The organism is Paenibacillus sp. P5_B5 (assembly GCF_056400365.1).
Genome location: NZ_JBFULK010000013.1, coordinates 115,343 through 170,316 on the forward strand (window position 1 = coordinate 115,343; position 54,974 = coordinate 170,316).

Below are 54,974 nucleotides of genomic sequence, written 5' to 3' on the forward strand. Positions count from 1 at the left end.
ATCCGTGTGTCTTAATTTTATGTAGCCATTCTCATATCGCTCAGCTATGCCTATAACCGTTCTTCTATCTTTACACATGATATGTAGCTTTCTACCATTTACCGCTGCTTGTTGAAGTGACACATGACGTTTCATTATGATCATCCTCTTCATCGGTTTATATTTAGATTCGACATATTTCGCTATAATCCTGCAAAATAATCCAATGAAAAAATATCTATTATGTTAAAACGATTGTAATGTAATAACTATCGCTGCAACTCTAATAAAAATCCCACCAGCCGAAGCCATGGGAATAGTTCTTATGAGCTTTATGTTATGAACCATTTCATAATATAGCGAAACCTAGCGCCTTGATTGGCGTGATGGTCGCGGATATACGCTGTACAGTTGTCTGATGTAAAATCGAAGCTAAATAATTTCTTCACTTGTGGGAAATCTAATCAGAAACCACAATGGAGATGTATTATGACTTCCAATTTAAACAAGATTATTCAACAGATCGAAGAACTTAGAAGAGAGTTAAATGCAATAGTACAAAACAAAGAATTAACCGATCCAGAGGTAATAGCAGCTAGTAAAAATTTAGATGAAGCCTTAAATGAATATGATCGTTTATTAAAGAAACAGTCTTGATATTATCTTCGAGTAAAGCAAAAAATCCCTACCGACCAATGAAGGTTAGTAGGGATTTCTTATAATATCTATTTTAATGTCATTTTATCCTGAAAATTCTTTTTAAAAAATATGAGTTAAGAAAATAACCCCATACTATTCCGCCTAATAAACCTGCATAATTAGCACCATCAATATTTTCTGATACCCTCAGCATATCCCCAACAATCCAACCCATAACTCCCCAACATGATAAAAACACTAACGATATAATAAAGTCGATAATAACTGAATTGGTGCAGCGATAAATTATCCATATAATCACAATTGCAATAGCGCAATATATAAAATTCCACATTGATTCATATTCTATTCCGTAAATCCCGAAACAACAAGGTATCATAACAAAGTTACCAAAAAAACGTGAGTTTGCACCCTTTTCAATTTCATACTCGAACAGCATATCTTTAAGCTGTCTCTTGTCCATGTGGTTCACTCCAAACCTGACAAATTTTCAGAATTATATAAATTATTTGATAACCAATTTTAATATAAAAGATGTAAGTTACTTCGTCAAGCCTCGTATCATGAAAACAATTCCCACCGACCAATTATCACCATTTATTTACTCATTAGATTAGCAGAAGAAGGTGAGGATAGACATAATCATCGTTTTGCAGGTGTTACCGGTCAAGTCATACCAGTAGGAAATAGTCATGTTCATGAAATAGATCTCACGCATACCGATTTCTTGGACCATTTTCATAATCTCAAAAAAATAAGGACAGGACGTGCAATTCCAGTTGGTAATGGTAAGCATGTACATTTTGTAACAGGAATGACTACACTAAATGATGGTCATTTACATCAGTTCAATTTCGCTACATTAATTCAAAAACCACTTGTATGAATGAATTATATGTTTGTTCAAAGCAAGCAATAGCACCATAATGGTATTATCCCCTTTAAGTAGACAGTGAGAAGAAATCGCACTACAGTTAACTTAAAGGGGGCAAAGCGGCAAAGGACCAACGAATACATCATCTTAGAGTAACTCTCTTCACGATTCGATATAACCCTGTTATGTCACTAAGCAGGCATCTCACGCAGTGGTTACCACAAATGGTTTCAGAATAGAGATGCATCAAAACACTAATCCTCTAAGTCAATGTTAATGTTAATATTTCAATCGCTACTTACCGATAAATAGATATAGTTACTTTACTAGGAGGTAAACAACATGGATATTGCTGCACTTTCTTCTGTAATGGCTCAATCTAACTTATCACAAGCTGTTGGGATCTCTGTTCTTAGAATGTCAAAAGATCAAGCTGCTCAAAATGGACAAGCCCTCGTTAATATGATGGAGCAGAGCGTCCAATCACACTTAGGTGGCTCACTCGACATCAAAGCCTAGTTCTACAAGCTTAGGAGAGGCATTATTGTCTCTCCCTCCTATTAAGGCAGATCACATACCGAATGATTCAATGTTTTGCGGCACTCTTCCCTCTAAGTAAGACCGTAGCAGCTTCAAGCTACCTATTGCATTATCGAATTATGTAGAACAAGCTCTTGCAAAAATAGTTCCTAATGCTCTTCCATAAATATCCATTATTGTATAGTATTTTTAGTATATCTTGTACAGTGGTAGACGGCTCTTCTGGGAAGGAGGAAGCTGTTAATGGATGTATTTCAGACGCTTTCGATTATGTTTGCATTTGGGTTGTTTATACTCACTTTGTTAGCCTACATTGAAAAGAAGAAATAATCCAATTGGTCTAGTTTTGGTTTGAACCATACTGGAATACAATCTGCCATATACAAGATTAACTACGAGTTGGATCTGTTTGGATCTGACTCCTAGTTCTGTTTATTTCGCAATCTAATTATATAATTCTTAACTTCTATACTCATGTCCGTTTCCTTTCTATCAAAATCAGCATCTATTAAATTAGATTGATAGAATGTAGGCTTTATCGTATTTGAAGATTTCTGTAACTACTCATCCAATTCCGTATAACTTTACTGGAATAATGATACTTCTTTAACAATTATTCATGCTTCCTTAAGCTTATTTTAAGGTATCTATGGTAATTTATAATTACTAATCATAATTATTGGAGGTACATATGAAAACATCAACATCAATCAAGTTTCAGAACAAATCAATTCCCGTTTATATCGAACCTTCCGTAACTACTAAATCAAATGCAGTATCTCTTTTAGTTGAAACATTAAACAGAAAATTCGTTTCTGGTAAACGTGCAATCAAACAATGTTTAGATACTTTAGTGTCCATTGAAATTATTGGATGCGAGGCTATTTTACACAGTAAACGAGAATTTGATTCACTTGCAATCTCTCTTTATTAGTACAAAATTTCGCACTATCTCTCATATACACCCCTTAATAATTCATGTTGCCATAAGGCTACATGAACTGTTAAGGGGTATTTTCTTTATATTATGAAGAAATTGTAGGCAATAGACCATAGATTGTTGATAGGTAACTTACGAATGAACAAGAAAGAGAATGTATAAGATGGGAGTAAATTGCGTCCTGTCATCATAATAGGGAGCGTCTGGGTGCATGATAAAATCGCAATACCGAATCCAAATAAGGATGTTCGCCAAGTTGCTGTGAACATAGAGTTCGAACGTCCAAGTAGCTTTCCCATATAGGGTTCAATCATTTTGGTTGAATGATACAAATATTTTATTCGATAATGGCGAAAACTGAAGATAGAACTTGAAGTTAAAGTTTAAGTTACAGTACATAATCTACAGATAATCAGCTAGGAGTAACATATGAGCCCATACATTAAAATGACCAGGTTAATCTTAATGATCACTATTCTATTCGGCATCAATCCTAATTTAAGTGTCGCTAAGCAAACCCGTAAAGACCCTACAATCCATATGATCGTGAGAACCTCCCCAGATGCTGCGTACACAACTCAAACACAGTTCCACAACGCAAATCTCATTCGGGAGCTAAGTAAGCTTTCGGATGGTCTAATTGCTCCGCTTACATTAATGTCCGATACGGTCATTCACTTTCATGTAAATAACGAAATTCGTGAATATGAGGTTACTGCAGGTGGGATTGTATTCAACAGAAAACAACAATTAATGTATCCTCTTTCACCCCAAGCAACTAATCAACTTAAAGAGGAAGTTGTTCGGTTAAGGAGTAAACACTATGGCAAATTAATCCCTTGGGATCAACTAAGAACAGAAATACCTAAATTCGCTAAGTTCAGTATTACGGATCTTGAAACTGGTCTTTCGTACGAAGTACAACGTAGAGCTGGTAGCTCACACATCGATGCGCAGCCCCTAACCAAAAAAGATAGTGCCAATATGAAAAAAATATACAAAGATAAATGGAGCTGGAGTCGACGAGCCGTTCTCATTAAGTACAAGGAGCATACATGGGCAGGCTCGATCAATGGTATGCCACATGGCGGCGACGGTATTCCAGACAATGCATTTAGTGGACATTTCTGTATCCATTTTGAAGGGAGCCATACACATAAGAATAACAAGCTGGATTTAGCACATCAGATAATGAATTATAAAGCGGCTGGAATGCTCGAACAGTATGTTGAACATTTATCACCTAATCAGATTGCTGAGCTATGGATGGTTGCAATTAACGAACAGGATCAAGCTTTATTACATGCAGTAACCTGGCTAGGTAACCCATCTCATGAACAGCAAATGTTTCAAATTACGGCAGCTGCTTCTGCTCAAGTTCACACCAAACCACTAAGAGCCAAAAAGAAAACAACTAAGAAGACAACAAAGAAGTCAATTAACAAAACAACTCCAAAAAGCTCCTTATATCTTACGGCAGTTGTTCCGGTGAGAGCGACTTATACACTTCCAAGCAATAAGCCAATTAAGGGTGTCCTTCAGTTACGTATGGTCCGCACAACGCCAATGGATCGCTGGGTTATCTATCAAATTGATAAATAATTAATCATTAACGACTACTAAATAATAAATTGTCCATAACGAAAATGACCCTCTCTTTATTTGATGAAACAAATAAGGAAAGGGTCATTCTATCGTGTTCATAATGCCGAGAACCGGAATCGAACCGGTACGGTAGTCACCTACCGCAGGATTTTAAGTCCTGTGCGTCTGCCAGTTCCGCCACCCCGGCTTAGGTAAACAAATTGTAACAACGAGATTTATTATATGTCGATTCGCTAAAAAAATCAAGCTTTTATTATAAAAACATATTTTTCCAGTAAATAGATATGCAAAAAGTACTCAAACCTCGAGTACTTTTTTAATGATGAGGAAGTCTGACATGAGGTATATCACCTTATGATGAATGAGTTATTTTTGCAAATACACCATAAACATGCCCGCATTCATCACAATATGCTACTTCGAACCAAGGCTCTCCATCCTCACTGTATACATTTCCTTCATCACATGTAATATACTCAGTTCCTCTTACACCGCAATTGGGACACTTAGGTTTTGCATCTGCCATCATATCACCTCCATCAACATCAAAATTCGACATCAGGAAGTTTTTTCCTCTATAAAGAAGCTAATAATCACATCAATTGCCCTCCATCTATATAAATAAAAAGAGCCGCACTAGGCGACTCGGTATACGTATTTAATTCTTCATACGATTACTTTCACGGTATTTTAGAATTTGCCTACACTCTCCCATTAGTAACTTTTTTCCATTCGTTTCGTATATAGCACTATAGGAGGCGATTAAATGAATGGTAATGCAATATTACTTATTATTATCGCTATGATTGTGAGTGGATTTGCTATCATATACCCTAATTCATGGGTGTTTAGAAATTTTGGTGAGAAACCAAGTGATACCCGTATAGCAATAACGCGATTTGGTGCAGTAGTCGTTTTAATAGCAAGCATAATTTCCTTGGTGGTTGGTCTATTGCCTTAACTTGTTTTTTAGGGAAGACGGAGTGTTAAGTTCCTTCTCCGAATGATTTTACGGCTCTTATCTATTCGGTCGATACGATGCCCTTCGGCCAATTGCTTTACGCTATATCTTCTTACTGCGAAGCTACTAACTACACTTTACAAGTGAAATTCCTCTTACTTTTATTGTCAAACAAAAAAAATAGCACAAATGTTCGTATAAAGGTATAATCGTGGTATAATAGCGGTATATTAATGTCAAAGGAGTCTTACCTTATGAGTCAAAGAGTTTCCTACTATGATGTTGCACCTGATGGTATGAAAATTATGATGGATATGGAGAAGTACACCAAAAAGTCTACAATTAATCGAACTACAAGAGAACTTATCAAAATTAGAGTTTCTCAAATTAACGGGTGTGCCTTCTGCATAGATATGCATACATCCGATGCTCGTAAAATGGGTGAAACCGAACAACGAATTTATTGTTTAAATGCTTGGAATGAATGTACTTTTTATACACCAGATGAGAAGGTTGCTCTTGAACTAGCTGAGCATATTACTCTAATCCCTACCAAAAGAGTTCCTGAAGAACTATATAAGAGAGTACGTGAACAATATGATGAGAAACAATATGTTGACCTTGTTCTAATCATCAATCAAATCAACAGTTGGAATAGAATTTCTATTGCAATGGGTAACATAGCAACTGAAAAATAATTGCCCTCAACGAACATCTTTTGGTGTTCGTTTTTCCTTTTTTTACTTTGCATTATGTTCTACTGTGTTTTTGATCTTGCTTCGTGACGACCGAATTACCCAAGCCGTATAAAGGTTTAAGGGTTATATCCACCAATTGTTCCCAAGTTACGGTATCAGAGCATACCCCTTAACGGCTAAAATTAACGGATAGGGACTAGTGACGGCTTTAATTTTTCCCCCTCCCTATGGTTAACCACTATATTTTCGAAACTTTCAAAAAATTAAATCGTATTACTATCTAACAAATAAAGTAAGGTGGTAAATTCATGTCATTTATACCTTTTTTTGGTTTGCTATTTGTTCTTATAGTTTTCATGCTGCATATCGCTTCATGCGTTTTCGTATACCGTGATTGCATTAAGAAACGTAGAAGCCCTGAGTTTGCACTCTTGGCTGTTTTAGCGGTATTATTCTTTCCTGTCATGGGCTTGGTTGTTTATCTTATAATCCGCAACTATTCAAATTCCAGATACTAAGTTTACCATCTCGGCATTTCCCCCCTATGTCTGATTACAAAAGTCTCTCCGCTTATTTGGATTACTGTAGGCTTGTCCTTCTTCAACTTAAGAATTATGACTACTGGACGGTACTTGTCGCCTTTGACTTTAGTGTCCTAATTTCAAAAAAATTCCTATGATACAGAAAAGACAATCATGGAAGTAAGAAATATATAACGTTTTATGAAGGTTTTAAATCAGCTGGGTACAACTCGGAGTTTGCAAGAAATATTAATGGGATATTACGGAGATTTTAAAGCTCGCTCATATATTAATCTATCATTCTAACATCTACTACTCTAGCAAAAAAAGAAAAGAACCCTTGATAGATAAGGGTTCTTCTCGGTATGGGCCCTGAGGGACTCGAACCCCCGACCAATCGGTTATGAGCCGACCGCTCTAACCAACTGAGCTAAGGGCCCAAAACAGTTTGTCACCGTATATAAACGGACAAAACTACAATGGATAAATGATGAATTGGTTGCGGGGGCAGGATTTGAACCTGCGGCCTTCGGGTTATGAGCCCGACGAGCTACCGGGCTGCTCCACCCCGCGTTATTTCGTCTCGCAATATTAGCGACGCAGATAAATATACCAAGATGCTTAAGCATTGTCAAGGGATAATGTAATTATAAACTAAAACGAACGCCAAATCGCCCTTTTCTGGATTTATATACCTGAACTTCATGTGGGCAATCATACCCGTAAATCCACCAGTCCTCCTCCATTCTTTTGGCTAAACAGCCTGCTTGAAATTTACTGTCATAAAGTTTTGCCCAATAAATCCAGTCCACTTGTCTTCACTCCATATTTACTATACTTTGGTATCTATAGATTAACCTAAATTAAACAATCTTATCGAAAATTGGTACATGCAATTCATTTTTTTCTTTATGTTGAAATTGTCGTTATGATAAATTTTCGTTATAATAAGACAATAGTCTGAGGCACTAGAACGAATGGTTTTTTACTTTGCTTAATGAAGTCCTTTAGGGATATAATAATGGATGATTTTTGATTTTATTAAAGGAGGTCATAACATGGATAACAAACTACTTACATACTTATCAGAACATCGCAATCAACATATTGAAGAGCTTAAAGCATACATAAGAATTCCTAGCGTAAGTGCACTTACCAAACATAAAGAAGATATGTATGCATGTGCTGAGTGGATGGCAAATGCCTTACAGAACGCTGGACTCGAGCAAGTTGAGATTATGCAAACTCCCGGTCATCCGATTGTTTATGGAGAATGGCTACACGCTGAGGGCAAACCTACAATCCTTGTATATGGACACTATGATGTACAGCCAGCAGAACCGCTTGAATTATGGCATTCGGAACCATTTGAGCCCGAAATTCGTGGCGATAAGCTGTTTGCACGTGGTGCTACTGACGACAAAGGACAGTTATTCATTCATGTCAAAGCAATCGAAGCATGGTTGCAAACCTACGGAACTCTACCTGTAAATATCAAGTTCTGTATTGAAGGCGAAGAAGAAATTACTTCTCCGAATTTGGCACCTTTCATTGAGAAACATCAAGATAAATTAAGCTCAGATATCGTGCTTATTTCTGATGGACCCATTATTGCTGACGGTCAGCCTTCTATCGAATATGGACTACGCGGTATGGCGGGATGCGAGATTAAGGTTCAAGCATCTAACACGGACCTCCATTCCGGATTGTTTGGTGGCGGTGTACCTAATGCGATTCATGCATTAACAGATATCCTGAGCTCCTTCCATAAGGACAACGGTGCTGTTGCGATCGATGGCTTCTATGACGGTATCGAACCGTTTACAGAGGAAGAACGTGCCGCTTCAAGAGCACTGCCGATCGATGAGGATCAAATTCGTGAAGGCCTGGGTCTGTCTGCTCTCTATGGAGAAGAAGGTTTTTCTTATTACGAGCGCACTACCTCTAGACCAACAGTAGAAATCACATCAGTTACAGGTGGTTTCCAGGGAGAAGGCATTAAACCAATCATTCCAAGTAAAGCTTCTGCCAAAATCGCTTGTCGTATCGTACCACCACAAGTTCCTAGTGATATCCTAGATAAGCTTGAGAATCATGTTCACAAGGTATGTCCAGTCGGTGTTACAGTGACAGTTGATAAATTATTGCGCGGTAATGCATACATAACGCCAATCAATCACCCTGCTATTCAGGCTGCTTCTGACGCATATGAATATACGTATGGTAAACCAGCGCTTTATACGCGCGGTGGAGGCTCTATTCCAATTGTAGAGGTATTCTCTCGTGTCCTTGGTGCAGCTGTTGTCTTAATGGGCTTTGGACTGCCAGACGAGAACCTACATGCGCCTAACGAGCACTTTGATTTAAGGAACTTTGATAAAGGGATTGTAACCGTATGTAAATACTGGGGAAATATTGCTGAATTGAAGCCTGAATAAAGGAGGAGACTTAGCCTTGCAACCTTACATGGATATTATTACGATTATCGTTCTGACCGTCCTAATTGTTGGCGTACCGGTTTTAATTGGTAAACTTCAATCAGCCTCCACTCAAAAAATCGCTCTAGTCATTGCATTTATCGTGGTGCTGACATTCCTAGGCTATCAATTGCTTGGAGCAAGCAAAATGTTCTATCCATTCGTCGTTGCATTCGCAATTGAATGGAGCTGGCGCTACTGGCGCGAGAAGAAGAACAGCTAGTTTCTATAATTAAACATAAACGACTCCTTCAATCGTGAGGGAGTCGTTTATGTTTATTCTTATTTAGTCTGAAGGGCTACTTCAGGCAACGTAACGTCTAGTACCTGATTATAATCATAATATTGAATGCTTGTTTCAACCTCAATTTGTTTGAACGGAACTACGCTTGTGTTTGGCATCCCATTTCGTATAGATTGTACCCAATCAACCCTCGTTAATAAATTCGATTCAACGTCAATATAAATAATACCATTAATGGCGAGTGACAAATTATTCGTTGCTGACGAATTAAGTAACTCATCAATTTGATTGTTATCTCCAATTGTAGAAGTTAAGAACCCTGAAATATTAGAAATAGTGGGTAATGATCCAAACACTTGAATCTTATGGATCTTCTTTCCTTTGATCACTTCGGTCCCTAGGCTGCGATAAAAGTAATATTGATCATTAATAATCTGCTTCGGTTTTGAAGCTTCCATTTGAATACTCATCAACTGTTCAAAATTAAAAGGCATTACATCGATCCCTTTTATCCAGTTGGACTTTGCTTCTTTCATATTCGAATTATTCATTTTAATATAATTGCCGCTAGGTACAATGTATTGTTCCATCTCAATCCCTTTGACTGTTTCCTTACTTGGATAGCTGATGACTGATTTCAAGTGAAATCCTTTATCCTTATGAAATTCAGTTAGAGTTGTGGATTCAATACCTGTTATTGGTGTAGTTGAGGAATTAGAAGTGAGCTGATAATTCTGAATTTGTTTCGTATTCGTTTTATAGGAAGTAATCACTTTCATATGTTGATTGCGAGCGTCCTTAAGATTCTGAATTAATGACCGATCATTTTCTAATACGGTTCTTATCACCTTAGTTGCCTGATCTGGATCCACTTTGCCATTACTACTAAATGTCACTTGAAACTCAGTTTTCATTTTTTGAACAGCTACTTCATCTGCGATTCCTAAGAACCTGGCTAGCACATAATCAGCGTCAACCGCGTTAATTGCTTCTTGCAAACGGATAGTCCCGTCGGGATAGCCGTATATAATTTTACGTTCGGTTAATGCCCTTACCGAGTCTCCATAGACAGATTGCTCTTCAACATCCACTGGCAATTTAGCCACCGGATATTCAGGCTTCAGCTTCAAGTAGTCCGTAATTGCCTTAAAAAATTCACCACGCGTCATAGCATCTGTCTGAGCTTGTACACTACTTGCCTGTAGAGTTCCGAGAACAATTACGAATACAATAACAGAAAGACAGGATACAATTTTCTTCACATATTCCCCTCCTACAAGTTTTACAAAAAAATGATCCTTATTAGAAATTTAATTTATTTTAGCATAAACAGAATACTTTGCCTATTCGAATCAATTTCATAACTGATCTAAATTGATTCATTCATAAGAAAATACAAAAAAGCCAGAACAATCGTTCTGGCTCATTGATTACTTTATTTATTATACGCCAAATTCAGCTGGATTAGCTCTCCAAGATTGCAGCAGTGCAAGGTCTGACGCTTGAATTTTGCCAAGCTCTACTGCTTCTTCAAGCAATACACTATAGTTAGTAAGTGATTGGAGAGGAATACCGGCATCCGTGAAGGATTGAATAGCCTTCTCTAGTTGGTAGGTGAATATAGCCACTACAGCCAATGCTTGTCCACCAGCTTCATTAACAGCAAGCGCTGCTTTCAATGAAGAACCACCCGTCGATATCAAGTCTTCAATTACTACAACCTTCTGACCAACACGTAAAACACCTTCAATTTGATTCTCTTTACCATGCCCTTTAGCTTTATCACGGATATAGATCATCGGTAAGCCTAGCTTCTCTGCTACCCATGCAGCATGTGGAATGCCTGCTGTTGCAGTACCTGCAATCACTTCTGCTTCTGGATAATTCTCTTGAATAAGCGTTGCAAAGCCAGAAGCAATTAAATCACGAATTTCTGGAAAAGACATCGTTAAACGATTGTCACAATAGATAGGTGATTTAATGCCAGAAGTCCATGTGAAAGGCTGGTGTGGACGAAGCGCTACAGCTTCAATCTTCAGTAGGGATGCTGCAATTTGCTTAGCAAGTTCATTAAGTTCTGTTGTCATAAAAACAGTCACTCTCCTCGAAATATTGGATTCAATTATGCGCTCAGAATCGATGTGATAATCGACTCAAGAGCAGTTCTTGGTTGTTCTGCTGCTGTAATAGGTCTTCCAATCACGACGAAGTCTGTACCTTCAGAGAACGCTTGTCGTGGCGTCATGATCCGTGTTTGATCGCCTACGTCTGACCCAGCAGGTCTAATACCTGGTGTCACAGTTATGAAGTTACTACCGCATGCAGCTTTAATCGAGTTTACCTCAAGTGGAGAGGCAACGACACCATCAAGTCCTGCTTCCTTGGTAAGCTTCGCGTAGCGAATTACCGAGTCTTCCACAGAGCCAGTGATACCAATCTCTTCATTAAGCACTAGTTGGCTAGTTGATGTAAGCTGTGTAACTCCTATGACGATTGGTTTATGGGAGCTTGCGCTAAGGCCAGTTAAAGCTTTATCCACGCCTTCAAGCGCATATTCCATCATCATTTTGCCTCCGCCTGCGTGTACATTAAACATATCAACACCAAGCTTCGTAACACTTTCGGCGCCACCTTTAACAGTGTTTGGAATATCATGCATTTTGACATCGAGAAATACTTTGTAGCCTCGATCTTTCAGCTTAGCTACGAAGCTAGGTCCTGCTGCGTAGAACAATTGCATACCTACTTTCATATAACACGGTATGCCACTTAATTGCTCAATTAAACGTTCAGCTGCATCGCTATTCGGGTAATCAAGTGCAACCATAATACGTCCGGCAACTTCATCAACAGTCATGTTCATCTTCGACATCGTTATTTGCCTCCTCATATTCACAATACAAGCGGGCTGCATGGCTATTCGCGACATCTTGCTGATATCGTCAAGCCATACTCACCCGCTTTAATTACCCTGTTACATTTTAAGATTGTTTTAGATGTATTGGCATTGCTTTAGAAGTGAAGTTAATCGCTTCTAACATGTGCCATAAAGCTCTGAATGTATCTAAGGAAGTCAGACATACAACACCATTCTCTGCTGCTTCACGACGAATACGGAATCCGTCTCGTTGTGGAGTTTTACCTTTAGTTAATGTGTTGACAACGATATGTCCTTCGCCACTGCGAATCATATCAAGGATATTCGGTGATCCTTCACTAAGCTTATTGACTGTGTTAACGATTAAGCCAGCTTCTTCGAATGCTTTAGCTGTACCGCCAGTTGCAATAATCTTGTAGCCAAGACTTGAGAAGCCACGGAAGATCTCAATTGCTTCTTCTTTATCTTTATCGGCAATAGTTGCAATAATGTTACCAGTTGGCGGTATTTTCATACCTGCACCAACCAAACCTTTATAAAGGGCTTTTGCAAAGTTCACGTCGCGTCCCATTACTTCACCTGTTGATTTCATCTCAGGTCCGAGTGTTGTATCAACACGGCGTAGTTTAGCGAATGAGAACACAGGAACTTTAACTGATACACAATCATCCTCTGGCCATAAGCCAGTTGAGTAACCCATCTCCGATAGCTTTTGACCCATAATGACACGAGTCGCTACATTCGCCATTGGAATATTCGTTACTTTGGACAAGAATGGTACTGTTCTTGATGAACGTGGATTTACTTCAATCACATACACTTCGTCCTTATAAATAACGAACTGGATATTCACAAGACCTACAACTTTGAGTTCAAGTGAAATTTTGACTGTTACATCGATGATCTTCTGTTTAATTTCATCTGATAACGATTGTGGAGGATACACTGCGATCGAGTCACCTGAGTGAACCCCTGCACGCTCAATGTGCTCCATAATTCCTGGAATAAGGACAGTTTCTAAATCACAGATCGCATCAACCTCTACTTCTTTACCAAGCATGTAGCGGTCAATCAATACGGGGTGTTCTGGATTAATCGTTACTGCGTACTCCATGTAGCTTAGTAGCTCTTCGTCAGAGTATACGATTTCCATCGCACGTCCACCTAGAACATAGGAAGGACGAACCAGTACCGGATATCCGAACTTCGAAGCTGTTCCTACTGCTTGGTCAACTGAAGTTACAGTGCCACCAGGAGGTTGTGCAATATTAAGGCTTGTAAGCAAAGCTTCAAATCTCTTACGATCTTCTGCTTTATCAATGGAGTCTAGATCAGATCCTAAGATACGAACGCCTGCTTTGGACAATGGTGCAGCAAGGTTAATCGCTGTTTGTCCACCGAATTGTACGATAACACCGAATGGTTGCTCACGTTCAATGATGTTCATTACATCTTCAAAGAATAACGGTTCAAAATAAAGTCTATCTGATGTGTTAAAGTCTGTTGATACTGTCTCCGGGTTGTTATTAATAATAACAGCTTCATATCCAGCAGCTTGAATTGCCCATACCGCATGTACTGTGGAATAGTCGAACTCAATACCCTGTCCAATCCGAATTGGTCCTGAACCAAGCACAATCACTTTCTCTTTGGACGACTCCATTACCTCATCTTCTTGCTCATAAGTGGAGTAGTAGTAAGGTGTTGTAGCTTCGAATTCAGCTGCGCAAGTATCAACCATTTTGTAGACCGGTTTAATTCCTTTACTAATACGATCTGAGCGAATTGCCGCTTCGTTCGTAGCAGAATGAAGTCCAGCAAGCGTGCGAATTTCTGCGATTGCACGGTCTGTAAATCCCATACGCTTCGCTTCAAGCAGAAGCTCAGGTGTTAATTCCACAGCCTTAAGCTGTTCTTCGAATGTAATCATCTTATACAGCTTCTGTAAGAACCACCAGTCAATATTCGTAAGCTCGTGTAGCTGTTCGATTGTATATCCACGACGATATGCTTCTGCGATAAGGAACAATCTCTCATCATCAGGCTTCTTCAGACGTGAATCAAGTGTTTCTTGATCAATCAAATCTGTCTCCTTCAAGAATAGACGGTGAACACCGATCTCGAGTGAGCGAATAGCTTTGTGAATAGATTCTTCAAATGTACGTCCGATCGCCATAACTTCGCCGGTTGCTTTCATTTGAGTTCCAAGCTTACGATTAGCACTTGTAAATTTATCGAACGGCCAACGTGGAATTTTCGAAACGATATAATCCAGTGTAGGCTCGAAGCATGCATATGTTTGTCCTGTAACAGGGTTAATTAGTTCATCAAGCGTATAACCAATCGCAATCTTCGCTGCCATTTTCGCAATCGGATATCCAGTTGCTTTAGAAGCAAGTGCAGATGAGCGACTTACACGCGGGTTAACTTCAATTACGTAATATTGGAATGATTGCGGATCAAGTGCGAATTGTACGTTACAACCGCCTTCGATATTAAGCGCACGAATGATTTTGAGTGAAGCAGCACGTAGCATTTGATATTCACGATCGGATAGCGTCTGGCTCGGCGCAACTACGATTGAATCACCTGTATGTACGCCGACTGGGTCGAAGTTCTCCATGTTGCACACAACGATACAGTTATCGTTAGCGTCACGCATAACCTCGTATTCAACTTCCTTCATACCTGCGATACTTCTCTCAATTAGGCATTGGCCGATTGGTGAGTAACGAAGACCTGATTTAACAATCTCAACAAGCTCTTCCTGTGTATCACAAATCCCGCCACCTGTTCCACCAAGCGTATAAGCCGGACGAACTATGATCGGGAAGCCAATTTCTTCAGCAAAATCAACCGCTTCTTGTACTGTTGTTACAATTGTACTGTCAGGTACAGGCTGCTCAAGCTCACGCATAAGCTCGCGGAATAAGTCGCGATCCTCTGCTTTCTCGATTGCAGTTAATTGAGTACCAAGAAGTTTCACATTCTCGTTCTCTAGAACACCTGCGCGTGCAAGCTCAACTGCCATGTTAAGTCCCGTTTGACCACCAAGAGTTGGCAATAAACCATCTGGGCGTTCTTGACGAATAATTTGGGTTACGAATTCTAGCGTAATAGGCTCAATATAAACTTTATCCGCCATATTCGTATCTGTCATAATTGTTGCCGGGTTGGAGTTGATTAAGACAACCTCCATCCCCTCTTCCTTCAATGCTTGACAGGCTTGTGTACCTGCATAGTCGAATTCTGCTGCTTGACCGATGATAATCGGACCAGAGCCGATCACTAATATTTTCTTAAGCTTATTATTTTTGGGCATAGTGAAGTTCTCCTTCCGCAGACTGTGTTTTATTCTTCTGTTGCCAAGCTGCAAGCATTTGCGATTGACGAGGTGCCTCTGGATTCTGAGCTTTAGAATCACGAATCATTTGAATGAAATCATCGAACAAGTAGGATGAATCAAATGGTCCAGGAGCCGCTTCTGGGTGATATTGTACTGAGAATGCAGGATGCTTCTTATGACGTAAGCCTTCGATTGTACGATCATTGTTGTTAATATGGGTAACAATCAAATCTGTTCCTTCTATTGAATCAGTCATAACCGTATAACCGTGATTCTGTGAAGTAATATAGCAACGTCCTGACTGAAGATCTTTCACTGGGTGGTTTCCACCACGATGACCAAACTTAAGCTTCTCTGTATCTGCACCGCCTGCTAAGGCGAACAATTGATGTCCTAAGCAAATCCCGAAGATCGGAAACTCACCAAGCAGCTCTTGAATCATTGTTACGCCATGAGGTACATCCTTCGGATCCCCAGGGCCATTGGATAGTAGAACACCATCAGGTATCAATCTGCGAATTTGTTCAGCTGTAGTATCCTGTGGCACTACAATCACATCACAACCACGTTTGGACAAATCACGAATAATTCCGCTCTTCGCGCCGTAATCTACAAGCACGATTCGCTCTTTAGTTCCTGGAGCACTGAATACACTCTTCGTGGATACACGTGCTACTTGATCGATCATCAGCTCTTTTGCGTTCAGCATTTGTTGAAGTTCAGCAACTGAGCAATCAGCAGTAGTTAGAAGGCCTTTCATAACACCGTACTGACGAATTTTACGTGTTAGCATTCTCGTATCAATATCTGAGATACCAGGAATACCATATTCCTTCAATAAATAATCTAGTGTTAACTGCGATCTCCAGTTACTTGGTGATTCCTCATGTTGTCTTACAGCAAAGCCATGTATATAGGGACGCATTGATTCAAAATCGTCGCGTGTAATTCCGTAGTTACCGATTAATGGATAAGTCATTGTAACGATTTGTCCACAGTAGGAAGGATCTGATAATACCTCTTGATAACCTGTAATACCTGTATTGAATACAACTTCTCCAACGGAATTACCTTCCGCGCCGAAAGATTTCCCGACAAACAACGTGCCGTCTTCAAGTAGTAACTTTGCCTGCATCCTGTTCAGCTCCTTTATATAGAGGTCTATTCCGACCAAACGATTTTTCCACTTACCATAGTCATAACCGGCCATCCCTTAAGCTTCCAACCTACGAATGGTGTATTACGACCTTTACTTAAAAATTCATCCGGATTTACTGCTTTCTCTGTTTCTAAGTCAACAATAGTTAAATCCGCTTCTTGACCTACTGCTATCTGCCCCCAAGGTAAACCGAATACTTCAGCAGGTTTTATAGTCATTTTATCGAGCAAAAATGATAGAGTCCATCGGCCAGTTGCGACAAATTTCGTATACATGAGCGGAAATGCTGTTTCAAGACCAACAATTCCGAATGGAGCTGCTTGCATGCCCTTGGCTTTGTCTTCCTCGCTATGAGGCGCATGGTCTGTAACGATAATATCAATCGTGCCATCTTCAACTGCTTGAATCATAGCTTCAACATCCTTTGCAGAACGAAGAGGTGGATTCATCTTCCAGTTTGCATCAAGCTCAGGGATATCTTCCTCAGATAGTAGTAAGTGATGCGGACAAACTTCGCCAGTCACATGAACACCAACTGCTTTACCTTGTCTAATTAATCGAACCGATTGCTCTGTAGATACATGACATACATGGTAATGAACGCCTGTTGCTTCAGCTAGTAGAATGTCACGACCTACATGGATCGCTTCAGATTCATTAGGAATCCCTTTAAGTTCATGCTTTGTTGCAAAAGAACCTTCTGCTACTGGTGCTCCAACTACAAGTGAATCATCTTCACAGTGAGCAATGATTGGCATGTCCATTGACTTCGCAAGACTCATCGCATTCTTCATGACCTGAGCATTCTGTACACCCACTCCGTCATCCGTAAATCCAATTGCTCCCGCTTCTTTCATCGCCTGAAAGTCTGTTAAATCACGGCCTAGCTCGTTCACTGTGATACTACCATAGACCAGTACTCTTACACCGTTTCCTTCAGTCTCTGCTTTATCTTGTACAAATTTCACAGTTTCAGGTGTGCCAAGTATCGGTCTTGTGTTAGGCATACAAGCGATTGCCGTATAACCACCACGACCAGCGGATCTTGTACCTGTTGCAATTGTTTCTTTATATTCAAATCCAGGTTCACGTAAATGTACATGCATATCGATAAATCCTGGAGATACTAACTTATTTAGAGCATCAATCACTTCATGTCCTGTTGTGTCAGGCATTCCAAGGTCACCGTTATTGATTGCTGCAATTTTGCCATTTTCGATCAAAAGATGCTTTGTTACTTGCTTGTTATCAGCTTCAACTACTGTTCCGTTTACAATCCACGTGCCCATGTTTTGCCTCCTAAGTTCGACTTAATTCAGTGCTCGCTCAATAACTGCCATTCGAATCGGTACTCCATTACTCATTTGCGCAAAGATATGAGACTTCGGATGCTCAACTAGCTCATCATCTATCTCTACATTACGATTAACTGGTGCAGGGTGCATGATAATCGCATGAGATGCCATAGTCGCAGCACGTTCAACCGTTAAGCCATATTGTGCACGGTACTCTTCTGCAGAGCGAAGCATTCCTTTATCGTGACGCTCTAGTTGTACGCGGAGCATCATGACCACATCAGAGCGTAGTGCTTCCTCCATTGTTACATAAGGTGCATAAGCTGCTAGCTCTTCGCATCGCATATTGTCTGGAGCGCAGAGACGTACTTCAGCGCCAAGCTCTTGCAATGCCCATAAGTTTGAGCGTGCCACTCGGCTATGCTGTATATCTCCAATGATCGATACTGTTAAGCCTTGAATATGTCCAAAATGTTTACGCATCGTATATAAATCAAGTAACGCTTGTGTTGGGTGTTCATTGTTTCCATCACCCGCATTGATTAGCGGTACTTTAATTTTCTTAGCCATCTCAGCAAGTAGACCAATTGGTTTAAGTCGAATGACACCCACATCGATTCCCATCGATTCCACAGTACGAACAGTGTCGTAGATGGATTCACCTTTCTGCACAGATGACTCAGCAGCGGAGAAATTGATCACTTCAGCACCTAAACGCCTCTCTGCCATCTCGAACGAAGTACGTGTACGAGTCGAATTCTCAAAAAACATGTTAGCTACAAATTTACCATTCAGCACATTAGCTACCTTGCTCGGATATTGCTCCCAGTAAGCTGCGCGATCTAATATGCTTGTAAGCTCAGCTGCACTCATACCTTTTAGCCCAAGTAGATGTGCACCTCTTCTTAATTCTGTCTCTACGATACTCATTGTTGATTCCCCCTAAGGTGCTGCTGTATCATAACTGCGTCTTGATCGTCGATTTCAGAAAGTAACACTTCGATCTTCTCTGTTTTGGATGTAGGAACATTCTTACCTACATAATCTGGACGAATTGGTAGCTCGCGATGTCCACGATCCACTAGTACAGCCAGTTGAATCATTTCAGGACGTCCTAAATCAATGAGTGCATCCATCGCCGCTCTCACAGTACGTCCAGTAAAGAGTACATCGTCAAACAAAATAATCTTCTTCTCTTCTATGGGGAGAAACCCACCTCTATTAACTTCTTCAACCGCATTTACCTTGACGCGATCATCCCGATAAGAAGTAATATCAATCTCTCCAACAGGAAGAGTCACACCTTCAATCTCTGATATCAGTGCGCCGACACGCCTAGCTAAGTAAATACCACGCGTCCGTATTCCGATTAGTATACAATCGTCTACACCTTTGTTCTTTTCTAAAATTTCATGAGATACACGAGTCAAAGCTCTTCGTATTGCCATTTGATCCATAATTGCATGCATTGTCGAATCTGCCAAAGAGTATTCCTCCCTGAATCTAATTTTGAGCCAAAGCGATTTATTCAATCAAAAAAACCCTTGCCGCTGGTGGCAAGGGTTGGTCATAACAGTACCAGAGCTATAATAATTCGTTGTGCGCTTGCACAAGCGAGCTATTCATGACTCTCATCAGACTTTGTGCTCCCTGCATGAAGTAGTAGTCACCCCAACAGGTACCAAAAAATCTATTCTGTTCAGATCGTTTACCTTGCCAGCCTCTCTGGACTGTTTTTAAAGGTACTATTTAACTCGAAAAAAATTATCGCATTTTAAACGTCAAAAGTCAACAAACTTATTTAATTAATTGAATTACCGAGCTTCTATCTTAAACGTAACGATTCCAATAATCGTGTCATATCATCTGGTAGTGGCGCCTCGTACTGCATGAACTCCTGTGTCCGCGGATGTACAAATCCCAATACAGCTGCATGTAGTGCCTGCCCACCATCCATCGTAATCCTCTGAACCGTTTTGGTACGACCATATGCAGGATCACCTACTAAAGGATGTCCGATAAACTTCATATGAACCCGAATTTGGTGCGTACGACCGGTTTCAAGCTTTAGCTCGACAAGTGTACAATCACCAAACCGTTCTATGACTGAGAAATGTGTGACGGCATGCTTCGCATTTTTCTCCGTAACTGTAAACAGCTTCCGATCATTAGGATCACGTCCAATAGGTGCATCAATTGTGCCTTGTTCATGGGCTAAATTTCCCTGTACGAGCGCAATGTATTTTCGACTAACTGTATGTGCCTTGAACTGCGCTGCCAAGTCAGCATGTGCTTTATCATTTTTGGCAGCTACGATCAGCCCTGACGTATCCTTATCAATCCGGTGTACGATGCCCGGACGCATAACGCCATTAATGCCGGATAAATCTTTACAATGATAAAGCAGCGCATTCACAAGCGTACCACTCTGATGACCTGCAGCAGGATGAACGACTAGCCCCCGCTGTTTATTAACGACAATTACATCCGAATCTTCATAAACAACGTTAAGTTCAATGGATTCTGGCATAATTTCTGCAGCCTCTGGTTCTGGAATTAGTAAAGTAATGGTCTCGCCCGCAGATAATTTATGATTAGACTTAACATTTGCGCCATTAATCTTAGCATGTCCATCTTTAATCCACATTTGTACCTGAGTTCGAGAAACATCCTCAAGACTTTCGGCCATAAACTTGTCCATTCGTTCCCCAGCAGCTTGCTGATCAATTACCCACTGTTGCATTTCTTCTTCATTTAGCTCATCGAACTTATTCGTATTGTTATATGTTTGACTACTCATTCTTACTCCCTCTGACTTCATTCTGTTTGTTCTCCTTGTTTTCCTCGCGCCATACTAATAAGGTATCTAGTACAAAAAGAATACCGCCTATCACAATTGCACAATCGGCCACATTGAATATCGCATACTCATAATCTATATGCTTACCGAACAGATCGAATACAAAGCGGAAATGGAAAAAATCCGTTACTTCCCCAAATAGTAAACGATCGATAAAATTACCAATAGCTCCGCCTAAGATGAGACCAAGTGCAAGCGGAAGTAGACGTTTACCGGTGTTTCTAATTTTTTGCAAGAAAATAATGACTCCGATAACGACAACAATTGTTATAACTACGAAAAACCAACGCTGATCCTGCATAATACCAAATGCTGCTCCTCGATTTCGATGCGATGTAAGCTGAAAAAACTGCTCACCTATTACCGAAATCGATTCACCTAACGTCATATATTCTCGAATTAACCATTTAGATAACTGATCAACCAATATCACAATGAACGCAATAAGATAATAAACCAAGCTTTCTTCCTCCTTAAAATTCATATAGCTTACAGTCTTTTAGAAGAAATTATATCATTTAGAGATAATTACCAAATTTTATAAATTCTATATAACTAAAATTAGTTCGCTAAGCTCACACTACTTATAAGGTTACATCATAAGAAGGGAGCTGCACAACTACAACATGAAACATTTAGCTAATCATGAGCTCCTAGAGCTGAAAAAATGGCTCTTAAACGAGAAACAAAGTCTTGAGAAACGTGCACATGATAATCATTCCTTTGGATTATCAGATTCATTAGCCGAGAACACGGGTGAGCTATCTTCGTACGACAACCACCCTGGCGATTTGGCCAGCGAACTGTACGAACGAGAGAAAGACATTGCATTAAATGAGAGCGCAGAAGAACAGTTAGAAGAGACCAATGATGCACTAGAGGCTATAGCTCTTGGCACATATGGTGTATGTTTAACATGCGATAAGCCAATTTCATTCGAGCGACTTCAAGCCATACCGACAACGCTTTATTGCAAAGAGCATACGCTTAGCAGAGAAACTTCAGATCGCAGACCAGTAGAAGAACAAGTTTCAGGCTTGTCTTATGGCAATATTGGTCTCGATGAATCACCTGAACTTAATGCTTTTGATAGCGAGGACACCTGGCAAGTAGTCGCAAGCTGGGGAACATCTAATACACCTGCAATGTCAGAAAATCGTGAGGTTACCTCATATGACGAAATGTATGTCGATGCCGATGAGAATGATGGTTTCGTTGAACCATTCGAGAGCTTCTTAGCTACAGATCTATACGGGAAGCAATTGTCTGTTATTCGCAATAAAAAATACTACGATTACATGCATAGTGGTGAAGGAGAATCCTTGCTCGAACCTGAACAATGGACAGAAGAATAACCTCGGTCTATTGAGCAACGATAAATAATCTGCGATATGCACAATTAGGAAACGGCCTCGTCCAATAGGACGGGGTATCCGTTTCTTTAGGTCTATTCTTTATAATGTGTATCAACTACCTGCGAGCATCTTACGCAAAGTGTTGGATACTCATCATTTTGTCCGATTTCAGGGGTTACTATCCAGCAGCGCTCACATTTATCACCTTTGGCTACTAGTACTTCAATAGCTATACCATTTGCTTTGTAGACATCACATAGCGATTTAGATTCTTTAACAACAAAAAACTCCTCATCCCAAAAGGGACGAGAAGTTGACTCTCGGTACCACCCTAGTTAAAACAACCGAATAAAAACCTTCGTTCCATTATGTAAACAAAGCTGTTATGAATCGTTTCCACCGCGTAATTGATAACAGAATTACCCGATTCTCCTATAGTCAATATGCTCTATTCATCCGCTCTAGCAGATGCAGCTTCTTCAAATGAATTCCAGCTTTCACCGCCAATAATCTCCATTTGTGCTTCGAGCAGAGTACGAAAACGCATACGGAATATTGAAGCTTGCTTCTTTAATTCCTCTGTTTCGATTGCAACTTTACGAGATTTAGCGAGTGCATCGTTAATAATTCGGTCCGCATTCTTCTCTGCTTCTTTAATTATTAACTGTGCTTCCTTCTTGGAATTATTCTTCACTTCATCAGCTGCTTCTTGAGCGACAATAATCGTTTTACTTAAAGTTTCCTCTATGTTGGAAAAATGCCCTAATCGTTCTTCTAATGAAACGACTTGAGCTTGCATCTCTTTATTTTCCCGAATCAAGGCTTCATAATCTTTAATCACCTGATCCAAAAATTCATTAACATCGTCTTCATCGTAACCTCGGAAGGATCTGGAAAACTCTTTATTATGAATATCTAATGGTGTTAACGACATTGGTGCACCTCCTGAAATTAAAACTCCCTTATACTTATATCGGTTATAATTCTAATTTCGACAGAAAAAAAAGAATTCCTTTAATTAAAGGTATATTAATATCGATTAAGAGGAGTATTTTCCGATTTTCACTCGAATTCTTCCCTTTTTCGTCATGCCTTCAACTTCAAGGATTCTAAATCGTCCAAAACCTTGCATAGAAACAACATCGCCTGCTTTTAGCTCTTTGCTTGGGCTCAGCTCTGGCTTCCAATTCACACGACATCGACCCGCTTGAATCGGAATCAATGCCTTAGCACGTGATAGCCGGTAAGCATCACCTATAATCCCATCGAGCCTCAGCGAAGCAACCGTAAAGCTCATTTCTTCCAATCGTGGACTCACGGTTTGAAGCATGGACAAGGGCAAGACTTCAGTCTGAACATGCGCCCTATGTACCTGAGAGAGCTGTAGATGCATATAATTAATCGCTTCCGATGCGATCAAAATATGACAGAATGATTCATGAACATGAATATCGCCTACTTTATCTCTTTTCATCCCAAGCCCTAATACAGCCCCCATGAAATCTCCATGTGCAAGTGTTTCGAACTTACTATCTGCTGATGTAATCGCGAGTACTTCAATACCTATATCGTCATCATCTAAATGATAATAATCGGGAGCAATAATCGCACGCTTGCGCTCAGCTTCTTGGTAACCACCATCAAATCTACAGTGCACATTCAATTCCCGATTAACAAGTGTAGTTAATATGTTAGCTTGTCTTGGGTCAAGAAAATCAGTTCGTTTGACAGCATGTAGCTCAGCTGCCCCAGCTACCCACTCTGCGGCTCGATCGACAAAATGACGTTCATCAGGGTGAAAATGATTGTAAATATCCTTATACATAACGATCACCTATAGGTACAAGAATATTTGAGCAACCCCGATTTGGATAAAATACAAAGCAAATAGCGCCACGATCGGTGAAAAGTCAATCATACCAAGCGGCGGAATAAACTTACGAAATACTGACAAATAAGGTTCAACTACCTTACCTAAGAACTCCCCGATAAAACTATCACGAGCATTAGGTACCCATGACAGTAAAATATACCCAATAATTAAGTATCTATAGATATTCAGTAATGTTAAAACAATATCTTGAACAAATCCCACATACTCACCTCAAATTGATGTCTTTAGTCTTGATCTTACAACTCATTCATGATTTCAGATATAGTGCCTTGAATCTCCATTGAATCCGGTGTGCACAAATAAATACTTGGCCCTAATTTGGAAATTGAACCGTTCAAAGCATACACTGTTCCACTCAAAAAATCAACAATACGCATCGCAACATCAGAACGAACTCTCTGCATATTCACAACAACGGCACGTCTTGAACGCAAGTGATCTGCAAGCTCCTGTGCGTCATCAAATGAACGTGGTTCAAACAATACGACTCTTGAATTTTTAGTTGAATGAATGGATACCACATTGCTTTTATTCTTCATACGTGATTCGAACGGTGTGGTTTCAAATTCTTCTTCGATCTGATTCTGAGATTGAGATTGAAATTGTGATTGAGGCTGCGATTGTAGTCTCTCTTGTTCCTCTAAGAACTCTTCTTCCTCTTCCTGTAGTCCCAGATAGTTCATCACTTTTTTGAAAACTCCCATTATTAATCTCTCCCTTTCTTTATAGTATTGCGCTGCCTACTCTGACCCAAGTTGCCCCTTCCTCAATTGCCACTTCAAAATCGCCTGACATTCCCATAGATAGATGCTCTACCTGATAATTCAGTATCCCTGATTCATTCAGCTCATCACGTAGGCGTCTTAGCTCCCGAAATACGGGTCTAGTCGCTTCTGCTTCCATTTCATAAGGCGCCATTGTCATTAAACCAACAATATGAATATGTGAAAATTGTCTAAGTTGATTTACAAATTCATGCAATTGATCAGGCTCTAAACCATATTTGGACTGTTCCCCAGAAACATTCAACTGAATAAAGCAGTTTTGCTGAATTCCTAAAGCAGCTGCTTTCTTCTCTATTTCCTCTGCTAATGCAAGCCGATCAAGAGAATGAATATAAGTGAATTTCCCTATGATATCCTTAACCTTATTTGTTTGTAGATGACCAATAAAGTGCCATATTCCACGATCATTTAATTGTTCCCACTTGTCCTTGGCATTCTGCCACCGGTTCTCACCGATATGTTTGAGTCCCTGGTCAAATACGGCTCTAGTTTCTTCGACACCAACATATTTAGTTACGGCTATTAATTGAACATCTGCTGAATCTCGACCTGATCTGGCGCAAGCAGCATCAATCCGCTCTTTGACAAGGTTAATTCGTTCCTCTAAATTCATCACTGTCAACTCCTGAATCTTAGCGTTTCAATCATGTTGTTTAATTACTGTTTAATAGCAAGCCAAGCAATCATTCTACCCGTTGTACCACCTTCTGCACGATAGGAGAATAACTGATCAGTATGACAACTTGTACACAACTTTGATATTTCGATATTGGATGACATAATTCCTGCTTCTAGCATCAACAAACGATTAATTTCTTGTAAGTTTAGCATATACTTATTGGGATTAATTGACAAGCGAGGTGCTATGTCGACGGTATGTGCCATTTGATCAACTACATCCTGATTGACTTCGTAACAGCATTCACCAATTGAAGGCCCAATTGCCGCTTTAATATGAGCTGGATCGCATCCATATGTCTGCTTCATGGTCTGAATCGTATGCCTCACAATATCGAGTGAAGTTCCTTTCCATCCTGCATGTGAAACCGCAATGACTTGACGAACAGGGTCCACGAAATATAGTGGTACACAGTCTGCATACATCACACATAAACTTATATCTGGTTCTGCTGTTACCATTGCATCTACATCAAGGATTGCGTTCTCCTTGTCTATTCTTCCTTTACCTCGCTCAGCCTTAGTCACAACGGCTACCTTATTCTTATGGACTTGCTCTGCGAATGTGCAGGACTCAAAAGGCATCCCAATTGATCTAGCCAAAAGCTCTCGATTAGCTATAACATCAACTGGATCATCACCTACATGGAGTCCAAGGTTAAGCGATTCATACGGAACTTTACTAGTCCCCCCAATTCGCGAAGTCATTCCTGCAGTGATAAATGGGAATTGTTCCATCCAGGCTTGAAGCAGGTAAAGTACGGGTGAATTGGGTTGTTCCGTTCTTACAAAAGGTTCTCCCTGTTTCATGCTTGTCCTCCTACTCCTGACTAACTTGTCATAAGCTCCATTACGTTCCTAACTAGTTTACCACAACAACTAATGAATTTCCGTTTTTATACTTTCTGATTAACTAAGAAGAAACAGTTTCACCGTCTTTACAAGGGCGGATGCGTTTCTTAAAGTGATACCTAGAATTTATGATTTGAAAGTTATTAACTCTATATCACCAAGAAGAAACGGTTTCACACTCTCTTATTCACTAAAAAAAGCACTCCAGTGAGCTGCGATACTATCCGCCGCTCACTAAGTGCTTTTATATTACGAACGATATTGCTTACTGTAATCATACGAAGAAGAAGAGGAAGAAGATTCGTTCTCCTCATTCGTACGATATAATCTGCCTTCATCAAGCTTCACTAAAACAACATCTAAACCAATTTTCACAATATTCTTCCACGGAATAATTACATCAGCACTACCACCGAATAGCCCAAAAAACTTTCCTTGTGTAGGTACAATAATGGCATCGATTCTCCCTAGACGTAGATCTAACTCTAAGTCACTAACCTGTCCAAGCTTCTTTCCATCGATGATATTAATGACATCCTTCGTTTGAAAATCTGATATTTTCAAGGCTTTCACCACATATCCTAGAGTTTTTGAAGGCTTCAGAGCATTCTTCTTTACTAGTATATGTGGAGGATAGGCAAAATGTCTTAAAATTTCTTACGACTTCACATGCTTTTGCATTTGAGAAATAGCCGATTTCTCAAGTCGTGATACTTGTGCTTGTGAAATACCGATTTCATCTGCAACTTCCATCTGAGTTTTCCCATCAAAAAAACGCATGGATAAGATCATTTTCTCTCGATCACCGAGCTTACGCATAGCTTCTCGTAAAGCAATACCTTCAATCCATGACATGTCTTTATTACGTTCATCGGATATTTGATCCATGACATAAATCGGATCACCACCGTCATGATATATCGGTTCAAACAAAGACACTGGATCTTGTATCGCATCAAGTGCGAAGACAACATCTTCCTTAGGTACGCCCAGTGCCTCTGATATTTCATAAATCGTTGGTTCACGTGAGTTCATATTCGTTAACGAATCACGAACTTGTAAAGCCTTATAAGCAATATCTCGAAGCGAACGGGATACTCTGATCGGATTATTATCTCTTAAGTATCGCCTTATTTCACCAATGATCATAGGGACGGCATACGTAGAGAACTTCACATTCTGACCTAAATCAAAATTGTCAATTGCTTTCATTAATCCAATACAGCCTACCTGGAATAAATCATCTACAAATTCACCGCGGTTATTAAAGCGTTGAATGACGCTTAGCACCAATCTAAGGTTACCGTTAACTAATTTTTCCCTCGCACTTCGATCATGTTTCGTTTGTAGGTCAGTGAACAATATACGCATCTCTGCGTTCGTCAGTACAGGCAGTTTGGCGGTATCCACACCACAGATCTCGACTTTATTACGTGTCACAAGCAACTACCTCCCAAGGAGAAACATTACTGTTAATTATCTCCTCGAAGGTTTTTTTTATGCGCAGCTTTATGTCACTTTATGTCTATTTCCGCTAACACAAATCAGAATGCAAACGCTTAACTTCAATATTAGTCTAGCTTGGATTCGCTTACACCATCTTGTTAAATTCTTTTCGTAGTCGTTTAATGATTCTTTTTTCGAGCCTTGATATGTACGATTGTGATATACCTAATAAATCAGCGACATCTTTCTGTGTTTTTTCTTCACCATCCTGCAAGCCAAAGCGTAATTCCATAATCACCCGTTCACGCTCAGACAATTTATCTAGAGCTTTTTGCAAAAGTTTACGATCTACCTGCTCCTCTATATTCCGATATATGGTATCATTCTCCGTGCCCAGTACATCTGAAAGGAGTAGCTCATTCCCATCCCAATCAATATTAAGCGGCTCATCAAAAGATACTTCAGTACGGATTTTGGAGTTGCGCCGTAGATACATCAGAATTTCATTCTCGATACATCTCGAAGCATATGTAGCAAGCTTAATTTTCTTTTCAGGATCAAAAGTGTTAACAGCTTTAATAAGACCAATTGCTCCAATCGACACCAAATCTTCTATGTTAATTCCTGTATTTTCAAATTTACGAGCTATATAGACAACCAAACGCAGATTACGTTCTATTAGCATAGCGCGTATAGCCGTATCTCCACTTGGAAGCTTATCAAGTAAGTATTCTTCTTCCTCTTTACTTAATGGGGGAGGTAATGCTTCACTGCCTCCAATATAGTAAACCTCATCACCTTTTAGACGTAATACAACCAGAAGGTGATAATAACGAATTTGCAACCAGAGTCTCCATTTTACAAGCATTCTGCTTTCCTCCCTGTTTTATCTTTTACAATAATTTCAGGTTACATTGGGTTATTACCCCTCAGCAACCAAAGCTGGATGAATGATAGCTTGATAAGTATGATCACGACTTAACACTCCACCGTCTAATCCAATAAGGACCTTTTCCGTTACGATTTGCTGATTGTTATATGTAACGATAACCTTATCTGGCTTAATCGCCAGCATAAACTGCGTGTTCCGATTCACACCTCGATAAGGAACGAATCTCAGACGATCTTGCCATTCAGTTGATTCTACGATTAAATCCGTTATTAATTGATCCCCCCTTGATGAACGAATATGATGAACCCAATCACTTGGAATAAATCCTTCATATGTGGTAACCTCCATAATCATAACGGGCATTCGGGTAAGTGGATCATGGAGTTGATTACCTGTATCGATCATTCCAGTGCATGTAGAAACAAATTGATCAATATGAACCTCCACCGTGGCTAAATAGTTCACGATCTGCTCTCGCCGTCTCTGACTAGCAAATACTTTGCGAATGAATAATAGCATAATGCAGGCCAGTATTACGATGAATGTCAGGCCAACCTGTACACCAGAATCTCCTCCACCTGAATGGGTATAGAGAATACCGTTTACGACATCACTTGAATTTTGCAATAAATACTTAACTCCTAATATCCCTCCTGCAGCAACAAAGTTTACAACATAGAAAACTGATAGATTGCGTAAATAATTTAGAAAGCTACCATATGGAAACGCAACTGCAATCATCAGCAAGGAAAAGCTAATTTTCACTAGGAATGTGTATAAGAAGGATAGCTCAGGGAAAAACATCATACAAACATAGGAAGCTCCGATAGCTGCAGATAACAGTAGCCTCCACCAGACAAGCCTAATTTTTCGTATTTTGGCGCAAGTATACAGCATTGCTCCATCCATTAGGAGGTTCAAAAGAAAGATCAAATCTACGTAAACGATCAACTTTATTCCTCCAATGTCAGAACTTCTGATCTGAGATATTGCATCATAAGTTAGGCTCTTAAACAGATAACATCAGTATAAGGAAACCAAATTTCAAAGTCTGTCTAAACTTGGGAGTTGTCCATCACTATTTTTGTCGTAACAAGCGGAATCATATGAACGATAAACAACACAAAAAAGCCTTAACCTATGAAAGGTTAAGGCTTCTAGTTTCTTGTATTAATCAAAATTACGATTGCGGTTATTACGCATGAAGGCAGGGATGTCAAGCTGATCGCTTGATGGCTGTGAGCCTCCAAATGGTTTTAAATTATTTACTTTAGGTTCTGGTTGTTCAGGTTGAGTCTGACCTAGGCGGCGATTAGCTTGTGCCTGATTTGTTGGTGCTTTGTATTCAAAACCTGTCGCAATAACAGTTACAACAATCTCTTCCTTCAAGGTTTCATTAATAACAGCACCAAAAATCATATTCACTTCAATATCAGACGATGACGAAACGATATCAGCAGCTTCATTAACCTCATACAGGGAAAGATTAGTTCCACCTGTAATATTCAAGAGCACGCCTTTGGCACCTTCGATTGAAGTTTCTAGAAGTGGTGACATGATCGCTTTCTTAGCGGCTTCAGCAGCGCGATTCTCACCTGTCGCTATGCCAATTCCCATTAGCGCTGATCCACGTTCAGTCATAATCGTCTTAACGTCAGCAAAGTCAAGGTTAATCAGACCTGGTACAGCAATCAAGTCCGAAATACCTTGAACACCTTGACGTAATACATTATCTGCTTCACGGAAAGCCTCAAGCATTGGTGTTTTCTTATCAACAATCTCAAGAAGACGATCATTAGGAATGACAATGAGTGTATCAACCTTTTCTTTAAGTGCTGCAATTCCTTGTTCTGCCTGTAATTGACGTTTACGACCTTCAAACGTGAAGGGACGAGTTACGACACCTACAGTAAGTGCTCCGCACTCCTTAGCAATTTCAGCAATGACTGGAGCTGCACCTGTACCAGTTCCTCCACCCATACCTGCAGTTACGAATACCATATCTGCTCCACGCAGTGTATTCATAATTAGTTCACGTGATTCCTCAGCAGCCTTCTTACCAACATCAGGATTAGCTCCAGCGCCTAAACCACGCGTAAGCTTGTCCCCGATCTGTAATCTATGCTCTGCTTTAGCCATATGTAATGCTTGTGCATCTGTATTAACGGTTATAAATTCTACACCCTTCACACCGTTCTCAATCATCCGATTGACAGCATTACTTCCCCCGCCACCAACACCAATGACCTTAATCTGTGCAAGCTGGTCTAATTCCATATCAAATTCAAACATCAGAGTAATCCCCCTAACATATCATTCGCTCATCCTTCGTAATGGGATATCTAGTTTTGTTAAATAAGCTCCTTAACCCAATCTTTCACTTTATCAAACCAACCTGGACCTTTCATACTACTTGTATGAGTTTTGGTTGATTTGTTAACAGATTTAGAAAAGGATGAATTGCGATTCTTCATGTGTCTTTGTACATACTGGATAATCCCAACACCGCTTGTATAACTTGGATCACGAACACCAATATAATCAGGAGCGGCAATACGAACAGATGAAGCAAGCTCCAGCTGCGCAACAGCTAACATTCCTGGCATATTCACTGATCCGCCTGTCAACACGTAGCCACCAGTTAAATGACCATAACCGATTCGATCTACCTCGGCGCGAATCATTTGGAAAATCTCTTGAGCGCGTGGCTCAATAATATTAGCCAAATCAACCTGGGAAAACTCTTTATCAACATTACTGCCGATGCGAGTTACTTTAAATACTTGATCACCTGCAGAATCTTCTATTAAAGCACAACCATATTTAAGTTTAATTTTCTCGGCAATCTCCATTTGTGTACGGAGCCCGATCGAAATATCACTCGTAATATACTCGCCTCCAATAGGCAAGGTCGAAGTAGCAACTAAATTCCCTTCTTCGAAGACTGCAATTGAGGTTGCACCAGCTCCAATATCAATTAAAACAGTGCCAATGCTTTTCTCATCTTTAGAAAGGGCAAGGTAACCCGATGCTATAGACATAAGGATTAATCCTGAAACTTTCAATTCAGACTTCTCTACTACTCGAATCAAGTTATGTATGCTTGTCTTTGCACCGGTAATAATCGTTGCATCGACTTCTAGTCTAACGCCAATCATGCCACGAGGATCAGAAATTCCCTCCTGGCCATCCACCAAAAATTCCTTAGGCACGACTCCAATAATTTCACGCTCGGGAGGTAAAGCGATGACTTTTGCAGCTTGAATCACTCTTTCAATATCTTCATCGCCAATTTCTCTATCTTCCTTCTGCACAGCGACAACGCCATGAGAGGATTGCAAAGAAATATGATTACCGGTAATCCCAACATAAACCTCAGATATTTGGATGCCAACCATTCGTTCTGCATGCTCAATCGCATTTCGAATAGATTGAATCGTTTGATCAATATCAACGATGGCTCCTTTGCGAATACCCTCAGAATCAGCTGAACCTACCCCTATTATATTAATGGATCCGTTAACCACTTCCCCAATAATAGCACGAACCTTGGATGTACCGATGTCCAAACTCACAATGATGTCATTGCCGCTCAAGCCTTGGCACCTCCTGCACTTATACAAGTGAAAATTTTTGACTCAATGTCATTTCATACATTCTGGTTTACAATAAATAAGTATTCAACACAATTACTATTTTCCCTCTTTTTTCAACATTTTTTTTGCTGAAGGGAGATCTTAAATTTAAAGTACGAATTCCAATTGTTAGCTTAGACATTCCATAATTCCCATTCTATCATTATTTCATAGGAAAGAGTAGTATTTCAACTGCCAAATTACTCATTTTTAATTTAACTAGATTTATTACAAAATTAATATGTACCAATTCATATTTCCGATTAATACAAATACTAAAATACAAGCTAAAGACAAGGCTGCCTTTCGCTTATTAGATCAATTTATTTGACCTGACTTCTAATTCACTTTTCCTTTTCCTTCTCTTTCACTTCATCTTCTGGTTTAACAAGCTCACCATTCAATAGATGATAACTATCGACCTCTAACAAGGAAAGTACACCGTTTGCGATATTATTGTCCTTTAGATTAGTGATATAAGCGGAAAGATATTGGATTTTATCAGGTAAATATTCGATCGTTGTAACCACTTCAATACCTGTGCGTGTATATAACTTAATTCGATCTGGATAAGACTCCGATGGATATGGTCTAATTTCGGACACCTCATAAAATAAATGAGGAGAAATCGTGCTCATCGTTTTTGCTAGATTTACTTTATTCGGATCAGCATCTTCCCAGCCTGACAGAATGGGCTTGTCCAGCATAATAGACAGGCCTTGAATCGGGACTATTGAACCATCTGCTAGTACATATTCTTGACGTCCATCTTCCGCAATTTGAAACCCAACCTTAGGTTGCTCACGTACAACGATACTGAGTTTACCTGGAAAATGCTTACTCACTTCAGTTGATTCTATCATTCTCATCTTATTAATTCGATCAGTGATTTCTTTGGTAGAAACACCAAAAAAATGATCACCAAGCGTAATCTCAGATGCTTGTTCAATTTGTTCGGCGGAAACAATCTCGTTGCCAGATACATCGATTTCCGTTATGCGGCTAATAGAAGAACGAAAAAACAATACGACTAATACCGCCACAAAAAAAACAAATAGAAAAAATATAAGCCTACGCCCCCTCTTCTTGCGAGGCTTGGCAGCAGGTATCTTAGGTATTCTCATCTGCTCATGCAAGTAGCGGCACCTCCTTAGTAAAGCTTATAAATTCTTAAATCCCTTCCTGCAATTCAGGAAGGGATTAGGGATTACATGTTAGTCAATCATATTTATTCGCTAAGAACAGTTGAGTACCTGCTTATGTTAGCACCGAGTCTAGTTAACATGAGTTCAATATGATCGTATCCACGATCAATATGGTGGATTTGCTCCACAATTGTTGTACCATGAGCAGTTAAACCAGCTATTACAAGTGCAGCTCCTGCTCTCAAATCTGTTGCTTCTACTGTCGCCCCGTAGAGTCTAGGAACACCGCGAATGAATGCTGAGCTGAGATCCACACGAATATCGGCTCCCATTCTGCAAAGCTCATCTACGTGTTTAAATCTACCTTCGAAAATAGTTTCTTTGATAATACTGAGTCCATCAGCTAGCGAAAGCAATACCATCACCTGAGACTGTAAATCCGTTGGAAACGCAGGATGCGGTGCAGTGACGATCCGTTCGATTGCTTTGGGCCTAGATGAAGAACTTATTTGTATTATATCATCTGATACTTGAATTTGCATACCTACACGTTTAAGTACATGAATGAGTGAAGTTAGATGTGCAGAACAAGCACCTTGAATCGTTATTGAACCTCTTGTAGCTGCTGCTGCAACCATACAAGTACCAGCAACAATCCGGTCAGGAATAATACGATAAGTGCACGGAGTTAATTTACTTACACCGCTAATGGTAATTGTATCTGTGCCGGCTCCGATGATGTCAGCACCCATATTGTTAAGATAATTTTGCAAATCCTGAATTTCCGGCTCCCTCGCAGCACCAATTAAGGTTGTAACACCTTCTGCCATAGCTGCCGCCATCATGATATTCTCTGTTGCTCCAACACTCGGAAAATCAAGATAGATTTCCGCACCACGCATACCCGTCGTATGGCAGTTGATCGTGTTACCGGATTCTTCAATCTGTACTCCTAAAGCTTCTAAACCTTTGAGATGCAGATCGATTTTTCGTTCGCCAATCGCGCATCCACCTGGTTGATACAATTGAACAGAACCAAATCTAGCGAGTAAGGGTCCCATCAAGCATATAGATGATCTCATCTGCCGCATCAATTGTTCAGGAATGTGTGTGGAGTTTATCCCAGATGTATTGATCGTAATGGTGTTACCGAATTGTTCAGATGAACATCCGAGCTCTCCAAGAATTTGAAGCATGACCTCAATGTCGAGCAATTCGGGAACATTGTTAATGGTGTGTGTACCTTCCGCCATGATGCTAGCTGCAAGGATAGGCAGCGCTGCGTTCTTAGCGCCAAGGATTCGGATGGCTCCCGACAGAGGTCTCCCACCTTCGATAACCAACTTCTCCAATATTTCACCTCCGATTTACCGCTCCCCTAAAACCAGAACCTCTGGCACAAGACGAATGTCGTGTTTATCCAAGACAATATCTTGTATCTTCTTTATGAGGGCGAGCACATCTTCAGCTGTCGCATTCCCTGTGTTCACGATAAAGTTTGCATGCAAAGTGGATACTTCCGCACCGCCGACCCGGAATCCCTTAAGTCCAGCTTCTTCAATTAATTTTGCAGCATATGTGCCTTCCGGGTTACGAAAAACAGAGCCACATGTAGCACTTTTTAAGGGTTGTGTGCGCAATCGACGATCTTTGTGCGATGCCATTGCTGCAGCAATTTCTGTGCGGTCTCCCATATCCAATTGAAAAACAGCTTCAAGTACAATACCTGGCTCCTTTTGGAGGAGTGAATGACGGTATCCGTATTGTAAATCGTTCTTCTGCATCATGATGACTTCACCAGTGTTCAAGAGTACTTCAGCCTGCTTGAGTATTCGTGACACATCAGAACCGTGAGCCCCTGCATTCATATAGACGGCCCCTCCAACCGATCCCGGGATGCCTCCCGCGAATTCGAGCCCCGTTAATCCATGTCTACCAGCTTGAACGGATAATTTAACAAACGAATATGCGCCACCAACAGTAATTTCCGTCCCCTCAAAATGAATCTCATCAAACGCTTTGCCGAGTTTAATGCTAACGCCACGAATACCTTTGTCACTAACAAGCATATTCGAGCCTCTGCCAATTACAGTCCATGGAACTTGATGTTGACGCATCACACGAACAGCACGAATAAGCTGTTCCTTATCCGCAGGGGTGATTAGAATGTCGGCAGGACCACCGATTTTCCATGTAGTATGGCAAGACATCATTTCGTTAAGACGAATTTCAAGATTTGAGTCAGCTTGTAAATCAGCAATGAACGAGTGCATGGAAAAAGCCTCCTTTACAGATCACAAGGGGTGGAAACTACTTCTGGCACTAGGACGGTTAAGTCGTTTCCACTTGCCCAGCTTCGATGTCTGTCACGGTTATAGTGTAGTTTATGTGAAATCAGAAAGAGTGTGACAATCGCCTAGAAAAGGCGCAATAAATAGAATGAGTTCAAACCCATTTATTTGCGTAACATGCTCTTGATCTCGTTAACGACGAGCACTGCAGAATTAGGTTCTCCAAGCTTGATCGAACTATTGGACATACTCTCCCAGCGGATGGAAGATTCCATAATTTTATCAATTGCTATAAATAGGCCGTCTGCATGAAGTTCTTTCTCAAGCAGCATATCTGCAGCGCCTTCATCCTTCAACCAGCGAGCATTATGCTCCTGATGGTTGTTCGTAACATACGGTGATGGAATGAGAATGGACGGGATACCGAGCGCGGTAATCTCCGCGAGGAAGGATGCACCTGCGCGCGAGACGATTAGCTTCGTCGCTGCTAGCACCTCTGGCATGTTGTGAATATAAGGCACAACATGCAGGTTCGTGCGCTCATCCGCAGGGAGCGCATCAATTGCGCTAACGGTCGCCTCGTAATACGGGGCACCCGTGATGAATAGAAACTGCAGATGCAGCAGTTTCTGCACTTGCGGTGCGAGGCCGATCATGGCCTCGTTCAGCGATTTGGCTCCGCGTGAGCCGCCTACGATAACGACCAGCTGGTCGTTATCGGCTAGGCCTAGCGAGCGTAGCCCTGCATGTCGGTCGGCATGGACGACCGACGTAGCGCGCGGGTTGCCGGTGTATACGGCACGCCGCGCTTTAGGGAACCGTGACTCGGTTCCCTTGAATGATACCGCTACAGTGTTCACGTAGCGGCTTAAGAATTTATTCGTAAGTCCTGGAAGGACGTTCTGTTCATGAATCAGAGTTGGGATTCCTAGCTTTGCAGCTGCATACAGGACAGGTCCGCATACATAGCCGCCAGTACCGATCACAACATCAGGTTTAAATTCTTTGAGAAGTGACTTTGCTCTCTTCACGCCGCGCATAAACTTCATGACTGTACGGAGATTATCTGTTGATACTAGCTTCCTACGGAAGCCGGAAATTTCAATCGATTGAAATGGCAAATCCAGCTTGGATTTAGCGACAATGTCGCCTTCCAAGCCGGAATTTGTACCGATATATAAGAATTTGGATTGCGGATTAACCTCAAGGCATTGTTCGGCAATCGCCAACGCCGGATAGACGTGACCGCCGGTACCTCCTCCGCTGAGCACTACACGCACAGCATTCACCTCGAATATCGGGATATGTTAAGTAATACGCCTATTGCGGTAAGCATAAGGGTAAGCGATGACCCCCCAGCCGAAACTAGCGGCAACGTTATACCTGTTACAGGGAACATGCCAATTACGACACCAATATTAATGATCACCTGCATAGCAATCATTCCGACAATTCCTACTGCTAGTAAAGAGCCGAATTTATCAGGTGCTGTAATCGCCACTCGCATACCACGCCAGACAAGAATCATAAATAATACAACCACAAAAGCTCCACCAATGAAACCTAATTCCTCAGAGATGATGGAAAAAATAAAATCCGTCTGCGGCTCAGGTAAGTAATTGTACTTCTGGCGACTCATACCAAGTCCGAGTCCTACTAAACCACCAGGACCAATCGCATACAGCGATTGTATAGCCTGATAACCTGATCCTAACGGATCTTTCCATGGATCTAGAAAAGCTGTAATTCGATCTAGACGCTCCGTATTGGCAAGTATAAGCCCCACAAAACCAACGATACCTGCAATTACAAAATAAGATAAATGAACTAGCCTTGCACCTGCCACATAGATCATAAGAACAGTTGCACTTACAAGCACGGTTCCTGTACCAAGGTCAGGCTGCAGCATAATTAAGCCAAACGCAAGTCCAATAAAGCCTAACGGTGGAAGAAGTCCTGTAACAAAGCTGGTCATTTTCGCTTGTTCATTCGCTAACATCTTTGCAAGAAAAATAATCAAGCCCATTTTCATGAATTCCGATGGCTGAATGCCAAAGGATCCGATTCCGAGCCAACTGCGAGCTCCACCACGCACATCACCAAGACCAGGTATGAGTACAATGATCAAGAGTACAAAGCAAACGATGAGAATCAGATTGGCATATTTCTTCCACATATAATAATCTGTATTCATCGTTACGAACATTGCTACGATTCCAAGCACTGCGAATAATAGCTGTCTCTTTAAATAAAAATACCAGTCACCATATTGATGAAAAGCAAGCACAGCTGAAGCACTGTAAACCATAATAATACCAATAGTTAGAATGAGCAAGGTCGTGATAATAATCCAAATATCAGGGGCGGAACGCGTTTTCGTCATAATGACACCTCTAGCCTTGATTCTTAAGGCTCATTCCACCGCCGTCCTGCTTGTCCGTCCTGCTATCTAATAAGCTTGGCTAAGAAATGGCCTTATTACAAGTTATGCACGGTCTCTTTAAAAATGCGTCCTCTTTCTTCATAAGAAGGAAACATATCCCAAGATGCACAAGCAGGTGAAAGTAATACGATATCGCCCTTGTCTGCGAACCCCTTCGCTGCAAGTACAGCATCATCAATAGCTTCCCGTACATTATCCCCATTATCGACAGTTTTCACAGCTGTTAGCCCTGCAAGTTCAGCAACATGTTTGATTTTATGACGTGTTTGTCCAAGTGTTACAACTGCTTTGATACGCTCACGGAAAATCGGGAGCATCTCCATATAATCTGATCCGCGGTCCAATCCACCAGCAATTAACACAATTCTCCCTTTAAAAGCCTCAATTGACTTGATTGTCGCAACTGGATTCGTAGCTTTGGTATCGTTGTAGTATGTAATACCTTCCTTCTCACAAACAAACTCTAGGCGATGTTCAACACCACGGAAATTGCGTAATACCTTAGCGATTGCCTGAATAGATACTCCCGCTGTAATTGCAACTGCTGCTGCTGCAAGTGCATTCTCGATATTATGGGAACCACGAATACCTACGTCTTCAGCTCGAATAATTGGCTCAGCAGGCTTATTCTCATCTGCGCGATACATCAGCATCCCCGCTTCGGAATCCAAAAACACACCGTGCGTTAAAGCTTGTTTCATCGAGAATGGCATGAGCTTTGCTTTAATCACCGGAATCAGCTTACGACATTCTTCTTTATCCCAATTGATGATCGCTGTATCTTCAGCCGTTTGATTAGCAAATAGCTTCGCTTTCGATGCGATATAATCATCCATACCACCATGATAATCAAGATGTGTTTCATACACATTCAGCATGCAGCTGATGCTTGGTTTAAAATCACTCGTTCCTTTTAACTGGAAAGAGCTCAGCTCAACGACCATATGATTATGGGTATCTGAATGCTCAGCTGCTTCACAAAGCGGTATGCCGATATTCCCTGCAACGATTGGAGCTAGCTTACCTTCTTCTAGCATAAGACCAATTAAGGTTATTGTTGTTGTTTTGCCATTAGATCCAGTGACACCAATGATTGGTGCTGGACATATATGATAAGCAACCTCTATCTCGGTTACAATTTCGATACCTAACTGCTCAGCTTGTTTTATGACATTTGTTGTATATGGAATACCAGGATTTTTGACAAGCAATTTCACTTGATCATCTAGTAAATCATCTGGATGACCACCGCAAATCACTTTCACACCTAGTTGCTCTAATTCTGCTGCTTCTGGACATAGTTCACGTTCTTTATTGTCATTCGCTGTAACAATTGCACCTGCTTGATGAAATACCTTAGCAGCTGCAACACCACTCCTAGCTAATCCAAGAATAACCACTCGTTGTCCACGATATTCATGCGGATGCTTCATCTGTTATAACACCTCGTTAATGTATAATGCTAATACTGCGGCCAAGAGACCAACTGACCAGAAGGTAATGACAACGCGCCATTCTGACCAACCACTTAGCTCAAAATGATGATGAATTGGACTCATTTTGAACACACGTTTACCTGTAGTTTTGAATGAAATAACCTGAATAACGACTGACAGGATTTCAATAAGAAAGATGATACCGATCACGGCTAGTAAAAGCTCAGCTTTCGTCAGAATAGCAACTGCAACTAAGCCACCACCAATACCTAGAGAACCAGTGTCACCCATAAATACTTTGGCTGGATGAGCATTAAACACTAGAAAACCTAGAACAGCTCCCACCATCGCTGCGGAGAATATAGCGACTTCCGGCTGAGAGTTATTCATGGCTATAACCGTATAAGCACCGAATGCTATCGCACTCGTTCCCGCAAGTAAGCCATCTAGCCCATCTGTGAAGTTCACAGCATTGGAGGTACCTAACATCAATATGACCATAAGTGGGAAGTAGACCCAGCCTAGGTTAAAACTGACATCAAAGAATGGAATCGTGATCTCTGTTGAGTGTCCCATCGAAACCAGCATGACGCACACGATCGCAGAAATCAAGAGCTGACCGATCAATTTTTGTCTTGCTGTCAATCCGAGTGACCGCTTGAAAGCAATCTTAATATAATCATCGAGAAACCCAATGAGTCCATAGCCTAAAGTCGCAACAAGCAAAATAAAGAACGGCATCGTTTTATCCGAAAATTGCAGCGCAGCTAAAGTGAGCGCAATCAGAATAATCGTTCCACCCATTGTTGGTGTACCTTGTTTTTTGAGATGAGCTTTGGGGCCATCTTCACGAATTTGCTGACCAAATTTCAATCTTCTAAGTAACGGAATAAATAGTGGTCCCATGATAATGGCCAGAACAAAGGCAGTTCCTAGAGTAAATAAAACAGCTTTCAATTCCACGATGCGTTCCTCCTAAATTTGTGTGAACAAGTCTCCTCATTCACTTCCATGCTCTATAACTGTAATGACATGATAATTTATCACAAAGTTACAAATAAATCCAATTATACTTTCAATTATTTGTTATCCATCAATTTCTCGATGACCTGCTCTAGCTTCATTCCTCTTGAGCCTTTAACTAAAACAACATCTTGTGGTTTTACTGCGGCTGCTAATTGTTTAGTCAACTCTTCTTTATCTGCAAACCAATGAATACGTTCTGACTTGAAACGCTTAGCTGCCTCTTCAACATACAATTTAGCCGAAGAACCATATGTAAATACCTCATGAATGATTTCAGGATTAAGTCTAGCACCAATTTGCTTGTGATAATCAGCTTCGCACTCCCCAAGCTCAAGCATATCACCGAGAACTACGAATTTACTGTCGTAACCTGGTAACTTATCAAATAAATCAAGAGCTGCATTCATGGAAGCTGGGCTTGCATTGTAAGCATCATTTAAGATCGTCAAGCCATTAGCTGCTGTTAATTTCTCAATACGCATACTTGTCATCTGTAGGGAACTAAGGCCATCGACAATATGTTCTTCCGTAACGCCAAGAACTCTAGCTACAGCAATTGCGGACAAAGCATTCGTTGCATTATGCTGTCCAAGCAGTGGAATGTAGTATAGAGGGTCTTGCTGATTATTAATTGTGAAGAAAGTACCTTCCTCACCTAATCGGATATTATCGGTATAATATTCGTTATATTTGTGTTGCCCGAATCGTATGCTTCTTATATGTTCAGGAAGCTCCAATTCATCCCTTATTTGCTCGATTAATGGCTCATCCCCATTGTAAATGAACACCCCGTCGTCTGATAAACCACTTAGAATCTCCATTTTCGCTCGAGCGATCTCTTCACGCGACCCAAGCTGCAGCATATGTGCTTCTCCAATCATCGTAATGATTGCAATATCCGGCTTCGCAATACGTGTCAAAAGTTCAATTTCTCCTCGTCCACTCATGCCCATTTCAAGAATAGCAACTTCGGTGTCTTCATCCAGTTCAAGGAGTGTCAAAGGCAAGCCAAAATGATTGTTATAATTGCCCTTGGTCTTATGAACCTTGTAAGTTGTTGAAAGAACAGAAGCAACCAAATCTTTGGTCGTTGTTTTACCATTGCTGCCTGTTATACCGATAATGCGAACCTGCAGCTGCTCTCGATAGGCTTCTGCTAGCTTTTGCAACGAAATTAAGGTGTCTTCAACGTAAATAAGAGGCATGCCTTGTGGAGGATTTGGACGATCCTTTTGCCACAGTGCAGCTGCTGCCCCTTGATTAATTGCATGGATCACGAATGCATGACCATCAAAATTCTCACCAATTAATGGGATGTACAAGGTTCCCTTTACATTCATACGGGTATCCTTAGACACGCCATATACACGAATATGACTTGCTCCATCAGGAGCTGGAACCTCTAACATCGTACAAATTTCACTTAACGAACGATTAATCATAGCAGCCCCCTGCTCTTAAGTGCAGCCTTAGCAACTAAGCGATCATCGAATGGATGATTGACCTTGCCAATGGTTTGATAGGTTTCATGCCCTTTGCCCGCTATCAATACTACATCTTTGGGGCCTGCCTCGGCAATAGCTTTATTAATCGCTGCTTGACGATCAACAATAAGCTCATATTTATCTGATTCATAGCCTGCCTCAACAATTCCAGGAACAATATCCTCTAAGATTAAATCAGGGTTCTCTGTTCTTGGATTATCGGATGTTACGTAAATATAGTCACTAAACTCCGCAGCTACTTTGCCCATCAAAGGTCGTTTGGTTCTGTCGCGATCCCCGCCACAACCAAAAACCGTAATGATTTTACCTTCAGCAAATTCACTGATCGTGGATAGTGCATTACGTAATCCATCTGGCGTATGTGCATAGTCTACAAGCACAAGAAAATCTTGTTGCCCATCAACGACTTCCATTCGTCCATCAACAACTTCAATCTTATCTAAGCTATTCTTGATTTGATCTATCGTTACGCCTTCCACTAAAGTTGAGGCAATTGCCCCAAGCGCATTGTACACATTAAATTTACCAACAAGCTTCATACGAATAGTAGCTTCTCCTGCAAAGGTTGTGACCAGAAATTCCGTCCCTTTGGCGGTAATGCTAATATTCGATGCTCTAACATCACATGCATTGTCTATTCCATATGTAATGACCTCAGCTGCTGTAACCTGCTTAAATAATTCGTGTGCTGGATCATCGCTATTCAGTACAGCAAATTGATGTTCATTCGTATCTGCATAGAACGTATTATCCATTCTAGAGAACATCAGGCTTTTGGCACGATGATAATTATCCATTGTCACGTGATAATCCAAATGATCCTGTGTTAGGTTTGTGAAAACGCCCGTTCTGAATCTAATTCCTTTGACTCTTCCCATATCTAAAGCATGTGAGGAAACTTCCATCACACAGTAATCGGTTTTGACTTCACGCATTCTACTTAAACTTTTCTGAAGCTGTAGTGATTCCTGTGTAGTACGTTCCATCGGAGTATATTCATTACCAATCTTCATTTGGATCGTACCCATTAAACCAGTTTGTAATTTCTGATCACGTAATATATGTTCAATGATATTTGTAGTCGTTGTTTTGCCATTCGTACCCGTTACGCCAATAACCTTCATTTCAGTGCTTGGGTAAGCATAATAATGACAAGCAAATGCGGCCATCGCATCTCTTGCATTCTGAACTATAATTTGGGGAACTTCAAGATCAAGAATCCGTTCAACAACCAGTGCAACTGCTCCACTCTGCACAGCTTTAGCTGCAAATTCATGGCCATCATCTACAAATCCAGTTACACATACAAACAAATCACCCGGATTAATGAGACGGGAATCAGTTTGTATACCTGTTATGTTCGTCGATTCATCCCCAATAATGCGACTAACCACAAGCGTTTGAGCTAATTCCTTAAGAAGCATACCAATTCCTCCTACAAATTTTGTGTTAACTTCCAGTCATCACCTAGTACTTCCTGATGGACTAGATAAGTATACACGAATCGTTGACCCTCGGTCTACCCTCGTTCCAGCTGCTGGTGCCTGAGAAATTACGGTATTTCCTTCACCTGATTTAACAAGCATGAAATCCGAATTCATACTCTCATAAATATCGCTAACTGTCATCCCAACTAAACTTGGAACTTCAACAATTGGTATCTCATCTATCTTATAATCTTTGGCTATTTGATCTTTACTAGGCTCAATCTTTAAATATTTTAATGAGTCCCTAAGAATGTTTTTAACGATCGGCGCGGCAACAACTCCGCCGAACTGTATTCCTTGCGGATTATCTACAGCCACATAGACTAACACTTTGGGATTATCTGCAGGCGCAAAGCCAACGAAGGATACAATGTGCTCACTTGCTGAATAACGTCCATTTACTACCTTCTGGGCAGTTCCCGTCTTGCCACCTACACGATATCCATCAATGAATGCAGGGCGCCCCGTTCCTTTGGCTACTACACTTTCAAGGGCATCTCTTACTTTCTTAGAGGTCGCTTCCGAGATGACTCTTCGCACTTCCTTCGGTTGCAGTTCTTCGGCAACGGCTCCTGTCTCAGGATTAATCCACGCTTTGCCTACATGCGGCTCATACAATATGCCCCCGTTGATTGCTGCTGCTACTGCTGCTACTTGTTGAATCGGTGTAACCGACACGCCCTGACCAAATGCAGTAGTCGCTAGCTCTACAGGTCCAACCCTGGAAAGCTTGAATAGAATACCATTTTCTTCACCACCGAGATCGATTCCTGTTTTCTTACCAAAACCGAACTTGTTGATATAATCGAACAGCTTCTCTTTACCAAGACGTTGTCCCATAACTACAAAACCAGGATTACATGAGTTCTCTACAACCTGCAAGAAGGACTCACTGCCATGCCCGCCTCGTTTCCAGCAGTGAAGCTTTGCACCAGAAACATCAATCAACCCTGAATCATAAAAATAATCATGCTGCAAATCGATTTTCTTCTCCTCTAAAGCTGCAGCGAGTGTAATAATCTTGAACGTAGAGCCTGGCTCATAGGTCATCCAAATGGGTAAATTGCGATTATAGATTTCAACTGGATATTGCTTATAATTACCAGGTTCAAATGTAGGTCTTGAAGACATGGCAAGTATTTCCCCATTCGTGGGATCCATCATGATGGCTAGCGCACTATTAGCTTGTGTCTTGATCATCGCTTGGTCAAGCTCCCGCTCCATAATCATCTGTAGATTACTATCGACGGTTAACTGCAAATTCATGCCATCCTTAGGCTTCACATATTGCTCTGTAGATCCCGGCATTTCTTTACCCGATGCGTCAGACAAATATGATACAGACCCAGCTATACCCGTTAGTCCTTTATCGTATTTACTTTCAACCCCAGTTAAGCCCTGATTATCAATACCTGTAATCCCAAGTACATGAGCTGCTAATTCACCAAAAGGATAATACCGCTTATTATCCTCCGCCACCTGTATACCTGGCAATTTAAGATCACGTACCTCCAGCGCTTTCTCTTGTGTGATTTTACGTCCAGAGGGCTGGATTTTTACACTACTTGCTTTCTTCATAAGCTGTTTATAAATCGTCTCTTCCGAACCACCGAGTACTTGCCCGAGTTTCTTAGCTGTTCCTTTCTTGTCAACGATCTGTACTGGAATAGCCAGTATGGAAGGTGTCGAAATATTATAAGCAAGCTGGACTCCTGTTCGATCCTGCACTTCTCCACGCTTAGCTGCATAGGGAAGATTACGTCTCCACGTATCCTCCGCACGTTCAGCTAACTCAGGTCCAATCATCAATTGAACATAGGCGAGTCGAATCAGAAGTGCTATAAAAATCAATGTTCCTATTGTCAGTAGAATTAATAACCTCCGCCGAACTGTGACACCACCTGTTGCTCTTGTCATCGCAAAGTCCCTCCTAATAAGACAAGTCATAACCCCTAATGAAGCCTATTCGGAATCATTAGGGGTTATGACAAGCTATAGGATTAGAGTTAACCCTTTGATTTTAATTTTGATTTTGGTTTTGGTTTTGGTGTCGGTTCTGGCGGCGGTACACTCGATAATTGATTTGGTGACATGAGTTCAAGCACAACGGTCTGAACCTCTCCGGCTCCTTCAACTGTCTGAGAAGCTACGTATCCTTCCCCAGTTACTTTATACTCAAGTCCAAGGAAGTTACAGACCTCGATTGCATCACGCTGTGACATCCCCGTAAAATCTGGAATCGCAATGGTATTGGGTTGCTGCATAGCCACATAAATACGTTCGGATGGACCCACTTCGGCTCCTGCTTTTGGATACTGCGTCACAACACTATTGCCAAGTCCATAATCAACTACATGGAGGCCTGCCTGAGCACCCTTGTTCGCTGCAGCACCTAGAGATAAACCACTTAAATCAGGCACCTTAATTTTGACAACTGAGTCTGTAACCTCAACCTTATTCTCCTTACTAACATCCGATGATGGAACACCCATGTATCTCATGATTTGTTCCATCATTTCGCTGAATGCTTTGGGTGCAACCTCTTTAGCTTTCTTATAATCACCGTCTAAATCAGGCTCATCAGCAATAACGCACATGACGACTTTTGGATCGTCTACAGGCGCATATCCACAGAAGGAAGTTACCCATACCTTAGATGAATATTTACCATTAACAACCTTATTTGCTGTTCCTGTCTTGCCGGCAACCCGGTAGCCCTTGACTTGAGCAGTTAATCCTGTTGCAATTTTACTCGGATCATCAACCGTTTGTTCGAGTAGTTCGCCTACTCTACGTGCTGTTTGTGGAGAGACGACTTGTTCGACAACCTTTGGCTTAATATCTTCGATCACATCACCTGTTGCAGGGTCAATGATTTCCTTAACAACATGTGGCCACATGAGCTTACCCTCATTTGCCACAGCACCATAAGCGGCAAGTTGTTGAATCGTGTTCGTTGTGACATTTCCTTGACCGAACGTTGCCCGTGCATAGTCAGATGGATATTTCATACTGATGAGTCCAGGTGTTTCTGTAGGTAAATCAATTCCTGTTTTCTTCCCAAATCCAAACTTATTAATATAATCTGTCAGTTTCTCATTCCCGAGCTTATCACCAAGCTTCACGAATGCAACGTTGGATGAATGCTTCAAACCATCTAGATAGGAAATCTTTCCCCAACCGACACGGTTGTAATCATGAACTCTATTATCTAACACCTGAATGGATCCAGATTGATATAATTCATCTTCTTGAAACAATCCTTCTTCCACAGCAGCTGCTAGTGTTACAATTTTAAATGTCGAGCCTGGTTCATATTGATCAAATACAGCCTTATTGGTGAAACTACCCATATCACTCGTGTTCCCATATTCGTTAGGATTAAATGTTGGGAAGTTAGCCATCCCTAGTATTTCCATTGTTGCCGGATCGGCTGCAACAGCTGTAATACTCTTGGGGTTCCACTCTTTGTAATACTTTTCTAATGTACTCTCTATAATAAATTGAATGTTTTTGTCTAAAGTTAAGCGAAGTGTCTTTCCATCCTCTGGTGGACTGAACTCGACCTTTGCATTCGGCAATTCTACGCCTTTACCATCTTTTTCAGTTATTAATTTCCCGGATTTACCTGTTAGAATATCATTATACTGGGACTCTAACCCTTGTACAGCCTCTCCCTGTTTACTGACATAACCAATAACATGGGATGCAAGTGAACCGTTCGGATAATAACGTTTCTTTTCTTCTTTCAGATAAATACCTGTGGAGTCATTTTTCTTATTCTTCTTCGGACCTAAGTCCTCTATTAATTTCAATACTTGATCACGCTTCAGCTTATCAATTTTCCAGCCTTCATTCCGAATTTCCACATCTAAATAATATTTGCCATTGTCACGCTTTTTGTTAGCGGCGTCACGTATTTTTTTCTCTAGCTCTGCCTGATTGGTATCATCTGTTTTTAAAATATCTGCTAGTCCTTTAACGACATCCTCAACAATTCCTTGATCGTTCACAATTTGTGGATTGAGAGATACCGTATACGCTGGTACATCCTCACCTAGTACTTTATCATATCGATCTACGATTGATCCTCTAACCGCCTTAAGCTCGCTCTCTCTCTCCCAGAAGCTTGATGCACTTGTTTTCAACTCTTCAGCTTTGACAACCTGAATCCAGTACATTCTTCCTATCAAAGAAACAAAAAGGAGGGTAAATAACCCCCCGATCAGCAATGTTCTTAACCGTGTTTTTTTAGTCATTATCAATCACCTCATCTAACACTTGCCACGCCTTGCTCGGGACTTACTGCCCCTTCATTCTTCGTTTTCACTTGAGAAACTTGTCCTTCTATAGGCGGCTTAAACCCATTTGCTTGTGCATATTCCTTCAAGCGTTCAGGACTTTGCATAGTCTCAATCTGTTGTTTAAGTGAGCTATTCTCAGCCTTCATCTCACTAATATCAGCTTTGGCTTTACGAATATCTAGATTCATTTGATAGACTTGCGTGTATCGCCACATAATAAAAACAAGCACACAAACAGTAAACATTACTGCCGCTAGTCGCAGTAATTTAACCCCCGTAGGAAGAGTAGATACTTGAGCAGCTTGCTTCGGCCTCTTATGTTCTACTGTTGTCTGCTGCTGCCTTAGCTTCGGCTTTGGGGCCGGAGCAGGCTGCTTCTTGTTGTCTAAGGCTAGATTCCCTTGATAATAACTCATAATATGAATTCCCCCCTATCTGTTATAACTTCTCAGCAATTCTGAGTTTGGCTGATCTTGCTCTTGTGTTATGTTCAAGCTCCTCGCTACTAGGCAGAATAGGTTTACGATTAATTAATTTTAGCTGGCCTTGATGATTGCATACGCACAACGGAAAATCAGGCGGACACGTGCATTTGCTCAAATGTCTAGCAAAAGTAACTTTGCACATCCGGTCTTCTAAGGAATGAAATGTAATGACGGAGACTCTTCCTTCAGGCGCTAAACAACGGACGGTCTGTTCAAGTGCATCTTCGAATGCACCTAGTTCATCGTTCACTGCAATTCTTAATGCTTGAAACGTACGTTTAGCAGGATGACCGCCTGTCCTTCTAGCCGCCGCAGGAATCCCTTCCTTGACTAGTTCAACAAGCTCTGCTGTAGTTTCAATCGGGCCACGAGTCCTTGCAGTTTCGATTGCCGCAGCAATTCGTCTTGCAAACTTCTCTTCACCATACTCAAACAGGATTCGAGTAATCTCAGAAACTGGCCACTCATTCACAATTGTCTTAGCAGTTAACTCTGCAGTCTGATCCATGCGCATATCTAGTTCCGCGTCATATTTATATGAGAACCCTCTATCTCCTTCATCGAGCTGAGGAGAGGATACACCTAAGTCAAACAAGATTCCGTCTACTTGAGGCAAGTCATCACGCATAGCTTGTGGAATCTGCTCTAACACATGCTCTAATTCCCGGAAATTCGATTTCACGATTAGAACTTTATCTCCATACTCAGCTAACATCTGCTTCGCATTCGCTAAAGCAATATCATCTTGATCAATACAGATCAGTAGTCCGCCCTCACCAAGCTTTGATGCTATAAGAGCACTATGACCTGCACCACCAAGCGTGCAATCCACATAAACGCCATCTGGTTTTATATTCAAACCTTCAACAGCTTCGTTCTTTAATACAGTAATATGATGAAACAAATTGTGACCCCCTAGAAGTTGCTCAAGCAGCCTTTTTACAGATCAAAATTGAAGTCGACGAGCTTCTCGGCGATTTCATTAAAGCCCTGTTGTGATTGCTGGAAATAGTTTTCCCAAGTATGCTTATTCCAAATCTCTACACGATTGGAAACGCCAATAACCGCACAATCTTTTGCTAATTCTGCGTGACCGACCAAGTTGTTTGGGATGTTAATACGACCTTGTTTATCTAATTCACATTCAGTGGCTCCAGAGAAAAAGTAGCGTGTAAACGCCCTGGCATCCGATTTCATTAACGATAGTGCTTTTAGTTTACCCTCGAGTATAGACCATTCGGCTTTCGGATAAACAAATAAGCATTGATCGAGTCCGCGAGTGACGACGAAGGATTCTCCAAGGGMATCACGAAATTTAGCAGGAATAATAATACGACCCTTCTCATCGATCGTATGTTGATATTCGCCCATGAACATGAACCCTCACCCCTTTTATACCACTTCTCACCACTTTACACCACTTCTATATGTCTTCTACACAAAAAATAAAATTCCTGCTTGACGCGCAGGAATTTTTATATGAATTCAAATTAAGTTACTTTTTTTCGACAGAATCATCGTTTGGCGGTGTCGATTTGGCTTTACGTTTGCGTAAATAGTACCAAATTGGTATTCCTATTACTACTAATATAACTATGAAAGGTGTAAGTACAGTTAGGATTATAAGTATTCCTTGCGCTATTTTCAGCAGTAATTGGATTGAAAAATCAAATGCACCTTTTATTTTCGCGAAAAATGAGGTATCTTCCGAGTCATCTACAACTTTACTTTCGGTTAGTTGATAAATTCGCAGTTCAATCGTTGAATAAGCTACATTCTGATCTAAGTAACGCATACGTCCTTTGATTTGTTCAATTTCTTCTTGTACCTTACCTAGCTCTTGAGAGAAAGCAAGTAAATCATCCGATTTGGTTGCTTGTTCCATGAAATTAAGCAATCGCTTCTCAACTAACTCCTTGGCCTTCAGACGTGCAGACAAATCCACATATTCTTCTGTCACATCTTGCCCCTGTATACTTCGCTGCTTGGCCTTATTAATCGTTTCAATTGAATCTAGTAAAGTCATAAATCCATTTGCAGCAACTTTGATCGTATATGTGCCGCCAATCTCTGTCTTGGTCACATTTTCGCTAAAGTTTAATATATAAGCTCCATTTCCTGCAACAATATCACGCAGTTCAGTTTGAGCCATTGCGTAGTCCTTCACCTGTAACACTAAGTTCGCTGTATAAATCAGCCTACGATTAAATCCGTTCTCACCTTGCAATGGTGCAATCATGGATGTTGTGCCTATCTTAATGGAAGCACTAGGTTGTTCACCATCTTGTGCTTTGGCATCTGACATATTTGTACTATCTTGGGTTGTCGCTACACTCATTTGTTCTGTTGCCACTTGCATTTCTGCAGAAGAAGATGTCGATGCTGACGAGTCCTGTTTACTACTACTACAACCAGTGAAGAGAGTGAACACAAACATGATACATATTAGTAAGTAAACGAACCTTCGAACTTGCAAATAACCTTGGGTTTTGACTAACCTCATACCACCCGAAGCCCCCTCAGGAAATATTTGTATTTTGGTATACTGACGCTGGGGGTTGCCTAAAGGTTGCTCTTGCAGCAAATATAAAGCCTTTCACACATGAAAAAACCTGTAACAAGAGCTAGCTTAGCTCAGCATTACAGGTTTTAATGGTTCTAATTTATTACTCAGTCCATGAATCCAAGTATGATTTTTGTTCGTCTGATAGACTATCAATTGACATCCCTAGGGCTTGTAACTTGAAGCGAGCAACCTGCTCATCAAGCTCATAAGGCATATTCACTACTTTGCTTCCCATTAACTTGTAGTTATCATTCACATATTTCAATGCCATCGCTTGAAGAGCAAATGTCATATCCATAATTTCTGCTGGATGTCCGTCACCTGCAGCCAAGTTAACAAGGCGACCTTCAGCTAATAAATACAGCTTGCGACCATCTTTAAGCTGATATTCTTCGATATTACGACGCACCGTACGTTTAGAGACAGATTGCTCTTCTAATTCAGGCTTATTCACTTCAACATCAAAATGTCCAGCATTTGATAGAATAGCGCCATCCTTCATGACTTTGTAATGCTCACCGCGAATTACATCTCTGCTGCCTGTTACTGTAACGAAATAGTCACCAAGCTTAGCTGCTTCGCTCATTGGCATAACTGCAAATCCGTCCATATAAGCTTCAACAGCTTTGATCGCATCAATTTCAGTTACTACAACGTTAGCACCAAGTCCCTTGGCACGCATAGCTACACCCTTACCACACCAGCCGTATCCAACAACTACTACTGTTTTTCCAGCAACCACAAGGTTTGTTGTACGGTTAATGCCATCAAATACGGATTGACCTGTACCATATCGATTGTCGAACAAATGCTTGCAGAATGCATCGTTCACAGCTACCATAGGGAATTGTAATTGTCCTTCTTTTTCTAATGATTTCAAGCGCAAAATACCAGTCGTAGTTTCTTCAGCGCCCCCACGAATTTGACCAATCAAATCCATGCGTTCAGAGTGAAGAATCTTAACGAGATCTCCGCCATCATCAATAATCATGTCTGGTTTGGTTTCCAGTGTCTTGATTAATAATTCTTTGTATTCTTCTGGAGATGGATTGTACTTAGCAAAGACAGTAATCCCATCCTCCACTAGCGCTGCACACACATCGTCTTGAGTCGAAAGTGGATTGGAGCCTGTGATGATAACCTCAGCACCACCTGCCTTAATGACTTTGGCTAGGTAAGCTGTTTTCGCCTCCAAATGAAGGGAGATTGCGACTTTTAGTCCTTTGAATGGTTGTTCTTGTTCAAACTCTTCACGAATTTTATTTAGCACAGGCATATGTGCCTTGACCCAATCAATTTTTAAATGTCCCTCGTGCGCTAGTGATAGATCGGCAACAATACTTTGCAAAGCTGTTGTCATTGACTTGAATCCCCTCTCCAATATCAACTATACATAATAAATGCGATGTTGTCCGTCTATAGGAATCGAGGTATGAATCAATTCTTCAATCCAGTCAATTCCATATCGATTCAAATAAGCTACTACATTATATCCTCTCTCCTGCGGCTTTGCGAGAGGCATTAGACTGCATGCAATTCGATCTAATCGTTTCAGCTCTGCAGCATGCTGTAGTTCCTGCGCCTCAGCTGTCTTCTTTTCATAATACCTTATCTGATCATCAATTCGTCCCAGATTCGTTTCTCCAAGTGTACTCAGCGATGGGTTAACCTCAGTCACTAATTCAATCAGCTGGCGGTATTCATCAGCGAACTTAGATCTTATTTCAGCGAATCGCTCACGGAATGGTACTTGATCCTGCTGCTCCAGCCACTCAGCCCGCCACTTACCAAACCTCTTACTCACATCATCAAAGGTTAGCCCATAATGAATCATATGTTTATGAATATTGTCATCCATGAGCGTAAACTCAAGACGCGGCAATAGGATTGGCATCTTCATACCAACTGTATGGAAAGCACGTTTGGTCAAGCCCCAATAAGCAATTTCTGCTTGGCCAAGGACGGTTGCAAGCACTGGGAACAAATAATCCTGCATGATCGGCCTAGTCATCACATTATTGCTAAATTGATCCGGATGTTCACGTACAAGCTCGATCAATTCCTGTTTTGTATAGGTTCGTGACGCTTTCTTGCTCTTGTATACTTCACCTTCACGGTGCAGCAATACACGTTCTCCACGATCAAAAATAAATAAATTAGCTGCATCTGCACTTATATCTACTTGCGGCTTATAACCGGACGAACGTAGGAGTGAATCACTATGTACGAGCGTCTCATTCACAGCTTGATTCTGCTCAATCAGTGACAAGAACATGGGCGCTTCAATAGCACGAATCGCAGGATCATCGGAATCCATTAGGACAAGACCATGATGACCGAACAACCACGCTATAATCTTCGCATAAGCATCGGTAAGTGTTGCTGATGCTTGCGTTATGGCATGTAATCGATCCATTAGACCGCGTTTATGTTCGGAATCAATCAAGCTTTCGTCTAGCTGTGTAAGAGCTTTGACCCAAGCTTCGCTATCTAATTCAAGACGCGATACCGACGTACGAATATGCGGCTTAGGCGCATCGATCTTTAATTTCTTCGCCTCTGCGTCGCCAGTCATATAGTACAAATGATTGACTTCGTCAAAGTCATGATCTTCCCCGGCAATCCAAAATACAGGGATTACCGGACGATTAAGCTCGCGCGATGCCTCACGCGCTGTTTGAATAACCGTGACCGCTTTATACACGTTGTATAGCGGTCCTCCGAATAGACCGGCCTGCTGGCCGCCGGTCACCACAAGTGCCTCGCGATCGCGCAAGCGCTCAATCGCGGCTAATGCCTCCGCCGCGTTACCTGCGCGGCGGTTAAATGCAGTCAGCGCCTCAATCAGCGCTGACCGATCTGCGCGCGGTGCAGCTTTGGCTGCAACTGCTGCTGTGCTGCAGTTGCTAACGCCATCCACCGCTCCAACGAAGCTTATGCTTGCGTCATCACTCGATGCTCTCGCTCCGCTTCGCGTGACATCCCAAGCTCGCTCCAAATCGCTCGCTCTGCGCTTCCATTCGCCTTTATCCCAAGGGTTATACTCATAGAAATCAACAACCTTGGAGTAACGATCTATATAATCTTCGGCCAAAGGCTGATTTCGTGTAAGCTTCACTGTTTCGAGCCTCATCCTTTCGGCCCCCTTCCGTTCATCAAATTTTAATCATAATACTTATAATTAAATTGTACACATCAGTTGCATACTCGTCAAAGACTATTCTTACAAAAAGTTAGTCAATGAGTAAAAATAGCCAAGTTCCTAAGTATTATCTCCTATTAACAAATACATTCTGATATAAATTCTATACATAAACGAATCAATTTCATAATACCTTCAGCTGCTTCAATCGGGAGTATATATAGATCAAAACGGTTTAATTTATCTATATATAGTTTCAATTTATCCATTTAGATCAGTTATGAAATTGATTCAAACATAAATAAAATACCGCCTCAGGTCTAACCCGAGACGGTATCCAATTAATAATAACGATCTAATATAAATGACATGAAACAAAGTGTTTCGGATAAACTTCCTTCATCTCAGGCATAGAAACTGAGCATACATCCATTGCTTTCGGACAGCGTGTCCGGAATGGACATCCACTTGGCGGATTTAATGGAGATGGCACTTCACCTTCTAATATAATACGTTCTCGGTTACGTTCAATAATAGGGTCAGGAATTGGAATCGCAGCTAGCAATGATT

General features: G+C 40.9%; 57 protein-coding genes and 3 tRNA genes (1 of these 60 cut by a window edge). 12 read left to right on the forward strand and 48 right to left on the reverse strand.

Going from position 1 to position 54,974, the window contains the following annotated elements; translation table 11 throughout:
* Positions 1–135 carry the 5' portion of a hypothetical protein gene (locus AC1DOK_RS17325; protein ID WP_477555556.1) on the reverse strand. 54 nt of this gene lie to the left of the window's left edge, so 135 of the gene's 189 nt are visible here — the first part of the coding sequence; its start codon is at positions 133–135; its stop codon lies beyond the left edge, outside the window.
* Between the two features lie 333 nt (positions 136–468).
* Here AC1DOK_RS17325 and AC1DOK_RS17330 point away from each other — a divergent pair, with 333 nt between their 5' ends.
* The gene (locus AC1DOK_RS17330; RefSeq protein WP_477555557.1) at positions 469–636 is read left to right on the forward strand and encodes a Spo0E family sporulation regulatory protein-aspartic acid phosphatase; all 168 of its coding nucleotides are present in this window, start codon (positions 469–471) and stop codon (positions 634–636) included.
* Positions 637–715: 79 nt separating this feature from the next.
* Here AC1DOK_RS17330 and AC1DOK_RS17335 read toward each other — a convergent pair whose 3' ends face one another.
* Positions 716–1,102 carry a hypothetical protein gene (locus tag AC1DOK_RS17335; RefSeq protein WP_477555558.1) on the reverse strand — a complete coding sequence of 129 codons (387 nt, stop codon included), beginning with the start codon at positions 1,100–1,102 and terminating at the stop codon, positions 716–718.
* Between the two features lie 123 nt (positions 1,103–1,225).
* Here AC1DOK_RS17335 and AC1DOK_RS17340 point away from each other — a divergent pair, with 123 nt between their 5' ends.
* The 5 genes from AC1DOK_RS17340 to AC1DOK_RS17360 all read left to right on the forward strand — a co-directional run bounded on the left by AC1DOK_RS17340 (position 1,226) and on the right by AC1DOK_RS17360 (position 4,595).
* Positions 1,226–1,525, forward strand: coding sequence for a YmaF family protein (locus AC1DOK_RS17340; RefSeq protein WP_477555614.1), 300 nt, complete (start codon positions 1,226–1,228; stop codon positions 1,523–1,525).
* A gap of 330 nt (positions 1,526–1,855) precedes the next feature.
* On the forward strand, positions 1,856–2,032 hold the full coding sequence (locus AC1DOK_RS17345) for a YjfB family protein (protein ID WP_477555559.1): 177 nt from the start codon (positions 1,856–1,858) through the stop codon (positions 2,030–2,032).
* Between the two features lie 264 nt (positions 2,033–2,296).
* Positions 2,297–2,383, forward strand: coding sequence for a putative holin-like toxin (locus AC1DOK_RS17350; RefSeq protein ID WP_477555615.1), 87 nt, complete (start codon positions 2,297–2,299; stop codon positions 2,381–2,383).
* 361 nt (positions 2,384–2,744) lie between these two features.
* On the forward strand, positions 2,745–2,987 hold the full coding sequence (locus AC1DOK_RS17355; RefSeq protein WP_477555560.1) for a 3-dehydroquinate dehydratase: 243 nt from the start codon (positions 2,745–2,747) through the stop codon (positions 2,985–2,987).
* A 435-nt stretch (positions 2,988–3,422) separates the two neighbouring features.
* Entirely contained in the window at positions 3,423–4,595 is a 1,173-nt protein-coding gene (locus tag AC1DOK_RS17360; RefSeq protein WP_477555561.1) for a hypothetical protein, read from the forward strand.
* 104 nt (positions 4,596–4,699) lie between these two features.
* Here the strand turns inward: AC1DOK_RS17360 and AC1DOK_RS17365 are convergent.
* Both AC1DOK_RS17365 and AC1DOK_RS17370 read right to left on the reverse strand, forming a co-directional pair.
* Positions 4,700–4,785, reverse strand: a tRNA-Leu gene (locus AC1DOK_RS17365).
* A gap of 165 nt (positions 4,786–4,950) precedes the next feature.
* Positions 4,951–5,124, reverse strand: a complete 174-nt coding sequence (locus AC1DOK_RS17370; protein ID WP_477555562.1) for a transcriptional regulator — start codon at positions 5,122–5,124, stop codon at positions 4,951–4,953.
* A gap of 240 nt (positions 5,125–5,364) precedes the next feature.
* Between AC1DOK_RS17370 and AC1DOK_RS17375 the strand changes: the two genes are divergently transcribed.
* The 3 genes from AC1DOK_RS17375 (at position 5,365) to AC1DOK_RS17385 (ending at position 6,775) form a co-directional block, all read left to right on the forward strand.
* Positions 5,365–5,559, forward strand: a complete 195-nt coding sequence (locus AC1DOK_RS17375) for a DUF6199 family natural product biosynthesis protein (protein WP_477555563.1) — start codon at positions 5,365–5,367, stop codon at positions 5,557–5,559.
* Between the two features lie 254 nt (positions 5,560–5,813).
* Positions 5,814–6,257, forward strand: coding sequence for a carboxymuconolactone decarboxylase family protein (locus AC1DOK_RS17380; RefSeq protein WP_477555564.1), 444 nt, complete (start codon positions 5,814–5,816; stop codon positions 6,255–6,257).
* 356 nt (positions 6,258–6,613) lie between these two features.
* Positions 6,614–6,775, forward strand: a complete 162-nt coding sequence (locus AC1DOK_RS17385) for a PLD nuclease N-terminal domain-containing protein (RefSeq protein WP_477555616.1) — start codon at positions 6,614–6,616, stop codon at positions 6,773–6,775.
* Between the two features lie 369 nt (positions 6,776–7,144).
* Here AC1DOK_RS17385 and AC1DOK_RS17390 read toward each other — a convergent pair.
* The 3 genes from AC1DOK_RS17390 to AC1DOK_RS17400 form a co-directional block, all read right to left on the reverse strand.
* Positions 7,145–7,218, reverse strand: a tRNA-Ile gene (locus AC1DOK_RS17390).
* Positions 7,219–7,274: 56 nt separating this feature from the next.
* Positions 7,275–7,351, reverse strand: a tRNA-Met gene (locus AC1DOK_RS17395).
* Positions 7,352–7,425: 74 nt separating this feature from the next.
* The gene (locus AC1DOK_RS17400; protein ID WP_477555565.1) at positions 7,426–7,590 is read right to left on the reverse strand and encodes a hypothetical protein; all 165 of its coding nucleotides are present in this window, start codon (positions 7,588–7,590) and stop codon (positions 7,426–7,428) included.
* 246 nt (positions 7,591–7,836) lie between these two features.
* Between AC1DOK_RS17400 and AC1DOK_RS17405 the strand changes: the two genes are divergently transcribed.
* Entirely contained in the window at positions 7,837–9,216 is a 1,380-nt protein-coding gene (locus AC1DOK_RS17405; RefSeq protein WP_477555566.1) for a dipeptidase, read from the forward strand.
* A 16-nt stretch (positions 9,217–9,232) separates the two neighbouring features.
* Complete coding sequence (locus AC1DOK_RS17410) at positions 9,233–9,478, forward strand: hypothetical protein (protein ID WP_477555567.1); 246 nt, start codon at positions 9,233–9,235, stop codon at positions 9,476–9,478.
* A gap of 59 nt (positions 9,479–9,537) precedes the next feature.
* Here AC1DOK_RS17410 and AC1DOK_RS17415 read toward each other — a convergent pair whose 3' ends face one another.
* The 10 genes from AC1DOK_RS17415 to lspA all read right to left on the reverse strand — a co-directional run bounded on the left by AC1DOK_RS17415 (position 9,538) and on the right by lspA (position 21,497).
* Positions 9,538–10,761 carry an S-layer homology domain-containing protein gene (locus tag AC1DOK_RS17415; protein WP_477555568.1) on the reverse strand — a complete coding sequence of 408 codons (1,224 nt, stop codon included), beginning with the start codon at positions 10,759–10,761 and terminating at the stop codon, positions 9,538–9,540.
* A 180-nt stretch (positions 10,762–10,941) separates the two neighbouring features.
* Entirely contained in the window at positions 10,942–11,586 is a 645-nt protein-coding gene (pyrE, locus tag AC1DOK_RS17420; protein ID WP_477555569.1) for an orotate phosphoribosyltransferase, read from the reverse strand.
* Between the two features lie 35 nt (positions 11,587–11,621).
* Complete coding sequence (pyrF, locus tag AC1DOK_RS17425) at positions 11,622–12,362, reverse strand: orotidine-5'-phosphate decarboxylase (RefSeq protein ID WP_477555617.1); 741 nt, start codon at positions 12,360–12,362, stop codon at positions 11,622–11,624.
* A gap of 118 nt (positions 12,363–12,480) precedes the next feature.
* Positions 12,481–15,699, reverse strand: coding sequence for a carbamoyl-phosphate synthase large subunit (gene carB, locus AC1DOK_RS17430; RefSeq protein ID WP_477555570.1), 3,219 nt, complete (start codon positions 15,697–15,699; stop codon positions 12,481–12,483).
* Complete coding sequence (gene carA, locus AC1DOK_RS17435; RefSeq protein WP_477555571.1) at positions 15,686–16,858, reverse strand: glutamine-hydrolyzing carbamoyl-phosphate synthase small subunit; 1,173 nt, start codon at positions 16,856–16,858, stop codon at positions 15,686–15,688. Before carA ends, carB begins: the two co-directional genes overlap by 14 nt.
* 26 nt (positions 16,859–16,884) lie before the next feature.
* Positions 16,885–18,171, reverse strand: coding sequence for a dihydroorotase (locus AC1DOK_RS17440; protein ID WP_477555572.1), 1,287 nt, complete (start codon positions 18,169–18,171; stop codon positions 16,885–16,887).
* Positions 18,172–18,192: 21 nt separating this feature from the next.
* Positions 18,193–19,107 (reverse strand): aspartate carbamoyltransferase catalytic subunit, encoded by a 915-nt coding sequence (locus AC1DOK_RS17445; RefSeq protein WP_477555573.1) that lies wholly within the window; start codon positions 19,105–19,107, stop codon positions 18,193–18,195.
* Complete coding sequence (pyrR, locus tag AC1DOK_RS17450) at positions 19,104–19,646, reverse strand: bifunctional pyr operon transcriptional regulator/uracil phosphoribosyltransferase PyrR (protein WP_477555618.1); 543 nt, start codon at positions 19,644–19,646, stop codon at positions 19,104–19,106. The genes AC1DOK_RS17445 and pyrR overlap by 4 nt, the downstream gene beginning before the upstream one ends.
* Positions 19,647–20,002: 356 nt before the next feature.
* Positions 20,003–20,920, reverse strand: a complete 918-nt coding sequence (locus AC1DOK_RS17455) for an RluA family pseudouridine synthase (protein ID WP_477555619.1) — start codon at positions 20,918–20,920, stop codon at positions 20,003–20,005.
* Between the two features lie 49 nt (positions 20,921–20,969).
* Positions 20,970–21,497: a signal peptidase II gene (gene lspA / locus AC1DOK_RS17460; protein ID WP_477555574.1), complete on the reverse strand. Its 528-nt coding sequence runs from the start codon at positions 21,495–21,497 to the stop codon at positions 20,970–20,972.
* A 166-nt stretch (positions 21,498–21,663) separates the two neighbouring features.
* Here lspA and AC1DOK_RS17465 point away from each other — a divergent pair, with 166 nt between their 5' ends.
* A complete protein-coding gene (locus AC1DOK_RS17465; protein ID WP_477555575.1) occupies positions 21,664–22,392 on the forward strand; it encodes a TraR/DksA C4-type zinc finger protein in 729 nt (242 codons plus the stop codon).
* 92 nt (positions 22,393–22,484) lie between these two features.
* Here AC1DOK_RS17465 and AC1DOK_RS17470 read toward each other — a convergent pair whose 3' ends face one another.
* From AC1DOK_RS17470 to AC1DOK_RS17620, 31 genes are all read right to left on the reverse strand, one after another.
* Positions 22,485–22,625, reverse strand: coding sequence for a zinc finger domain-containing protein (locus AC1DOK_RS17470; RefSeq protein WP_477555620.1), 141 nt, complete (start codon positions 22,623–22,625; stop codon positions 22,485–22,487).
* A gap of 215 nt (positions 22,626–22,840) precedes the next feature.
* Positions 22,841–23,326, reverse strand: coding sequence for a DivIVA domain-containing protein (locus tag AC1DOK_RS17475; RefSeq protein ID WP_477555576.1), 486 nt, complete (start codon positions 23,324–23,326; stop codon positions 22,841–22,843).
* 105 nt (positions 23,327–23,431) lie between these two features.
* A complete protein-coding gene (locus AC1DOK_RS17480) occupies positions 23,432–24,217 on the reverse strand; it encodes a YlmH family RNA-binding protein (RefSeq protein ID WP_477555577.1) in 786 nt (261 codons plus the stop codon).
* 9 nt (positions 24,218–24,226) lie between these two features.
* Complete coding sequence (locus tag AC1DOK_RS17485; protein WP_477555578.1) at positions 24,227–24,487, reverse strand: YggT family protein; 261 nt, start codon at positions 24,485–24,487, stop codon at positions 24,227–24,229.
* 35 nt (positions 24,488–24,522) lie between these two features.
* Entirely contained in the window at positions 24,523–24,990 is a 468-nt protein-coding gene (locus tag AC1DOK_RS17490) for a cell division protein SepF (RefSeq protein WP_477555579.1), read from the reverse strand.
* 19 nt (positions 24,991–25,009) lie between these two features.
* Complete coding sequence (locus tag AC1DOK_RS17495; protein ID WP_477555580.1) at positions 25,010–25,684, reverse strand: YggS family pyridoxal phosphate-dependent enzyme; 675 nt, start codon at positions 25,682–25,684, stop codon at positions 25,010–25,012.
* Positions 25,685–25,728: 44 nt separating this feature from the next.
* The gene (gene pgeF, locus AC1DOK_RS17500; RefSeq protein ID WP_477555581.1) at positions 25,729–26,559 is read right to left on the reverse strand and encodes a peptidoglycan editing factor PgeF; all 831 of its coding nucleotides are present in this window, start codon (positions 26,557–26,559) and stop codon (positions 25,729–25,731) included.
* A gap of 291 nt (positions 26,560–26,850) precedes the next feature.
* Positions 26,851–27,165 (reverse strand): YlmC/YmxH family sporulation protein, encoded by a 315-nt coding sequence (locus AC1DOK_RS17505; RefSeq protein WP_477555582.1) that lies wholly within the window; start codon positions 27,163–27,165, stop codon positions 26,851–26,853.
* 93 nt (positions 27,166–27,258) lie between these two features.
* Positions 27,259–28,041 carry an RNA polymerase sporulation sigma factor SigG gene (sigG, locus tag AC1DOK_RS17510; protein ID WP_477555583.1) on the reverse strand — a complete coding sequence of 261 codons (783 nt, stop codon included), beginning with the start codon at positions 28,039–28,041 and terminating at the stop codon, positions 27,259–27,261.
* A 151-nt stretch (positions 28,042–28,192) separates the two neighbouring features.
* Positions 28,193–28,915, reverse strand: coding sequence for an RNA polymerase sporulation sigma factor SigE (sigE, locus tag AC1DOK_RS17515; RefSeq protein ID WP_477555584.1), 723 nt, complete (start codon positions 28,913–28,915; stop codon positions 28,193–28,195).
* A gap of 54 nt (positions 28,916–28,969) precedes the next feature.
* A complete protein-coding gene (spoIIGA, locus tag AC1DOK_RS17520; RefSeq protein WP_477555585.1) occupies positions 28,970–29,890 on the reverse strand; it encodes a sigma-E processing peptidase SpoIIGA in 921 nt (306 codons plus the stop codon).
* Positions 29,891–30,109: 219 nt separating this feature from the next.
* Positions 30,110–31,231: a cell division protein FtsZ gene (gene ftsZ, locus AC1DOK_RS17525; protein ID WP_477555586.1), complete on the reverse strand. Its 1,122-nt coding sequence runs from the start codon at positions 31,229–31,231 to the stop codon at positions 30,110–30,112.
* A 59-nt stretch (positions 31,232–31,290) separates the two neighbouring features.
* Positions 31,291–32,535 (reverse strand): cell division protein FtsA, encoded by a 1,245-nt coding sequence (gene ftsA, locus AC1DOK_RS17530; RefSeq protein WP_477555587.1) that lies wholly within the window; start codon positions 32,533–32,535, stop codon positions 31,291–31,293.
* 383 nt (positions 32,536–32,918) lie between these two features.
* Positions 32,919–33,710 (reverse strand): cell division protein FtsQ/DivIB, encoded by a 792-nt coding sequence (locus AC1DOK_RS17535; protein WP_477555588.1) that lies wholly within the window; start codon positions 33,708–33,710, stop codon positions 32,919–32,921.
* A gap of 92 nt (positions 33,711–33,802) precedes the next feature.
* Entirely contained in the window at positions 33,803–35,071 is a 1,269-nt protein-coding gene (gene murA, locus AC1DOK_RS17540) for a UDP-N-acetylglucosamine 1-carboxyvinyltransferase (protein ID WP_477555589.1), read from the reverse strand.
* Between the two features lie 15 nt (positions 35,072–35,086).
* A complete protein-coding gene (murB, locus tag AC1DOK_RS17545) occupies positions 35,087–35,992 on the reverse strand; it encodes a UDP-N-acetylmuramate dehydrogenase (protein ID WP_477555590.1) in 906 nt (301 codons plus the stop codon).
* A gap of 182 nt (positions 35,993–36,174) precedes the next feature.
* A complete protein-coding gene (gene murG, locus AC1DOK_RS17550; protein ID WP_477555621.1) occupies positions 36,175–37,290 on the reverse strand; it encodes an undecaprenyldiphospho-muramoylpentapeptide beta-N-acetylglucosaminyltransferase in 1,116 nt (371 codons plus the stop codon).
* Positions 37,291–37,295: 5 nt separating this feature from the next.
* Positions 37,296–38,393: a stage V sporulation protein E gene (gene spoVE, locus AC1DOK_RS17555; protein WP_477555591.1), complete on the reverse strand. Its 1,098-nt coding sequence runs from the start codon at positions 38,391–38,393 to the stop codon at positions 37,296–37,298.
* Between the two features lie 95 nt (positions 38,394–38,488).
* Positions 38,489–39,886, reverse strand: a complete 1,398-nt coding sequence (gene murD, locus AC1DOK_RS17560) for a UDP-N-acetylmuramoyl-L-alanine--D-glutamate ligase (protein ID WP_477555592.1) — start codon at positions 39,884–39,886, stop codon at positions 38,489–38,491.
* 3 nt (positions 39,887–39,889) lie between these two features.
* The gene (mraY, locus tag AC1DOK_RS17565) at positions 39,890–40,852 is read right to left on the reverse strand and encodes a phospho-N-acetylmuramoyl-pentapeptide-transferase (protein ID WP_477555593.1); all 963 of its coding nucleotides are present in this window, start codon (positions 40,850–40,852) and stop codon (positions 39,890–39,892) included.
* A gap of 116 nt (positions 40,853–40,968) precedes the next feature.
* Complete coding sequence (locus AC1DOK_RS17570) at positions 40,969–42,357, reverse strand: UDP-N-acetylmuramoyl-tripeptide--D-alanyl-D-alanine ligase (protein ID WP_477555594.1); 1,389 nt, start codon at positions 42,355–42,357, stop codon at positions 40,969–40,971.
* Entirely contained in the window at positions 42,354–43,844 is a 1,491-nt protein-coding gene (locus tag AC1DOK_RS17575; RefSeq protein WP_477555595.1) for a UDP-N-acetylmuramoyl-L-alanyl-D-glutamate--2,6-diaminopimelate ligase, read from the reverse strand. Before AC1DOK_RS17575 ends, AC1DOK_RS17570 begins: the two co-directional genes overlap by 4 nt.
* Before the next feature lie 39 nt (positions 43,845–43,883).
* Complete coding sequence (locus AC1DOK_RS17580; RefSeq protein WP_477555596.1) at positions 43,884–45,824, reverse strand: stage V sporulation protein D; 1,941 nt, start codon at positions 45,822–45,824, stop codon at positions 43,884–43,886.
* An 89-nt stretch (positions 45,825–45,913) separates the two neighbouring features.
* Positions 45,914–48,166 carry a peptidoglycan D,D-transpeptidase FtsI family protein gene (locus tag AC1DOK_RS17585; protein WP_477555597.1) on the reverse strand — a complete coding sequence of 751 codons (2,253 nt, stop codon included), beginning with the start codon at positions 48,164–48,166 and terminating at the stop codon, positions 45,914–45,916.
* Positions 48,167–48,177: 11 nt separating this feature from the next.
* A complete protein-coding gene (gene ftsL, locus AC1DOK_RS17590; RefSeq protein ID WP_477555598.1) occupies positions 48,178–48,627 on the reverse strand; it encodes a cell division protein FtsL in 450 nt (149 codons plus the stop codon).
* A 22-nt stretch (positions 48,628–48,649) separates the two neighbouring features.
* On the reverse strand, positions 48,650–49,600 hold the full coding sequence (rsmH, locus tag AC1DOK_RS17595; RefSeq protein ID WP_477555599.1) for a 16S rRNA (cytosine(1402)-N(4))-methyltransferase RsmH: 951 nt from the start codon (positions 49,598–49,600) through the stop codon (positions 48,650–48,652).
* Between the two features lie 35 nt (positions 49,601–49,635).
* Complete coding sequence (mraZ, locus tag AC1DOK_RS17600) at positions 49,636–50,073, reverse strand: division/cell wall cluster transcriptional repressor MraZ (RefSeq protein ID WP_477555600.1); 438 nt, start codon at positions 50,071–50,073, stop codon at positions 49,636–49,638.
* A 118-nt stretch (positions 50,074–50,191) separates the two neighbouring features.
* A complete protein-coding gene (locus tag AC1DOK_RS17605) occupies positions 50,192–51,199 on the reverse strand; it encodes a DUF4349 domain-containing protein (RefSeq protein WP_477555601.1) in 1,008 nt (335 codons plus the stop codon).
* Between the two features lie 163 nt (positions 51,200–51,362).
* The gene (locus AC1DOK_RS17610; protein ID WP_477555602.1) at positions 51,363–52,622 is read right to left on the reverse strand and encodes an adenosylhomocysteinase; all 1,260 of its coding nucleotides are present in this window, start codon (positions 52,620–52,622) and stop codon (positions 51,363–51,365) included.
* Between the two features lie 27 nt (positions 52,623–52,649).
* Complete coding sequence (gene bshC, locus AC1DOK_RS17615; RefSeq protein ID WP_477555603.1) at positions 52,650–54,395, reverse strand: bacillithiol biosynthesis cysteine-adding enzyme BshC; 1,746 nt, start codon at positions 54,393–54,395, stop codon at positions 52,650–52,652.
* Between the two features lie 364 nt (positions 54,396–54,759).
* On the reverse strand, positions 54,760–54,974 hold a 215-nt coding region (locus AC1DOK_RS17620), incomplete at its 5' end, for an oligopeptide/dipeptide ABC transporter ATP-binding protein (protein ID WP_477555604.1).

Excerpts from the sequence above, each read along its gene's own strand:
- AC1DOK_RS17455 (WP_477555619.1), bottom strand. The coding sequence starts at position 20,920 with ATGCAACAGTGGGTAATTGATCAGCAAGCTGCTGGGGAACGAATGGAC.
- carA (WP_477555571.1), bottom strand. The coding sequence starts at position 16,858 with ATGCAGGCAAAGTTACTACTTGAAGACGGCACGTTGTTTGTCGGGAAA.
- AC1DOK_RS17580 (WP_477555596.1), bottom strand. The coding sequence starts at position 45,824 with ATGACAAGAGCAACAGGTGGTGTCACAGTTCGGCGGAGGTTATTAATT.
- ftsZ (WP_477555586.1), bottom strand. The coding sequence starts at position 31,231 with ATGTTTGAATTTGATATGGAATTAGACCAGCTTGCACAGATTAAGGTC.
- AC1DOK_RS17360 (WP_477555561.1), top strand. The coding sequence starts at position 3,423 with ATGAGCCCATACATTAAAATGACCAGGTTAATCTTAATGATCACTATT.
- AC1DOK_RS17480 (WP_477555577.1), bottom strand. The coding sequence starts at position 24,217 with ATGTATAAGGATATTTACAATCATTTTCACCCTGATGAACGTCATTTT.
- AC1DOK_RS17495 (WP_477555580.1), bottom strand. The coding sequence starts at position 25,684 with ATGAATTTAGAGGAACGAATTAACCTTGTCAAAGAGCGGATTGATGCT.
- carB (WP_477555570.1), bottom strand. The coding sequence starts at position 15,699 with ATGCCCAAAAATAATAAGCTTAAGAAAATATTAGTGATCGGCTCTGGT.
- AC1DOK_RS17570 (WP_477555594.1), bottom strand. The coding sequence starts at position 42,357 with ATGATTAATCGTTCGTTAAGTGAAATTTGTACGATGTTAGAGGTTCCA.
- pyrE (WP_477555569.1), bottom strand. The coding sequence starts at position 11,586 with ATGACAACAGAACTTAATGAACTTGCTAAGCAAATTGCAGCATCCCTA.
- AC1DOK_RS17445 (WP_477555573.1), bottom strand. The coding sequence starts at position 19,107 with ATGAGTATCGTAGAGACAGAATTAAGAAGAGGTGCACATCTACTTGGG.
- AC1DOK_RS17475 (WP_477555576.1), bottom strand. The coding sequence starts at position 23,326 with ATGTCGTTAACACCATTAGATATTCATAATAAAGAGTTTTCCAGATCC.
- AC1DOK_RS17350 (WP_477555615.1), top strand. The coding sequence starts at position 2,297 with ATGGATGTATTTCAGACGCTTTCGATTATGTTTGCATTTGGGTTGTTT.
- AC1DOK_RS17405 (WP_477555566.1), top strand. The coding sequence starts at position 7,837 with ATGGATAACAAACTACTTACATACTTATCAGAACATCGCAATCAACAT.
- AC1DOK_RS17370 (WP_477555562.1), bottom strand. The coding sequence starts at position 5,124 with ATGGCAGATGCAAAACCTAAGTGTCCCAATTGCGGTGTAAGAGGAACT.
- pgeF (WP_477555581.1), bottom strand. The coding sequence starts at position 26,559 with ATGAAACAGGGAGAACCTTTTGTAAGAACGGAACAACCCAATTCACCC.
- spoVE (WP_477555591.1), bottom strand. The coding sequence starts at position 38,393 with ATGACGAAAACGCGTTCCGCCCCTGATATTTGGATTATTATCACGACC.
- AC1DOK_RS17490 (WP_477555579.1), bottom strand. The coding sequence starts at position 24,990 with ATGGGAGTTTTCAAAAAAGTGATGAACTATCTGGGACTACAGGAAGAG.
- pyrR (WP_477555618.1), bottom strand. The coding sequence starts at position 19,646 with ATGCATGCAATTATGGATCAAATGGCAATACGAAGAGCTTTGACTCGT.
- AC1DOK_RS17385 (WP_477555616.1), top strand. The coding sequence starts at position 6,614 with ATGCTGCATATCGCTTCATGCGTTTTCGTATACCGTGATTGCATTAAG.
- AC1DOK_RS17605 (WP_477555601.1), bottom strand. The coding sequence starts at position 51,199 with ATGAGGTTAGTCAAAACCCAAGGTTATTTGCAAGTTCGAAGGTTCGTT.
- bshC (WP_477555603.1), bottom strand. The coding sequence starts at position 54,395 with ATGAGGCTCGAAACAGTGAAGCTTACACGAAATCAGCCTTTGGCCGAA.
- AC1DOK_RS17610 (WP_477555602.1), bottom strand. The coding sequence starts at position 52,622 with ATGACAACAGCTTTGCAAAGTATTGTTGCCGATCTATCACTAGCGCAC.
- murB (WP_477555590.1), bottom strand. The coding sequence starts at position 35,992 with ATGCACTCGTTCATTGCTGATTTACAAGCTGACTCAAATCTTGAAATT.
- AC1DOK_RS17335 (WP_477555558.1), bottom strand. The coding sequence starts at position 1,102 with ATGGACAAGAGACAGCTTAAAGATATGCTGTTCGAGTATGAAATTGAA.
- pyrF (WP_477555617.1), bottom strand. The coding sequence starts at position 12,362 with ATGAACATGACTGTTGATGAAGTTGCCGGACGTATTATGGTTGCACTT.
- AC1DOK_RS17375 (WP_477555563.1), top strand. The coding sequence starts at position 5,365 with ATGAATGGTAATGCAATATTACTTATTATTATCGCTATGATTGTGAGT.
- AC1DOK_RS17355 (WP_477555560.1), top strand. The coding sequence starts at position 2,745 with ATGAAAACATCAACATCAATCAAGTTTCAGAACAAATCAATTCCCGTT.
- AC1DOK_RS17345 (WP_477555559.1), top strand. The coding sequence starts at position 1,856 with ATGGATATTGCTGCACTTTCTTCTGTAATGGCTCAATCTAACTTATCA.
- AC1DOK_RS17465 (WP_477555575.1), top strand. The coding sequence starts at position 21,664 with ATGAAACATTTAGCTAATCATGAGCTCCTAGAGCTGAAAAAATGGCTC.
- AC1DOK_RS17330 (WP_477555557.1), top strand. The coding sequence starts at position 469 with ATGACTTCCAATTTAAACAAGATTATTCAACAGATCGAAGAACTTAGA.
- AC1DOK_RS17380 (WP_477555564.1), top strand. The coding sequence starts at position 5,814 with ATGAGTCAAAGAGTTTCCTACTATGATGTTGCACCTGATGGTATGAAA.
- sigE (WP_477555584.1), bottom strand. The coding sequence starts at position 28,915 with ATGCTTGTAAAATGGAGACTCTGGTTGCAAATTCGTTATTATCACCTT.
- AC1DOK_RS17585 (WP_477555597.1), bottom strand. The coding sequence starts at position 48,166 with ATGACTAAAAAAACACGGTTAAGAACATTGCTGATCGGGGGGTTATTT.
- murD (WP_477555592.1), bottom strand. The coding sequence starts at position 39,886 with ATGAAGCATCCGCATGAATATCGTGGACAACGAGTGGTTATTCTTGGA.
- AC1DOK_RS17440 (WP_477555572.1), bottom strand. The coding sequence starts at position 18,171 with ATGGGCACGTGGATTGTAAACGGAACAGTAGTTGAAGCTGATAACAAG.
- AC1DOK_RS17575 (WP_477555595.1), bottom strand. The coding sequence starts at position 43,844 with ATGCTTCTTAAGGAATTAGCTCAAACGCTTGTGGTTAGTCGCATTATT.
- ftsL (WP_477555598.1), bottom strand. The coding sequence starts at position 48,627 with ATGAGTTATTATCAAGGGAATCTAGCCTTAGACAACAAGAAGCAGCCT.